General features: G+C 70.1%; 39 protein-coding genes and 3 pseudogenes (1 of these 42 running past the window's edge). 21 read left to right on the forward strand and 21 right to left on the reverse strand.

The genetic code is table 11. The annotated features are described in order from the left end of the window. Positions 1–301: 301 nt before the first annotated feature. Positions 302–976: an HAD family hydrolase gene (locus IH09_RS07665; RefSeq protein WP_052855351.1), complete on the forward strand. Its 675-nt coding sequence runs from the start codon at positions 302–304 to the stop codon at positions 974–976. 18 nt (positions 977–994) lie between these two features. After that, positions 995–1,414, forward strand: a complete 420-nt coding sequence (locus IH09_RS07670; protein WP_052855352.1) for an NUDIX hydrolase — start codon at positions 995–997, stop codon at positions 1,412–1,414. 281 nt (positions 1,415–1,695) lie between these two features. Here IH09_RS07670 and IH09_RS07675 read toward each other — a convergent pair whose 3' ends face one another. Beyond that, positions 1,696–3,078, reverse strand: a complete 1,383-nt coding sequence (locus tag IH09_RS07675) for a tetratricopeptide repeat protein (protein ID WP_052855353.1) — start codon at positions 3,076–3,078, stop codon at positions 1,696–1,698. A 1,157-nt stretch (positions 3,079–4,235) separates the two neighbouring features. Beyond that, complete coding sequence (locus IH09_RS07680) at positions 4,236–5,846, reverse strand: ATP-binding cassette domain-containing protein (RefSeq protein WP_052855490.1); 1,611 nt, start codon at positions 5,844–5,846, stop codon at positions 4,236–4,238. Between the two features lie 599 nt (positions 5,847–6,445). Between IH09_RS07680 and IH09_RS07685 the strand changes: the two genes are divergently transcribed. Next, complete coding sequence (locus tag IH09_RS07685; RefSeq protein ID WP_110952140.1) at positions 6,446–6,847, forward strand: hypothetical protein; 402 nt, start codon at positions 6,446–6,448, stop codon at positions 6,845–6,847. Positions 6,848–6,984: 137 nt separating this feature from the next. Here the strand turns inward: IH09_RS07685 and IH09_RS07690 are convergent, their stop codons facing one another. Together IH09_RS07690 and IH09_RS07695 are read right to left on the reverse strand one after the other, a co-directional pair. Then, entirely contained in the window at positions 6,985–7,980 is a 996-nt protein-coding gene (locus IH09_RS07690) for a hypothetical protein (protein WP_052855354.1), read from the reverse strand. 366 nt (positions 7,981–8,346) lie between these two features. After that, on the reverse strand, positions 8,347–10,002 hold the full coding sequence (locus IH09_RS07695) for an FAD-binding dehydrogenase (RefSeq protein WP_052855355.1): 1,656 nt from the start codon (positions 10,000–10,002) through the stop codon (positions 8,347–8,349). 209 nt (positions 10,003–10,211) lie between these two features. Between IH09_RS07695 and IH09_RS07700 the strand changes: the two genes are divergently transcribed. From IH09_RS07700 to IH09_RS07730, 7 genes are all read left to right on the forward strand, one after another. Next, positions 10,212–11,105 (forward strand): DMT family transporter, encoded by an 894-nt coding sequence (locus IH09_RS07700; RefSeq protein ID WP_052855356.1) that lies wholly within the window; start codon positions 10,212–10,214, stop codon positions 11,103–11,105. Positions 11,106–11,197: 92 nt separating this feature from the next. Then, the gene (locus IH09_RS07705; RefSeq protein ID WP_052855357.1) at positions 11,198–11,731 is read left to right on the forward strand and encodes an NUDIX hydrolase; all 534 of its coding nucleotides are present in this window, start codon (positions 11,198–11,200) and stop codon (positions 11,729–11,731) included. Between the two features lie 43 nt (positions 11,732–11,774). Further along, positions 11,775–12,203, forward strand: a complete 429-nt coding sequence (locus IH09_RS07710; RefSeq protein WP_052855358.1) for a YidH family protein — start codon at positions 11,775–11,777, stop codon at positions 12,201–12,203. 3 nt (positions 12,204–12,206) lie between these two features. Beyond that, positions 12,207–12,566, forward strand: a complete 360-nt coding sequence (locus IH09_RS07715; protein ID WP_052855359.1) for a DUF202 domain-containing protein — start codon at positions 12,207–12,209, stop codon at positions 12,564–12,566. A gap of 229 nt (positions 12,567–12,795) precedes the next feature. Continuing rightward, positions 12,796–13,833 (forward strand): MBL fold metallo-hydrolase, encoded by a 1,038-nt coding sequence (locus tag IH09_RS07720; RefSeq protein ID WP_094794562.1) that lies wholly within the window; start codon positions 12,796–12,798, stop codon positions 13,831–13,833. 175 nt (positions 13,834–14,008) lie between these two features. Then, positions 14,009–15,091: a phosphotransferase family protein gene (locus tag IH09_RS07725; protein ID WP_052855360.1), complete on the forward strand. Its 1,083-nt coding sequence runs from the start codon at positions 14,009–14,011 to the stop codon at positions 15,089–15,091. Between the two features lie 8 nt (positions 15,092–15,099). Next, entirely contained in the window at positions 15,100–16,314 is a 1,215-nt protein-coding gene (locus tag IH09_RS07730) for an acyl-CoA dehydrogenase family protein (RefSeq protein WP_052855361.1), read from the forward strand. Between the two features lie 62 nt (positions 16,315–16,376). Here the strand turns inward: IH09_RS07730 and IH09_RS07735 are convergent, their stop codons facing one another. From IH09_RS07735 to IH09_RS07745, 3 genes are all read right to left on the reverse strand, one after another. After that, positions 16,377–16,985, reverse strand: a complete 609-nt coding sequence (locus tag IH09_RS07735) for a TetR/AcrR family transcriptional regulator (protein ID WP_052855362.1) — start codon at positions 16,983–16,985, stop codon at positions 16,377–16,379. A gap of 83 nt (positions 16,986–17,068) precedes the next feature. After that, on the reverse strand, positions 17,069–18,730 hold the full coding sequence (locus IH09_RS07740) for a class I adenylate-forming enzyme family protein (protein WP_052855363.1): 1,662 nt from the start codon (positions 18,728–18,730) through the stop codon (positions 17,069–17,071). A gap of 312 nt (positions 18,731–19,042) precedes the next feature. Further along, positions 19,043–19,819 carry an SDR family NAD(P)-dependent oxidoreductase gene (locus tag IH09_RS07745; RefSeq protein WP_052855364.1) on the reverse strand — a complete coding sequence of 259 codons (777 nt, stop codon included), beginning with the start codon at positions 19,817–19,819 and terminating at the stop codon, positions 19,043–19,045. Positions 19,820–20,797: 978 nt separating this feature from the next. On the opposite strand from IH09_RS07745, the gene IH09_RS07750 reads away from it, so the two are divergent. Both IH09_RS07750 and IH09_RS39680 read left to right on the forward strand, forming a co-directional pair. Beyond that, complete coding sequence (locus tag IH09_RS07750) at positions 20,798–22,138, forward strand: exo-beta-N-acetylmuramidase NamZ family protein (RefSeq protein WP_052855365.1); 1,341 nt, start codon at positions 20,798–20,800, stop codon at positions 22,136–22,138. Positions 22,139–23,041: 903 nt separating this feature from the next. Next, a pseudogene (locus tag IH09_RS39680) lies at positions 23,042–23,647 on the forward strand (site-specific integrase); the annotation flags it as partial. 873 nt (positions 23,648–24,520) lie between these two features. On the opposite strand, the gene IH09_RS38855 reads toward IH09_RS39680, so the two are convergent. After that, entirely contained in the window at positions 24,521–24,829 is a 309-nt protein-coding gene (locus tag IH09_RS38855; RefSeq protein WP_131123542.1) for a hypothetical protein, read from the reverse strand. Between the two features lie 327 nt (positions 24,830–25,156). On the opposite strand from IH09_RS38855, the pseudogene IH09_RS36740 reads away from it, so the two are divergent. Continuing rightward, positions 25,157–25,838, forward strand: a pseudogene (locus IH09_RS36740) (transposase family protein). A 376-nt stretch (positions 25,839–26,214) separates the two neighbouring features. Here IH09_RS36740 and IH09_RS07765 read toward each other — a convergent pair. The 3 genes from IH09_RS07765 to IH09_RS36750 form a co-directional block, all read right to left on the reverse strand. Next, on the reverse strand, positions 26,215–26,526 hold the full coding sequence (locus tag IH09_RS07765; protein WP_404827245.1) for a hypothetical protein: 312 nt from the start codon (positions 26,524–26,526) through the stop codon (positions 26,215–26,217). Between the two features lie 190 nt (positions 26,527–26,716). Then, positions 26,717–27,964 (reverse strand): helix-turn-helix domain-containing protein, encoded by a 1,248-nt coding sequence (locus IH09_RS07770; RefSeq protein ID WP_052855368.1) that lies wholly within the window; start codon positions 27,962–27,964, stop codon positions 26,717–26,719. A gap of 767 nt (positions 27,965–28,731) precedes the next feature. After that, on the reverse strand, positions 28,732–28,995 hold the full coding sequence (locus IH09_RS36750) for an Imm32 family immunity protein (RefSeq protein WP_110952142.1): 264 nt from the start codon (positions 28,993–28,995) through the stop codon (positions 28,732–28,734). Between the two features lie 955 nt (positions 28,996–29,950). Here IH09_RS36750 and IH09_RS07775 point away from each other — a divergent pair. Continuing rightward, positions 29,951–30,208 (forward strand): annotated as a pseudogene (locus IH09_RS07775) (tyrosine-type recombinase/integrase); the annotation flags it as partial. A gap of 150 nt (positions 30,209–30,358) precedes the next feature. Here the strand turns inward: IH09_RS07775 and IH09_RS36755 are convergent. The 3 genes from IH09_RS36755 to IH09_RS07785 all read right to left on the reverse strand — a co-directional run bounded on the left by IH09_RS36755 (position 30,359) and on the right by IH09_RS07785 (position 41,975). Next, positions 30,359–30,823 (reverse strand): DUF4304 domain-containing protein, encoded by a 465-nt coding sequence (locus IH09_RS36755; RefSeq protein WP_110952143.1) that lies wholly within the window; start codon positions 30,821–30,823, stop codon positions 30,359–30,361. Beyond that, positions 30,823–37,704 (reverse strand): polymorphic toxin-type HINT domain-containing protein, encoded by a 6,882-nt coding sequence (locus IH09_RS07780; protein ID WP_110952144.1) that lies wholly within the window; start codon positions 37,702–37,704, stop codon positions 30,823–30,825. The genes IH09_RS36755 and IH09_RS07780 overlap by 1 nt, the downstream gene beginning before the upstream one ends. 182 nt (positions 37,705–37,886) lie before the next feature. After that, positions 37,887–41,975 carry a LamG-like jellyroll fold domain-containing protein gene (locus tag IH09_RS07785; protein ID WP_240151021.1) on the reverse strand — a complete coding sequence of 1,363 codons (4,089 nt, stop codon included), beginning with the start codon at positions 41,973–41,975 and terminating at the stop codon, positions 37,887–37,889. Positions 41,976–42,509: 534 nt separating this feature from the next. On the opposite strand from IH09_RS07785, the gene IH09_RS07790 reads away from it, so the two are divergent. Further along, complete coding sequence (locus IH09_RS07790) at positions 42,510–43,823, forward strand: MFS transporter (protein WP_052855371.1); 1,314 nt, start codon at positions 42,510–42,512, stop codon at positions 43,821–43,823. Positions 43,824–44,227: 404 nt separating this feature from the next. Next, positions 44,228–45,013 (forward strand): hypothetical protein, encoded by a 786-nt coding sequence (locus IH09_RS07795; RefSeq protein ID WP_240151022.1) that lies wholly within the window; start codon positions 44,228–44,230, stop codon positions 45,011–45,013. Here IH09_RS07795 and IH09_RS07800 read toward each other — a convergent pair. From IH09_RS07800 to IH09_RS07810, 3 genes are all read right to left on the reverse strand, one after another. Beyond that, positions 44,964–45,710 carry an SDR family NAD(P)-dependent oxidoreductase gene (locus IH09_RS07800; RefSeq protein WP_052855372.1) on the reverse strand — a complete coding sequence of 249 codons (747 nt, stop codon included), beginning with the start codon at positions 45,708–45,710 and terminating at the stop codon, positions 44,964–44,966. The two genes, IH09_RS07795 and IH09_RS07800, sit on opposite strands and share 50 nt — an antisense overlap. Positions 45,711–45,801: 91 nt before the next feature. Continuing rightward, positions 45,802–46,233: an Rrf2 family transcriptional regulator gene (locus IH09_RS07805; protein ID WP_052855493.1), complete on the reverse strand. Its 432-nt coding sequence runs from the start codon at positions 46,231–46,233 to the stop codon at positions 45,802–45,804. A 129-nt stretch (positions 46,234–46,362) separates the two neighbouring features. After that, positions 46,363–47,211 carry a helix-turn-helix domain-containing protein gene (locus IH09_RS07810; protein WP_052855494.1) on the reverse strand — a complete coding sequence of 283 codons (849 nt, stop codon included), beginning with the start codon at positions 47,209–47,211 and terminating at the stop codon, positions 46,363–46,365. A gap of 135 nt (positions 47,212–47,346) precedes the next feature. Here IH09_RS07810 and IH09_RS07815 point away from each other — a divergent pair, with 135 nt between their 5' ends. Together IH09_RS07815 and IH09_RS39685 are read left to right on the forward strand one after the other, a co-directional pair. Continuing rightward, entirely contained in the window at positions 47,347–48,090 is a 744-nt protein-coding gene (locus IH09_RS07815; RefSeq protein WP_052855373.1) for an SDR family oxidoreductase, read from the forward strand. Between the two features lie 240 nt (positions 48,091–48,330). Then, entirely contained in the window at positions 48,331–48,480 is a 150-nt protein-coding gene (locus tag IH09_RS39685; protein ID WP_205380172.1) for a hypothetical protein, read from the forward strand. A gap of 166 nt (positions 48,481–48,646) precedes the next feature. On the opposite strand, the gene IH09_RS07825 is transcribed toward IH09_RS39685, so the two are convergent. Together IH09_RS07825 and IH09_RS07830 are read right to left on the reverse strand one after the other, a co-directional pair. Then, complete coding sequence (locus IH09_RS07825; protein WP_205380173.1) at positions 48,647–49,738, reverse strand: glycoside hydrolase family 5 protein; 1,092 nt, start codon at positions 49,736–49,738, stop codon at positions 48,647–48,649. A gap of 467 nt (positions 49,739–50,205) precedes the next feature. Beyond that, positions 50,206–53,031 (reverse strand): penicillin acylase family protein, encoded by a 2,826-nt coding sequence (locus IH09_RS07830; protein WP_052855374.1) that lies wholly within the window; start codon positions 53,029–53,031, stop codon positions 50,206–50,208. 262 nt (positions 53,032–53,293) lie between these two features. On the opposite strand from IH09_RS07830, the gene IH09_RS07835 reads away from it, so the two are divergent. Next, positions 53,294–53,920 carry a hypothetical protein gene (locus IH09_RS07835; RefSeq protein WP_052855375.1) on the forward strand — a complete coding sequence of 209 codons (627 nt, stop codon included), beginning with the start codon at positions 53,294–53,296 and terminating at the stop codon, positions 53,918–53,920. A gap of 328 nt (positions 53,921–54,248) precedes the next feature. Then, the gene (locus IH09_RS07840) at positions 54,249–55,688 is read left to right on the forward strand and encodes an amidase (RefSeq protein WP_052855376.1); all 1,440 of its coding nucleotides are present in this window, start codon (positions 54,249–54,251) and stop codon (positions 55,686–55,688) included. 83 nt (positions 55,689–55,771) lie between these two features. Here the strand turns inward: IH09_RS07840 and soxR are convergent, their stop codons facing one another. Continuing rightward, the gene (gene soxR, locus IH09_RS07845) at positions 55,772–56,389 is read right to left on the reverse strand and encodes a redox-sensitive transcriptional activator SoxR (protein ID WP_318279406.1); all 618 of its coding nucleotides are present in this window, start codon (positions 56,387–56,389) and stop codon (positions 55,772–55,774) included. A 160-nt stretch (positions 56,390–56,549) separates the two neighbouring features. On the opposite strand from soxR, the gene IH09_RS07850 reads away from it, so the two are divergent. Continuing rightward, a complete protein-coding gene (locus IH09_RS07850) occupies positions 56,550–57,011 on the forward strand; it encodes a MaoC family dehydratase (RefSeq protein ID WP_052855377.1) in 462 nt (153 codons plus the stop codon). Between the two features lie 64 nt (positions 57,012–57,075). Here IH09_RS07850 and IH09_RS07855 read toward each other — a convergent pair whose 3' ends face one another. Further along, on the reverse strand, positions 57,076–57,671 hold the 3' portion of the coding sequence (locus tag IH09_RS07855) for a TetR/AcrR family transcriptional regulator (RefSeq protein WP_052855378.1). The gene runs 34 nt beyond the window's last position; 596 of the gene's 630 nt are visible here — the last part of the coding sequence; its start codon lies off the right edge, out of view — the gene reads right to left on this strand; it ends in the stop codon at positions 57,076–57,078.

The raw sequence follows: 57,671 nt of genomic DNA on the forward strand, positions 1-57,671 counted from the left end.
ACACCACCCCCCAGGTCATCCGTTCGACAGGGGGCAAAAGTCATGCCAGGCCCGGAGGCCAGCGGCCCTCTTGCAGGACCGCGAAAAACATAACGGGGCGGGAGGCGCGCGGCGGGGCCGACAGGGCGGGTGCGCTCGGTGGGGCCAACGGGGCGGGACTGCCGCGCGTGAGCAGGGCGGGCCGGGCGGAGCTGACCGGCGCGCCCACCCCCACGAGCGCTCCCGTAATTTGCGGTGCGCCCCCGTGCGGGTCGTGCGTAGGGTGCGCGGGTCGGTGAAGTGTGGGAGGGGTGCGCGACGGGTGTTGATCTTTGATGCGGATGACACGTTGTGGGAGAACAACGTGATCTTCGAGCGGGTCATCGACGAGTTTCTGGCGTGGATGGCGCGGCCGGATCTCGACCGGGACGGGGTCCGGGCCGTGCTGGACGGCATCGAAGCGGCGAACGCCGTGACCCATGGGTACGGCAGCAAGGTCTTTCTGCGCAGTCTCGGGGAGTGCGTGGCACGGTTGCGGGGGCGGGCGGCGACGCCGGAGGAGAGCGCGCGGATCTCGGGGTGGGCGGCGGCGTTCGACGTGGACCGGGTGGAGCTGATTCCCGGGGTGGCGGAGACGCTGGCGGAGTTGGCACGGCGGCACGAACTGCTCCTGCTCACCAAGGGCGACGCCCAGGAGCAGCAGCGGAAGGTGGCGGCCTCGGGGCTCACCCGGCACTTCCGGGGCGTGCACATCGTGGCGGAGAAGGACGTGGCCACGTACGAGGAGCTGAAGCGGACGTACGCGCTGATACCGGAGGCGACCTGGATGATCGGGAACTCGCCGAAATCGGACATCCTGCCCGCCCGTTCGGCCGGTCTCAACGCCGTGTTCATCCCCAACGATCACACCTGGGTACTGGAGCACGGCGAACTCGACCCCGCCGACGGGAAGGTGCTGCGGCTGTCGGCCTTCGGCGAGCTGTTGCGGCACTTCTGAGCGGACGGGACAGAGGAGATGGCGGAGTCGGTGACGGCGGGGCCGAGGGTGTCGTGTGTGTTCGTGTGTCACGACGGAGCAGGGCGGGTGCTGTTGGCGCGACGGAGCGCGGGGGCCCGGGACGAACCGGGGACATGGGACTGCGGCGCCGGGGCCCTGGAGTTCGGTGAGACCTTTGAGGCGGCCGTGGCGCGGGAGGTCGGCGAGGAGTACGGTGCGCGACCGCTCGGGATCGAGCGGATCGGGGTGCGCAATGTGCTGCGCGGTGATCCGGTCGTCTCGCACTGGGTCGCGGTGATCTTCGCCGTACGGGTGGCGCCGGACGAGGTGACGATCGGCGAGCCGCACAAGTTCGACGCACTGCGGTGGTTCGCACCGGACGCGCTGCCGGCGCCGCTGCACTCGCAGTGTGCGGAGAGCCTGGCCTGTTTCGGGTGACGCGGGGGTGTTGCAGAGGGTGGTGCGGTCGGTGCCGGTGGCACCAGTGGCGTCGATCGCCCGTGATGTCCCTCTCCCGTGGCGTCGACGGCCAGTGGTCTCCGTCACCAGTGGCGCCGACCGCCAGCGGTGTCCGTCTTCAGTGGCGTCGACCGCCAGTGGTGTCGATGAGGCTGTCCACGGATTGCGCGTGCGGTCGCCGCCGCCGTCGTGCCTCAGGGTGCCACTGACGGCGGCGGCCGCTCCGGTACCCGGCGCGGTGGTGCCGGCGGGAACCGGTGTCAGGTCAAACGCGGGCTGTGGACCGGGCCGGGCGACGGAAGGTGGTCGCGGGGGCCGGTGAGCCACTCGTCGCGGGCGGTGGTGACGAAACGGCCCAGCGCCGTGTCCGGATCGGCCGGGGACTCGCCGTCGCCGGGGTCGGGGGTGGGGTCCGCGCGGAGCAGGTCGTCCACGATGACCTGCTCGGGGCGGTCGTCGGGAGGGCCCTGGGCGGCACCGTCACCGGAGAAGCGGAGGCGGGCACTCCACGGGGCGCTGACGAACTGCCCGAGGAGCGTGCTGATATCGGCGCCGACGGCCGGCGGACGGGTCCAGCAGGTGGCGTGCTCGAAGAGGATCTGCTGGTCGGTGCGGTCCCGAAGCTGCCGGAGCGTGTCCGGATCGGCCTCATCGAGGCGGTGGGCGACCACGAGGGTACGGGCGCGACCGGGGTCGAACGGCTCGGCCGGGACGCCCAGGAGGCGGGCCGCGGCCCGTCCGAGGATGCGGCTGGAACGGTCCGGGAGCAGGGAAACCGTCCGGGGACGGAGGCCGGCCCGTGTCAGGACCAGGCGCAGCCGGTGCAGTCCGTGCAGTACCCCGCCCGGAGTCTCCTGGAGGAGGCCGTAGCGGCCTCGCATGCTCGCGAAGCCGTAGGGCGAGAGGGTGGTGAGGATGCCGCCGGTGAGGGCGAAGTGCCAGCCGCGCAGGTCGTCGGGGGCCAGCGGGGCGGGAGCGGGTGGCGCGTCGGAGGTGACGGCTGAGGAGTCGGAGGCGAGGCGCCCGCCGAGGGCCGCGATGGAGTCGAAGGGGTGCGGGGTGGCCGCCGCCCGGAGGGCCAGGGTGCGGCGGAGCATGGCGTGGAGACGGGCGTGGGCGGGCTGCCACTGTACGTCGTCGGGAACGGGCAGCCGCGCGAAGTGGGTACCCGCCCGGTCCGGGTCACCCGCCAGGAGGGCGTTGAACGCCAGGAGGTAGCGGTCGGGCCAGGGGCGCAGCGTCGCCAGGTGCGCTTCGAGCAGTTCGACCACTTCGGCGTGCCGGTTCTCCGCCTCCAGTGCGGCCACCAGCTCGGTACGCGCCAACGGGGAGTCGGGAACGTGCCGCAGGGCCTCGTACAGCGGCCGGATGGCGAGGAAGGCGGCGCCCCGGTCCACACAGGCGTACCCGAAGTCGTAGAGGTACTGGGGATCTTCGGGATCGCGGACGAGGGCGGTGGCCGCTTCGGAGAGGTTGTCGAAGCCCAGCGCGGTGGCGAGTTTTCCGGTGATCCGGGCCGTGTCACGCAGTGACAGGCCGTCGGCGGTGCGCAGGACGCGCAGGACACCCGGAGCATCGCCGGACTCGGCCAGGCGCTGGAGTCGGGCGATGTCGGTGGGGTCGCTGGGGTGACGAGTGGTCATGGCTGGGACCTCATGGGGTCGGGCGCACCCGGGAGGGGCGGGCAGACAGGCCGGTAGATGGGTAGCTCGGCGGGTCGGTGCGTAGGCAGGAGAGGGGTGACGTCCGGGTGGCTGTACGCCTACCTATGGGCGCAGCGGGGCCACGCACGCCGGCGGATGGATGCGGAGTGCCGTAACACGCTTTATGGCCATACAAGTTGGCGTGGAGAGGTTGAGGCGCAGACGTTCAGGCGCAGACGTTCAGGCGCAGACGTTCAGACGCGGGCGTTCACGGGAGGGCGTTGAGGTAGCGGAGTGCGAATGAAGGGGTGAGGTGGATCAGCGGGCCCCGTCCCGGCCGTCGCCCGTCGGGCTCCTACGGGATGCCTTGAGCGGCCTCGTGCGGAGTGGGCCCGCGAGCGCCGGAGAAGGTGTGCGCCGCCTTCGCCGTGCGGCCGCCGGGCAGCCGGGCCGCGAGCCGTCCGACGCGATGCACCACGGGACATGCGGGGCGAGGCGCCGCGTCTCGGGATGTGCCGTGCCGGGTGACGTGTCACGGGATGTCCCGTGTCGGGGCATGTACCGTGCGGCCCGCCGTGGGGCGTGGCGACTGCCCGGTTCCGGTGAACCGTGAACCGTGAACCGGGTGGTGGGTGACTCGGCGCCCTGGCGATCCGGCGCTTGAGTGGCCGCGCGATCGGGGGGCCAGACATGCCGACGCGATGCGCGTGCGGCCGACGGGGCTGCGGTGCCGTACGCAACCAGGCGAGGCAACAGCGCAAGGTGCTGCCACGCGGAACTGTCGCCGAGTGCGTTTGGACAGTTGGAGACCGGCCTGTATGCGCCGGGGCGTGGCGCGTCGCGGGCGGCGGCGTCTCAGGCCGGGCCGGGCGGGGAGAGTTGCGACCCGTCGGCGGCCCCGGCGATCTCGTCGGCCAGGGGGCGCACTCGGGGGTGGACGGGGCGGAAGCCGGGTTTCGGGCCGGCGTCCGCGCGGTCATCGGGTGGGGCGGTGGCCGCCCTTCCTGTTGGTCATGCGGAGGATCATGACCCATGAAGGAAGGTTTCGGCAACAGGTTCGCCGACGGGGTGGCGCGGCGGGCGGGACCGAACGGCGCCGACCCCGCCGCGACGCCTTCCTGCCGCGTCCCCCCTGCCGCGCTCCCCCGGCGGCCCGCCTACAGCGGCTCGATACGGGTCAGTTCACCACCCTCCAGCGCGAGCCATCGCGTGATGCCGAGTTCGCGCAGGAACGTCAGATCGTGGCTGACGACGACCAGCGCCCCCTCGTACGACTCCAGGGCCGTGACGAGCTTGCGGACCGACGCCATGTCGAGGTTGTTCGTCGGCTCGTCGAGCAGCAGGAGCTGGGGGGACGGTTCGGCCAGCATCAGGGCGGCGAGCGAGGCCCGGAAGCGTTCGCCGCCGGAAAGCGTGCCGGCCTGCTGATCGGCGCGGGCTCCCTTGAAGAGGAAGCGCGCGAGCCGGGCCCGGATGCGGTTGTTGGTGGCGTCCGGGGCGAAGCGGGCGACATTTTCGGCCACGGTGAGGTCGTCGTCGAGGACTGTCAGCCGCTGCGGAAGGAAGCGGTACGGGACATACGCCTCCACCGTGCCCGCGACCGGCGGGATCTCGCCCGCGACGGTCCGCAGCAGAGTCGTCTTGCCCGAACCGTTCCGGCCGGTCAGGGCGATCCGCTCGGGACCGCGTACGTCGAGGTCGGCATGCGCGCCGTGGCGGACCCGCAGGTCCCGCAGGGTGAGGACGGACCGGCCCGGCGGTACGGCGGTGTGCGGCAGGTCGATGCGGATCTCGTCGTCGTCCCGCACGGCTTCGGCGGCCTCGTCAAGGCGGTCTTTGGCCTCCTTCAGCCGCTCGGTGTGCAGGATGCGGTGTTTGCCCGCGGAGACCTGGGCCTCCCTCTTGCGCTCGTTCATGACGATCTTCGGCTCGCGCTTGGTGGCGTTCATTTTTTTGCCGTAGCGAACCCGGCGGGCCAAGGTGACGTGGGCGGCGGACAGTTCGCGCTTCTGGCGTTGCACGTCGGCCTCGGCGACCCGCACCATCCGCTCGGCCGCGTCCTGTTCGACGGCCAGCGCCTGTTCGTAAGCGGTGAAGTTGCCGCCGTACCAGTGGACTTCGCCGCCGCGGAGATCGGCGATCCGGTCGACCAGCCCGAGGAGTTCGCGGTCGTGGCTGACGACGACGAGCACACCGGCCCAGTCGGCGACTGCCGCGTACAGCCGCCGGCGGGCGGCGCGGTCGAGGTTGTTGGTGGGCTCGTCCAGCAGCAGTACGTCCGGCCGGCGCAGCAGCAGGGCGGCCAGCCGCAGCAGTACGGACTCACCGCCGGAGACCTCGCCGACGGTGCGGTCGAGGTCGATACCGGGCAGTCCGAGCTGGTCGAGGGTGGCGCGGGCGCGCTCCTCGACGTCCCAGTCGTCGCCGATGGCGGTGTACTGCGCCTCGCTGGTGTCACCGCCCTCGATGGCGTGCAGGGCGGCGCGTGCCGTGGCGATGCCGAGCACCTGGTCGACCCGTAGTTCCGTGTCGAGCGGGACGTGCTGCGGGAGGTGTCCGACCTCGCCGACGGTCTTGACGCTGCCCGCGGTCGGCGTCAGCTCGCCGGCGATCAGCTTCAACAGAGTTGATTTCCCTGCTCCGTTGAGGCCGATAAGACCCGTTCGTCCGAGCCCGACGGTGAGCGAGAAGTCGTCCAGGACGGACGTGCCGTCGGGCCAGGCGAAGCCGAGGCCGGTGCAGACGATAGACGGCCGGGCCGATCGGATCGACGGTGACGGCCGGGCCGAATGCGAAGACGGGGACGCCGAGGCGGGCGTCGGGGAGGCCGTGGAGGCGGACGTGGCTCGGAGTTGGGGCCTGGACCTTGACATAAGGGTCTCCTGCGGTGCGTGAGGCGGGAAAAGGGGCTGCGCAGGAGACACCGCGGGAGAGGCCCGGAGGGAGGCCGCCGACGGGGCGGCCGCCGGCCTGAGCCGACAGGGAAACTGCCGGCAGGGAAGCCGAGGCGGACCGGCTGACGCCGAGGTCGCGGACAGGGCCGGACGATGAACGGGCGACGGGCAGGGCACGAGGCGCACACCCTGGCAGCGGAGGCTGCGGGCGGGGCTGTCGTGCGGTGCCGCGGTACGTCATCGCGGGCGCGGTGTCTCAAGACCTCAGACGAGCAACGGCTTTCTCCGATCAACGGCAGTGGGACCGACAACGACGTTACGGCGGGTGCCGCGAAAATACAAACGCTATTTTGGTTGCGTTTACATGTGGGGGCGCAGTCCGCCGCCGACAGCCCCCCGGTGGATCTTCCCGGCCACGGGCTGCCCCGGGGCAGCCCGTGGCCGGCCGGATCCGCGCACGTAGCATGTGCGCAATGATCACCAAGAGTTCCGGCCGGGCGGCCGCCGAAACCCCGTGCCGGGTCACCGTCTGCCGTGGCTGCTGCTGTGGCGACGGGGCCAAGATCCCGGGCGTCGACCACGCGGGACAGATACCCCGGCTGCGCACGGCACTTGACGGCGCCGCACCGGTACGCGCCTCGGAGTGCCTGGACGTCTGCGACCAGGCCAATGTCGTCGTGGTCCAGCCGTCGGCGGCGGGCCGGGCCGCGGGCGGGCGGCCCGTCTGGCTGGGGCTCGTCAATGATGACGAGGCGCTGGCGGACATCGCCGCCTGGATCCGGGCGGGCGGCCCCGGTATCGCGGAGCCGCCGGGGGTGCTGGACCTCTACACGTTCAAGGTGTCACGGCGGGTGCGGGAGGGACTGGAGGGCTGAGGCCCGGGGACTGCCGCGCGGGCCGGGCGGCGCAGGCACCGGGCAGGCCGACCGCGAAGGCGTCGGCACGCAAGGCGGGGCCGGCCGGGCGACGCCGACCGTCGAGGGGCGGCGGCACAGGCGGTCCACCCGTCCGGTCATCCCGAACGGAACACCGCATCGCGGGCGGCCCGGAAGGCCGCTCCGGCGTCATGGCCGGTGTAGGACCACGGTGCGGGCGTGGCGTACGGGCCGATGCGGTGGAAGAGGGCAGCCGCCTCGGCCAGGCTGCCCTCGTGGAACGTGGCGTGGGCGAGGAAGTTGAGGTCGACCTTGCCGCGCGGGTGGCCCTCCCCCTCCCACTCCAGCCACCAGTCGAAGGCGGCCTTCAGGTCCTGGCGGGCGCGCGGGGTGGACCAGTGTCCGGAGGCGGCCGGGTTCGCGGGTGCGAGTCCGGCGGCGGCCAGGACGCGGTAGCGCTCGGCGTGCGCGATGACGGGGAGGACGGCCAGCGGGGAGTCGGCGGGGGCCCGTTCGGCGGACCGGGCGGCGAAGTCGTAGACCTCGTGCCGCGGGTCGTCCGGGGTGCCGCGCTGCCGCTCGGCGAGGCAGGCCGTCATGAGGTGGTGCGCGTGGTGGTGGTCGGGGTGGCGGGCCCGTATCTCCGCGAAGGCGTGCGCGCGGTGGTCCGCGGTGCCGGTGCGGCGGGCGAGGATCAGTTCGGCGAGCCAGGGGGTGGGGTCGGCGGGCACCATCCGGGCGGCGGTCCGGCATTCCCGGGCCGCGGCCTCGGCGCTGCCCGTACCGCGCACGGCGAGTTGCACCGTCGCGCAGGCGAGGAGGGTGGCGGCGTCGCCGCTCTCCGGGTCGGCGAGCTGCCAGTCGCGGGCCCAGGCGGCGCTTCCGGGGCACCGGGCCAGCACCGTTAATCGGTGTCCGCGCAGATCCCAGTCCTCGCCGGTCTCGGCGAGCAGGGTGCGCACCCGGGTCCACCGGCCGTGCGCCAGCGCCTCGGTGGCGATGGTCAGCTGGACGTCGTCCAGGGCCGGGGAGAGGACGACCGGCGCGGGAAGAGCGGGGCGGGCCGGGGAGAGGACGGCGGCGTTCTCGCTGCGGGGGCGACCCGGCCCGCGCGGCGGTGGCGGAGGAGTCATGGACCGGGGGGCTCCGGGACGCGCTGCACCGATCTTTCACCTCACTGTGTCGCGGTGGCTGTGTCGCCTGGGACGAGGGGTGGATCCGGTCCGCCCGCGGGCGCGGTCCGGGGTGCGCCCGACGGGGCGCCGCACACCCGGCCCGCCGCGGGGTCCGCCTGCGGGGAGTGGTGACCCGGTCCACACCGAGTAATCACGCACAGCAAAGCGGTAGGCAGGGCTCTGCGTCAAGGCCGGAAGGGGAATGGCCGGATCCGCCAACTCCCCTTCCCTGCAAGGACATTGAAACGCCATGAAACCGACACCCGGCGGACACGCGCACGAGATGCCCGTACGTCCGGTGCGCGGACCGGCCGCCCGCGCCCGTCAGGAGACCGCCTTCGCCGCCGCGCGGCCCGCCGTACGGCCCGAGAAGAGGCAGCCGCCGAGGAAGGTGCCCTCCAGTGAGCGGTAGCCGTGCACTCCGCCGCCGCCGAAGCCCGCCGCCTCGCCCGCCGCGTACACGCCGGGCAGCGGTTCGCCGCCCTCGGTCAGGACCCGCGAGGCCAGGTCGGTCTCCAGGCCGCCGAGCGTCTTACGGGTCAGGATGTGCAGCCGTACGGCGATCAGCGGACCGGCCGCGGGGTCCAGCAGCCGGTGCGGGGCGGCGGTGCGGATGAGCCGGTCGCCGAGGTACTTGCGGGTGCCGCGCACGGCGGTGACCTGGAGGTCCTTGGTGAAGGGGTTGGCGATCTCCCGGTCTCGCGCGACGATCTCGGCGCGCAGCGCGGCCGCGTCGATCAGCGGCTCCCCGGTCAGCTCGTTCATCCGCCGGACCAGCTCGGCCGGCGAGCGCTCGACGATGAAGTCCGCACCGTGATCCAGGAACGCCTGCACCGGGCCCGGCGCACCGCCTCTGGCCCGCCCCAGCACGTCACGGATGCTCTTGCCGGTGAGATCCGGGTTCTGTTCGGAGCCGGAGAGGGTGAACTCCTTCTCGATGATCTTCCGGGTGAGCACGAACCAGGTGTGGTCGTACCCGGTCCGCATGATGTGTTCGAGGGTGCCGAGGGTGTCGAAGCCGGGGAACAGCGGCACCGGCAGCCGCTTGCCGCGCGCGTCCAGCCACAGCGGGGACGGCCCGGACAGGATCCGGATGCCGTGCCGCGGCCAGATGGGGTGCCAGTTCTCGATGCCCTCGGTGTAGTGCCACATCCGGTCGCGGTTGATGATCCGGCCGCCGGCCCGTTCGGTGATGCCGAGCATCTTGCCGTCCACATGGGCGGGCACCCCGGACAGCATCCGGGCCGGCGGTTTGCCGAGCCGCCGGGGCCAGTTGGCGCGCACCAGGTCGTGGTTGCCGCCGATCCCGCCCGAGGTGACGATCACGGCCTGCGCCTTGAACTCGAAGGCGCCGGCCACCTCGCGGCTGCTGGGCGTACCGCGTTCGGCGCGGGAGGGGGCGAGCACCTCGCCGCAGACCGTGTCCACGCTCCCCGCGCTGCGCGCGAGCCCGGTGACGCGGTGCCGGAAGCGCAGTTCGACCAGTCCGCGCGCGACACCGGCCCGCACCCGGCGTTCGAAGGGCGCGACGAGGCCGGGGCCGGTGCCCCAGGTGATGTGGAAGCGGGGGACGGAGTTGCCGTGGCCGATCGCGCCGTAGCCGCCGCGTTCGGCCCAGCCGACGACCGGGAAGATCCGTATGCCCTGCCGGTGCAGCCAGGAGCGCTTCTCCCCGGCCGCGAAATCCACATACGCCTCGGCCCAGCGGCGCGGCCAGTGGTCCTCGGGCCGGTCGAAGCCCGCCGTGCCGAGCCAGTCCTGCCAGGCCAGCTCGTGGCTGTCGCGGATCCGCAGGCGGCGCTGCTCGGGCGAGTCGACCAGGAAGAGGCCGCCGAAGGACCAGTGGGCCTGACCGCCGATGGACTGTTCGGGCTCCTGGTCGAGGAGGATCACCTTGCGTCCGGCGTCCACCAGCTCCGCGGTGGCCGCCAGGCCCGCCAGCCCCGCCCCGATCACGATCACATCAGCGTCGTACGCCATCTCTGGTCTCCTCACCGGGGCGTGCCGGACGCCCCGGCCGCCGTGGTGGGTCGATCCTCAGCGCACCCGGCCGCGGGCGTCAACCTCGGATTACCCGGTTTCCCGCACGGGTGTCAGGCTGGGAAGAGGCGACAAGGACCACCGCGCGGCCGTCGCCGGATGGCTATTCTCGACACATCCCCCGCCCCGCGCGATACGAGGTGTGCGACGTGACGGTGATACTGCTCGCCCTTGGTGCGGCGTGCTGTCTGGGGCTCGGTTTCGTCCTCCAGCAGGCCGCCGCCCAGCAGGCTCCGATGAAGGACTTCCTCTCGCTGCGGCTGCTGCTCGACCTGATGCGGATGCCGCGCTGGCTGGCCGGTATCGCCCTGATGGTGTGCGGGATGGGGCTCGGCGCGGTGGCGCTGGGGATGGGCGACATCACCCTCGTCGAACCGCTGCTCGCGACGAATCTGCTGTTCGCGATGGCGCTGTCCCGGCAGCTGACCAGGCAGCGGCTCGGCCGCCGCGGCTGGGCCGGGCTGTGGCTGCTGGCGGGCGGGGTGACGGCCTTCATCGTGGCGGGCCGGCCGCGCGGCGGCGGCCACACCGACGCGACGCTGTGGCAGTGGCTGATCATGGGCATCGTGCTGGGCACCGCCCTGCTGCTCACCGCCTACGCCAAGCGGGTACGGATCCACATCAGCCTGGAGGCGGCGCTGCTGGGCCTGGCGGCCGGGCTGATCTACGGCCTCCAGGACGCGCTGACCCGGCTCAGCGGGGACCGTTTCGGGCACGGCGGCTGGTCCGCGCTGTTCACGAGCTGGCAGCCGTACACCATCGTGGTGCTCGGTGTGCTGGCGCTGGTGCTGGTGCAGAGCGCCTTCGAGACGGCGCCGCTGCGGATGTCGCTGCCCGCGCTGACGGCCGCCCAGCCGCTGGCCGGTATCGCCTGCGGGGTGGGTTTCCTCGGCGACCGGCTGGAGGTGACGACCGGGGCGCTGGCCGGGGAGGCGGTCGGGATAGCGGCCGTCATCGCGGGGATCGTGCTGATCGGCAGCCATCCGGCGATGCCGCCGGGGACCGGCCGGGCCGAGGCGGTACGGGAGCTCCAGCCGCGCTGACGCCGGTCCGGGAACCGCGCCACGGAACGGGAGAACGGGCCGCCCCTCCCCCGGCGGGGGACGCCCCGGGCCGCTGGTGGTTGCATGGCCCCATGACCGACCGGCAACCGCTCAACGCGGACGAAATCCTCGACGTCGTCGACGAGCACGACCAGGTCGTGGGGCAGGCCCCACGGGGCGAGGCGTACGCCCGCAGACTCCGCACCCGGTGCGCGTTCGTCCTGGTCCGGGACGCCGCGGACCGGATCTTCGTACACCGCCGCACCGCGCAGAAGCTGGTCTTCCCCGCGCACTACGACATGTTCGTGGGCGGTGTGGTCGGCGCGGGCGAGAGCTACGACGAGGCGGCGCTGCGCGAGGCGGAGGAGGAGCTGGGCGTGCGCGGTCTGGCCCGCCCCGAGCGGCTCTTCTCCTTCCTCTACGAGACACCGGAGCACACCTGGTGGTCCGCGGTCTACGAGGTGCGGTGCACGCTGCCGGTCGCCCCGCAGGAGTCGGAGATCGACTGGCACGCCTTCCTCACCGAGGAGGAGCTGACCCGGCGGCTCGGTACCTGGGCGTGGACGCCGGACGGTCTGGAGGCGTACCGGCGGCTGCTGGCCCGGCGGGCGGACGGGGAGGGCTGATGCCGCGCGAGCCCGTTCCGGACCGACCGGTAGGGTTTTGGCCATGAGCCACCCCGACCCCGGTCCCGACACCAGCGGACGGCCGTCGATCGGCGCCGAGGTACGGCTGTGGTTCTCGCCCGCGCGGATCCGCGAGGAGGGCAGCACGCCCGACTACCGCTTCTCGCTCGCCAATGAGCGGACCTTTCTCGCCTGGCTGCGCACCGGCCTGGCGCTGGTCGGCGGCGGCTTCGCGGTGGACCAGTTCCTCCCCCGGCTGCACGAGGGGACGCGGCTGACATTCACCGTCGTACTGCTGGTGGGCGGTGCGCTGTGCGCGCTGCGGGCGGTCCGCCACTGGGGGCGCTGCGAGCGGGCGATGCGGCGCGGTACGGATCTGCCCGTCTCCCGCTTCCCCGCCTTCCTGGCGCTGGGTCTGGGTGTCCTGGCGGCGGCGATGGTGGTGCTGGTCGCACTGGGCTGGACGCGGTAACCGATGGGTGACCCCGGCCGGGAGGACGCGCGGCCACCGGGCCCGGCACCCCACCGGGATGCCGGGTTGCAGCCGGAGCGGACCCGGCTGGCCTGGCGGCGTTCGTCGCTCTCCGCCACGGTCGTCGCGGTGCTGGCCGGCCGGCAGCTGGTGCGGAGCGGTGCCCCGGGCCCGGTCGAGGTGCTGGGGACGGCACTGCTGGGTCTGATGTGGCTGATGTTTGTGGTGATCGCGCACCGCCGGATGCGGGCGCTGGCCGCCGCCCGCCCGGCGGGGCTCCCGCCGCGCGCCGCGTTGCTGCTGGGCGGCGGCACGGTGGCACTGGCGGTGTTCGGCGCGGCGATCCTGCTGCCCGGCCACTGACGGGCGAAGGCGGCCGGCTGACCGTACGGGTACCGGGGGACCGCCGGCCGTACGGGAGCCCGGAGACCACCCGGCCGTACGAGTGCGGGGAGGCCGCCTGGCCGTACGGGTGCCGGAGTACGGTGACGCCGGGCCCCGCGGCGTCCTGCCGGACGCAGACCGGGCTCCGGGTACGAGGGGTGACCGACCCTCACCCGAACGGACCATCACCCGAGGGGAACTCCTCCGCATGCCCGACACGGCACCCCAGGACGCCGGCCCGGACACCGTCCGCCCGTCCGCCGCCGACGCCGCCCGCACCACGACGCCCCCGGCGGCTCCGGGCGGCACACCGCCGGACCCGGCGGACCCCGGCCCCGCCGTCCCCGAGCCGTACCTCACCGAACTGGCCGCCGGCGTCCACGCGTTCATCCAGCCGGACGGCGGCTGGTGCCTGAACAACGCGGGCTTCGTCACCGACGGGGACACCACGCTCGTGGTGGACACCGCCGCCACCGAGCGCCGGGCCCGTCTCCTGCGCCGCCGGATCGCGGAGAGCGGCGCACCGACGCCCCGCATCGTCGTGAACACCCACCACCACGGCGACCACACCTACGGCAACAGCGTCTTCACGCCCGAGGCGACGGTCATCGGACACGACGCCTGCCGCCGTGAAGTGCTGGCCGCCGGGCATCAACTGCACGCGGTGTGGCCGCAGGTGGCGTACGGCGACGTGCCCATCACACCGCCGTCCGTCACCTTCACCGACACCCTGACCCTCCACGTCGGCGGGATCGAGGTGCAACTGATCCACCCGGGCGTCGCGCACACCCCCGGCGACACCATCGTCTGGCTGCCCCGGCAGCGCATCGTCTTCGCCGGGGACCTCGTCTTCCACGGCGGCACCCCGTTCGTCTTCATGGGCTCGCTGACCGGTTCGCTGCGCGCGATGGAGGTGCTGCGCTCGCTGGACGCGGTCACCGTCGTCCCCGGGCACGGCACGGTGACCGGGCCCGAGGTGTACGACGGCATCGAGCGCTATCTGCGGTTCGTCCTGGAACTGGCCCGGGAGGGCAGGGCGGCGGGCCGTACCCCGCTCGACGTCGCCCGGGAGGCGGATCTCGGCCCGTTCGCGCAGCTGGCCGAGAGCGAGCGGCTGGTGGCGAACCTGCACCGGGCGTACGCGGAACTGTCGGGCGCCGAACCGGGGGCGCCGCTGGACCCGCTGGCCGGCTTCTCCGATATGACGGTCATGAACGGCGGGGTGCCGATGGCCTGTCACGCGTGAGCCCGCGGGGCGGCCCGGCCGGGCCGCCCCGTCGCCCGTGCCCCGCCCGGCGGCGGAATTCCGCCGCGTGACCGATGTCCCCCGTGCGAACACTGGACTCCATACCGACTAGTCGGCATGATCGTGCCAGCGACCGGCCGACCGGCCCCCTGTCCACTCCGTACGGAGGAGCACGATGAGCAAGGGCACCCCTCCCCCGCAGGACGCCGCGCCCCCGGAGGCGACCCCGGGCCTCGATCCGGAGCGCCTGCGCGCACATCTGGACCGGGCACTGCCGGGGCTGACCCGCGGCCCGCTGCGCGCGCGGCTGATCGAGGGCGGGCGGTCCAATCTCACCTACCGCGTCACCGACGGCACGTCCTCCTGGGTCGTCCGCCGGCCGCCGCTGGGCCATGTCCTCGCCACCGCGCACGACATGCGGCGCGAGTACCGGGTGATCAGCGCGCTGCACGGGACGCCGGTGCCGGTACCCGAGGCGCTGCTGCTGTGCACGGACGAGTCGGTGCTCGGCGCGCCCTTCTATGTGATGGAGCTGGTCGAGGGGGTGCCGTACCGCACCGCCGACCAGCTGCGGCCGCTGGGCGCCGAGCGCACCCGCGCCGTGGTGCTCTCGCTCGTCGACACCCTCGTCGAGCTGCACGCGGTCGACCCGGAGGCGGCCGGCCTCGGCGACTTCGGGCGCCCCGAGGGCTTCCTCGACCGTCAGCTGCGGCGCTGGGGCAAGCAGTTGGCGGCGTCCAGGAGCCGCGAACTGCCGGGCATCGACGCGCTCCACGACGCGCTGCGCAGGACGCTGCCCGACTCCCCCGCGCCGGCCGTCGTGCACGGCGACTACCGGCTGGACAACGTCCTGGTGGGCGCCGACGACCGGATCACCGCCGTACTGGACTGGGAGATGTCCACCCTCGGCGATCCGCTCACCGACCTCGGACTGCTGGTCATGTACAGCGAGCAGCGGGAGAGCCCGCTCGCCGGGGCCGGGGCGCCCTCGCCCCTCGCCACGACCCGTGGCGCGCCCGGCCACCCCGAACCGGCCGAGCTGATCGAGCGGTACGCGGCCCGCTCCGGCCGGGACGTCTCCCGGGTCGCCTGGTACACCGCGTTCGCCTACTTCAAGATCGCGGTGATCCTGGAGGGCATCCACTACCGCTACACGCTCGGCCAAACCCTCGGCGAGGGATTCGACCGGATCGGCGCGGTCGTCCCCCACTTCATCGAGCACGGCCACGCCACCCTGTCCGCCCTCGACGAAAGCTGAGGCACCCCATGGACTTCGCATTCGACGCCCGTACCGAAGAACTGCGCGAGCGGCTGCTGGCCTTCATGGCCACGCACGTCCTGCCCGCCGAGCGGACCGCCGACGAGCAGCGGGCGGCGCTCGCCTCCCCCTGGGACACCCCGCCGGTGGTCGAGGAGCTCAAGGCCGAGGCGCGCCGGCAGGGGCTGTGGAACCTGTTCCTGCCGGACGCCGAGTACGGCGCGGGGCTGACGAACCTTCAGTACGCCCCGCTCGCGGAGATCACCGGCCACAGCCCCCAACTGGCGCCCACCGCGCTGAACTGCGCCGCCCCGGACACCGGCAACATGGAGGTGCTGGCGCAGTTCGGCACCGAGGCGCAGCGCAAGCAGTGGCTGGCACCGCTGCTGGCGGGCGAGATCCGGTCGGCGTTCGCGATGACCGAGCCCGATGTGGCGTCGTCGGACGCGACGAACATCGAGACGCGGATCGACCGGGACGGCGACGACTACGTCATCAACGGCCGGAAGTGGTACATCTCCGGCGCGATGAACCCGCTGTGCCAGATCTTCATCGTGATGGGCAAGACCGACCCGGACGGCCCCGACATCCGGCGCCAGCAGTCGATGGTGCTCGTCCCGCGCGACACCCCCGGCCTGGAGGTGAAGCGCGCCATGCGGGTCTACGGCTACGAGGACCACTCCCACGGCGGCCACGCCGAGGTGGTCTTCAACGACGTACGGGTTCCGGCGGGCAATCTGATCGGCGAGGAAGGCGGCGGCTTCGCCATCGCCCAGGCCCGGCTCGGCCCCGGCCGGATCCACCACTGCATGCGGCTGATCGGCATCGCGGAGCGCGCCATCGAGCTGATGTGCCGCCGCGCGGTGACCCGTACGGCCTTCGGCAAACCGCTGGCGCAGCAGGGCGTGATCCAGGAGTGGATCGCGGACGCGCGGGTCGCGGTGGAACAGCTGCGGCTGCTGGTGCTGAAGACCGCCTGGCTGATGGACACCGTCGGCAACAAGGGCGCGCACACCGAGATCCAGGCCATCAAGATCGCCACCCCGCGCACGGTCGTGGACATCCTCGACCGGGCGGTACAGCTGTACGGCGCGGGCGGGGTCAGCCAGGACTCGCCGCTGGCGGAGCTGTGGGCCGGGGCGCGCACGCTGCGGCTGGCGGACGGTCCGGACGAGGTGCACCAGCGGTCGCTGGCCCGGCGCGAGCTGAAGAAGTACCGGTAGCGGACGGCGGAACGCCGGCGGAGCCCCGCACTGCCGCGGGGCTCCGCCGGCGTCCGCGCGCGCTACGGCCGCAGCGCGCGCAGCAGCAGCTCGGCGAGGTGGTCGGCGACCTGCTGCGGGGTGAGCGGGCCGTCCGCGCGGTACCAGGTGCCCAGGTGGTGCACGGAGCCGAAGTGGTAGTCCACGATGAGGTCGGCCGGGATGTCGGCGGCGAACACCCCGGTGCGCTGGCCCTCCTCGACCAGCGCCCGGAACCGCTCGTGGTAGCGCCGCCGTTCGGCCCGTACCTGCTTGTCCTTCTCCGGGCTGAGGAGGTGCATCGAGCGGAAAAAGATCGTGGCGTCGTCGAGGTTCTCGATGGTGGTGACGACGACATCGGCCGCGGCGTCCCGCAGCCGCTGTTCGACCGGTGCGCCGGAGCTCGCGAAATGGTCCAGCCGCTCCTGCTGGAGCCGCAGCACCCGGCCGTAGACCTCGTGCAGCAGATCGTCCTTGGAGCCGAAATAGTGGTACAGGGCGCCCTTGGTGACGCCCGCCGCGTCGACGATCTCCTGGACCGAGGTACGGTCGTAGCCCTGCTCCGCGAAGAGCCTGGTGGCGGTGGCCAGCAGCCGCTGGGCCACGGGCTTCGTACCGCCGCCGACGCCGCCGCCGTCCTTCGTGCCGGCCATCGTCCTCACCTGTCCTTCGTCCGTACGCGCCTGTCGTGCCGGTGGCCGGGCCGCCCGGCCGGGGGCCCGCGGGGTACCCCGGGTCATGCGCGGTCGCGCAGCTCCCGTCGGAGGATCTTGCCACTCGTGGTTTTCGGCAGCTCCGGCAGGATCTCCACCTCCCGGGGATATTTGTACGCCGCCAGCCGCTCCTTGCAGTAGGCGATCAGCTCCGCGGGCGCCGGGCCGGTCCCCGGCCGCAGGCTCACATACGCCTTCACCGACTCGCCCCGGTAGGCGTCGGGCACGCCGACGACGGCCGCCTCGCGCACCGCCGGGTGGGTGTAGAGCACGTCCTCGACCTCCCGCGGCCACACCTTGAAACCGGCGGCGTTGATCATGTCCTTCTTGCGGTCCACGACGTACAGCCAGCCGTCGCGGTCCATGAAGCCGATATCGCCGGTGCGCAGTTCGCCGTCCGGAATGCTCTCGGCGGTGGCGTCCGGCCGCCGCCAGTAGCCGGGCACCACCTGCGGACCGCGCACCGCGATCTCGCCCTGCTCGCCGAACGGCACGTCCCGGCCGCCCTCGTCGATGATCCGGACCACCGTGTCCGGGCCCGGCACACCGACCGCCAGAGTGCCGGAGACCGCGTCGACCGGCGCCTCCTTGCCGGGCGGGACGCTGGCACACGGGGCGGTGCACTCGGTCAGGCCGTAACCGTTGTGGAGGTACGGACCGAAACCGGAGCGGAACTTCGCCACCAGCGCGGGCGGCAGCGGCGCACCGCCCGAGGACATCATCCGGAAGGACGCGAAGTGCTCCCGGCTGACCTCGGGATGGGCCATCAGCGCCATGTACGCGGTGGACGGGCCGACGGTGTAGGCGGGGCGGTGCTCCAGGAAGGCGTCCAGGACGACGCCCGCCTCGAAGCGGTAGGCCAGTACGAGGGTGCCGGCGTTGCCGAGGGCGGCGGACAGCTGGCAGACCATACCGGTGATGTGGAAGAGCGGGGCGAGCGCGAAGTACGTGGCGCCTTCCGGGAGGGGCAGACCGGTGCGCTGCCGCTCGGCGTTGTACGTGATGTTGCCGTGGGTGTTGGTGGCGCCCTTGGGGGTTCCGCTGGTGCCGGAGGTGTAGCTGATCAGCGCGATGTCGTCGGCGGTGAGGGCCGGACCGTCCGGAACGGTACCTGTCTCCCCGCCCGTGCGGGCGACGGTCAGCAGATCGTCGGCACCCTCACGCGCCCCGAGCCGCTCACCGCGCAGCACCCGGGGATCGTCGCGGGTCTGGAGCTCCCACTCGCAGGCGGTCAGCGCGATCCGTACGGAGGGCGCCTCGGCGGCGGTGGCACGCAGGAAGCCGTCCCAGGTGTGGTCGGCGCAGATGACGGCGGTGACCTCGGCGTCGTGCAGGATGTGCCGCATCTCCCCGGCCTTGTACATCGGGTTGACGGGGACGGCCACCCCGCCCGCCTTCCAGACCCCGAGCAGCGCGAGCACGAAGTGCGGGGTGTTCTGGAGCATCACCGCGGCCCGGTCCCCGCGCCGGAAGCCGCGGCCGGCGAGGTGCGCGGCGACGCCGTCGGAGAGCGCGTCGGCCTCGGCGTAGGTCAGCCGTCCGTCGAAGTAGGCGAGCGCGGTACGGCCGGGCGCACGCCGGACCGCGTCCCGGAAGGCATGCAGCGGCGAGGCCGGCGGCTGAACGGGCGCGCGCTGGGCGTCGTTGAGCTGCGCCAGCCACGGCTTGTCCTGGTACGAGGTCATCGGGTGCGGCCCTCTCTTCCTGGTCACTGGTCGGCTGGTCAGGTGGTCGGCTGGTCACGTGGTTGCCTGGTCACCTGGTGGTCCGGTGGTCCGGTGGCTGGTCGCCTCGGTGGTGTGGTTTTCGTCTGAATCGTCCTTGTTAGGTGCGGGGGGTGTGCGGGCGGGGTGGAGCGGGGCCGGGTCGGGCTGCCTGGTTCCGGTCCGGGGTGGTTCCGTCCCCGCCTGGTTCCGCCCCCGTCCGGTCCGCCCCGTCCGGTCCGCCCCGTCCGCCCCGTCCGGTCCGGTCCCGGTCCGGTCCCCGGGAGCGCGACGCTAGGAGGCGTCCCGGCCCTCCGCCTTCTCCCACTTCCGCTGGAGGTGGTTCATACCGCTGAGCCACTGGTCCGGGTCGGCGGCCCGCGCGGCGTAGTAGCCGGCGACCTCCGGATGCGGCAGCACCAGGAACCGGCCCGCCTCGATGGCGGCGAACAGCGCGTCCGCGACGGCCTCGGGTTCGACGGCCCCCGCCCTGAGGACCAGGTCACCGGCGGTTCCGGTACCGGCGAGCATGTCGGTACGGACGCCCTGCGGACAGATGGCGTGTACGTCGATGCCCCGGTGGCGATAAGTCGCGGAGAGCCATTCGGCGAAGGCGTAGGCACCGTGCTTGGTGACGCTGTACGGCGCGGACCCGACCATGGTGAGCAGCCCGGCGGCCGAGACCGTCGAGACGAACCGCCCACTGCCGCGCTCCAGCCAGTGCGGCACCAACTCGCGGGCGGCCCGCACATGCGCCATGACATTGACGTCCCAGGCTTGCTGCCAGACGTCCTCGGCCGCCTCGGGCCCGCCCGCGTCGCCCCGGCCGGCGTTGGCGCAGAAGATGTCGACGGCGCCGCCGAGCGCCTCCCGCGCGGCCGGGACGACGGCGGAGGCGTCACCCGGCACCGCGATGGCCCCGATCTCGGCCGCGGTCCGCTCGGCCTTCTCCCGGTCCAGGTCATTGACCACCACCCGAGCCCCCTCGGCGACGAACCGGCGCGCCAGCGCGGCGCCGATCCCCCCGCCCGCTCCGGTGACGACAACGGCCTTGTCCCGTACGGCTTCCACGCTGGGTCTCCCTCGGTTACGCGATTGGGCTTGGTGGTGGGTTTGGTCTTGGTGGTGGGCTTGAGCTTGGTGGTGGGCTTGGTCTCGGCCTTGGCCGTGGTCGGTCGTCCCTGTCGGAGTCGGTCGGTCTCTGTAGGAGTCGGTCGGAGTCGGTCTTGGTGGCGCGCGGTCTGAGTCGCATGCGGTTTTGGTGGCGCACGCGGTCTCGGTCACGCACGATCTCGGTCGCGCGCGACTCCGGCCGGCAGGGCACCGGCTACAGGTGACCGGCCCACAGGTGACCGGCCGACAGATCGCAACCGATCGCCTCCGACTCGGCTGACAGGCGGACGGATCGACTGGCGGCAGACTAACCAGTCGGTATGTCTGGTGGAAGGGGTCCGCCACCGCGATGGCCGGATGCGTTCCCGTGGCACTGTGGCGGCCGGCCGGGTCGTTCCACGGCACGCCCGCCGCCGAATACGTTTCAGCCGTTTCAGGACAGCGCAACGGCCCGAGTGCGTTCCGGCAGGTTCCTCATCCGCAATCCGCATTCGCATGACAGCCGAGTACGCCCTGCGGCGATGTGCAGCCGATTACGTCCTGTGGCGGTGCGACAGCCGAATACGTCCCTGCGGCAGTGCGGCAGTGCGACAGTGCGGCAGTGCGGCAGTGCGGCAGCCGAACATGTCCCTGCGGCAGCGGAGTGGCTGCCGAGCCCGTTCTACGGCGACGGCGCGGCAGCCCAACGCGTCCCCGGGCGACGCGACAACCGAACGTGTACCGCCTTGGTGTGACGGCCCGGCACGTTCCACATCGGCCCGAGGCGCGTTAGCGTGCGCACGACACACACCACGGTCGCCCCGCCCGTCCCCCGGTCCTCCTGTCTCCCAGTTCCCGCTCCCCCTCTGGTCACTGCTCCCTCAGCGACCACCCCCCTCAGCGCTCCACCACCGACCACCCTCTCGGTGACCCCTGACTGATCACGGAGGTCTGCGCATGGCCCTGTCGAGACGCGTACTGCTCGGGCATCTGGCGGCGACCGGCGCGGCTGGCGCAGCGCTCACCGCGACGGCGGGGTCGGCCCGTGCGGCGGGTGCGACCCAAGCCGCAGGTGCGGCCGCGGACTCGGCCCACCTGCCGGGCCCGCCCCGAGCCGCGCGGCCGGGGCCCGGCGGGCGGCGGGTCCGCACCGGCTTCGACCGACTGGCCGCCGACGGCTACCGCCTCCTCGACGGCCACCGCATCGGCATCGTCACCAACCCCACCGGTATCACCCCGGACCTGCGCCACATCGTGGACGTGATGCACGCCGACAACCGGGTAAGGCTGACCGCCGTCTTCGGCCCCGAACACGGCTTCCGGGGCACCGCCCAGGCGGGCGGCTCGGAGGGCCGCTACGACGACCCGGCCACCGGCCTGTCCGTCTACGACACCTACGACAAAAGCGGCAAAGAACTCGCCGACATCTTCACCGCCTCCGGCGTGGACACCGTCATCTTCGACATCCAGGACGTCGGCGCACGCTTCTACACCTACATCTGGACCCTCTACGACTGCATGGTGGCCGCCGCCCTCGCCGGCAAACGGTTCGTGGTCCTGGACCGCCCCAACCCGGTAACCGGCCGCTCGGCCACCGGCCCGGTACTGGACAAGGCGTACGCCTCCTTCGTCGGCCGCGAGCCCATCTCACAGGCCCACGGCATGACGGTGGCGGAGTTGGCCCTCCTGTTCAACGGCGAGTTCGTCCCGAAGGCCGCCGGCTGGCCGGTGACGCTGGACACCGTCCTGATGACGGCCTGGCGGCGCGACGACTTCTTCGACGCCACGGGACTGCCCTGGGTACCACCCAGCCCCAACATGCCCACCCCCGACACCGCCCTCGTCTACGCCGGCACCTGCCTCTTCGAGGGCACCAACCTCTCCGAAGGCCGCGGCACCACCCGCCCGTTCGAACTGCTCGGCGCACCCGGCATCGACCACCGCTGGTCCGCCGCCGCCAACGAACTGGCCCTCCCCGGCGTCCACTTCAGAGAGGCATACTTCGCCCCCACCTTCTCCAAATTCCAGGGCAAAACCATCGGCGGCCTCCAACTCCACCTCCACGACCGCACCACCTTCGACCCGGTACGCACCGGCATCGCCCTACTCGTCACCGCAAAACAAACCTGGCCCGACTTCACCTGGCGCCCGGACCACGCCATCGACCACCTCACCGGCTCCGCCACCGTACGAACCATGATCGACGCGGGCGCGGGGGCGGACAAGGTGGTCGCCTCTTGGCACAATGGACTCCGGCGGTTCCAGGGGGTGAGGGAAAGGTATTTGCGGTATCGGTGAGGGGTGCCGGCCGACCCACCTCCTCAACACCACACCACACCGTAATCTGACTATTCATCACGGCATTGCAGGAATAATCATGCATCCCACCGCACGCCAACCGAGCCTTACGACCCAGCCAGCAGATTCCATCGGACCGAATTACAACAGGGGCGTCCGGGCCTAGATTCCACCACCCGCTAAGGGATCACTCGGGCCACGATCCGAGGAAACGCCGCAGCGAACCTCGCCATTCCTTCCGAAAGCAAACACCTTGCGGCTATTTATCAGACACCGACTTCCCATTAACGCCAGCACCCTCCCGAGAACGCTCAGCTTTACAAAGAACGTACCGATCGCGCACGTCAGGATCACCAACCAAGTAATATAGACACGGACTTCCCGTTTCCCTCACAGAACTCAAAATCCACGTCACCTTTCCCGACGACAATGCGCTCCCCGACGGCCGACGAGGCGCCTCACCGGAACCTCCGCCTCGCGATCCGGAGTTCGCGACCCCACCATCCGACTGGATCGTCAACCTGACCAAGGTGTCCCCACCGACGGACATCCCCCCTTTATATTCGCCAGAATTAACCATCTCCCATTTTCCATTGCCAGTGATTCGCGACTCTTCATCAAACTGGAATTCCTGAACCCCCAACCGCTCAACAGCGGCCCTCCCTCCTCCTTCCAGAACGACTCTCGCCCCACCACTCCCCTCCCAAATACCTTCAATCTCACCCGCGATCAGCCGTTGCGATGCCGGCAAAGGCTGGTATCTAGCATCTGGAGTACACGCCCCGAGCAGCAACACGCACGGAGCAATCGCGACGCGAAGGACCTTCGATCGCACTCTCGCCACTCGACCAGCCATCAACACTCCACCCTCACATCGAGACACGTCCACGTACCGCCCAAAAACCACTTCCGGACACCCACATCCACTCAGTCCTCAGGTCCGCGCTGGAACACGCAGTCCGCGAGAACGACCTACCGCGCAACGTCGCACAGAACGTCACACCCCCGCGCCCCGACCAAGACACACCCAACCCCACACGACCGCCGAGGCCCGGCAGTTGCTCCGAGGTCAAGGCAACCGACTGCACGCGCCATACGAACTGACCCTGCGCACCGGACTCCGCAAAGGCGAACTCCTCGGTCTGCGCTGGGAAGACCTCAACCTCGATGCGGACACCGCCTCCACCCGCCGCATCTTGCACGCGCACCACTGCCGGCGGTCTCACCACGCTCCTCCACAAGGCCGACCTCAGCCGCATCCGCTTCTACGAACTCGGACACTCGGTAGCCACCCTGCTCCTGGAGCAAGGCGTCGAACTCTTCGTGATCAAGGAACTCCTCGGCCACGTCCACATCTGCGTCACCGCCACCGTCCATCCCCACGTCCGACTCCGCCCCCAGCGCAACGCCATCGACACCCTCAGCACCACCACTAACGGCCCTGCCAACGGAGAGTCGACCTGCGACGGCGACAACGACACACCGCTGTGCGGAGCCGCCGTCCGTTGACCTTGCCGTCAACTACCGCTGTCACCCACCGTAGAAGCCCCGCCAGGACACACTTGACGGGACTTCACATTTGCAGCTGCGGAACAACACAGGAAGGTCGGCATATCCCCAGCAGAACGCCGATCTCATGCCGCATGCGAGAAACAGGCGAGACCCCAGATAAAGCCTCTCCCGTTCCCTTCATAAGCACTAAGAAGTTACCTTCCCCTCTTCGCTCAACAAGATCTGCACTTGCGAAGGAAATTGCGCATCATCCACGATCACCGAGCAGAACACGAAGCCACGAAACCCCACAAATCGCATTCGGACATACTCATTCGGGTCATGCAACACGAGCCAACCAGAAGGACATGGGAGTGACACCTCGAAAAAGTTCGCAGGCAGCACCGAAGGAGGAGTCGACTTCCACACCTCACATTCGACAGGACCGTCAACACTGGCCTGGACGCCGAAGATGAGTGAACTACCCTCTCGATGCCAGCTACTCGACGCCGGATCCCAACCGGTGACGTCATCGCCACTCCCCGCATCTCGCAAGATGAGGCATCCGTGCTCGATTTTTGCCAGGAATGCGACCACAGGACCATCAGCCACCATTCCTCCTTGCTCCTCTCTTGCGAAAGTTGAGACTCGGCCCCGCCCTGCTTCCTGCCGCAGGAAAGACAGTGAGGAGTACGCCGTCTGAGGTGATCCGGGAGAGGCCAGCCTAGACGGCAGCTGGTGATCTGGGATCCAAGCCCCGCTCTTAGCGCCGGGGGCGCGGAGGGCAGATGTGGCAGCAGTGCGCATTTCCTGATTCATCGATCAGACCTTAAACGTGCCGAAGCCACCCGATGAGCTCTCAACTTCCAGTTGACTCGGCACGGAGGAGTGTCAGCTGCGGGTAAATTGACAAAACCATCGCGCATCGGGGTCGCCTACAACGTAATAAAGACGGAGACCCTTCTCTTCCTCCTTGACGCTCATTTCCCAGGTGTAGGCGGTTGGACTGCTCTTCCGTTCAGCAGGAGCATCGCCAGAGCCGTCCAACTCTTCCCGTCCGACCTTCGCGGTACGTGACTTCCCGTTCTTGATCGTCACCTTCACCATTTGCCCTTCGGCCACAGTGCGGCCACCTTTGCGGGAGTCGAGGACCTGCCAGCTCCCACTTCCTGAGAGGCTCCAGTGGTCGTCGAAATCCATCTCTTGGCCTCGAAGGCGCGTTACTGTCGCCTCTCCCGTGTCGCTCAGGGTTAGGCGAGCATCTTCAGGTCCTCGCCACTCACCCACAAGCACCCCAACCTTGAAGTGAGGTGCCGGCGGTAGCGGTTCGTACGCCGTCGCACATGAAGCCGCCAGGAAAGCGAGTGACGCCATCCCCAAGTCGAGGAGTTTTCTGTTGCGCATTACGGAGCTCGTTCCAACCTGTCGGTAGGGCTGGGGTGCTGGCGGGTGTGGGCTGTGCGGAACGACGAAGCTCCTGGTAGACGGGTTCTCGACCAAGAACACCCGTGTCGTCAGGAGCTTCGTGTGCTTGTCTACCCGTCCTCGATTGATCTGTCCACCTGCACACTGCGGCTACTGAGCGGGCATCTGGCCGCCCAGCGGAGGGAGATCGGGACTCGGTGGCGGCGGCTGCCGGTCGCGCATCAGGCCCTGCCGGCCTTGGCCCACTTGCGATGCGGCGATACTTACGCCCAGCTCGCCGCGGGGTTCGGCATCGGGATCGCAATCGTCTACCGCTAGATACGCGAGGCCATCAAGGCCCTGGCCACCCTCCCTCCGTCTCTGACCGAGGCGATGGAGACAGTCCGAGCGAAAGCGTCCGTCATCCTCGACGACACCCTGCGCCCAATCGACCGGATCGCCACCGCCACCCCCTACCACTCGGGGCAGCACAAGCACCACGGCATGAACGTCCAGGTCCTCACCGACTCGTTCGGATAACCGTTCTGGGCCTCACCCGTCCTGCCCGGCTCGACCCACGACCTCACAGCCGCCCGACAGTACGGAATCACCGAAGCCCTCACCGACTGAACGCAAATGCTGGGCGGACAAGGCGTGTCAAGGCGTCGGCGGCACGATCCGGGTGCCGTTCCGGGGCCGCCGCCTGAAGAGATGCAAGCGTCTCCTCCAGAAGCTCAGCTGCGGCACCAACCGGATCACCGACATCATGAAAGCCGTCCTAGTACTTCACCAAGCCTCAACATGAGATGGGAAAAATTTCACTGCTCAGATCCTTTCCTAACCTGAGCGTGATGGGGCGATCGGACTGTTCGCGGATGTCGCGAACCGCCGTCCATCGCAAACGATCTCGTGCGTGTTGTCGCGGAGCAGTCCGGATGGTCGAGCGGCTTGAGGCCAGAATCGAGGAACAGGACACCAAGCTCAAGGAGTCGAAGCGTCGGCTGACGCACGACTTCGAACTCCTCCATGTCGCCGTCGTTGGACCCGCCGTTTCGCAAGCAGCCACCCCACTCACCTCGCGTAGGGCTGCAAGCTCCGCGGGCAGACGGGCTGGAAATGGATTTAACCGGGGTCAGCAGTCTTAGGGAAGCGTCCGCTTGCCTGCCGCGCGCCCGAGAGGCTCACCCCGTCGGTGTTGAGCCGGGACTCTCGGGCGGGGTGGGGATGCGATCGCCACGTGATCCGGCGACCCGGAGTGCGTCGGTCAGGGCTTCGGTCAGCCGGCAGGCGAGCCACCGGTACTCGACGGCCGACAGCTCCTTGGCTCCGGCGACTACGACCTGACGGGCGTACCCCAGGAGTTCCTCGCCCATGTCGAGTTGTACTTCCTCGATGCTGTCGGCGAGCGAGGAGATGTAGCCCCTACCGTCGGTGCTGAGGTAGCAGGGGTTCCCGTCCTGAGTGGTCCATGGCAGTAAGCGAGGACCGGTCACGCCTGCTGCCGTGTCATGGAGATCTCTGCGGCGCATACGGTTCGCGTCGGTCCTGGATGTGCTCACCGTGCACCCCATCTGGGTCGCCGAATGGAATACGGCGACCGTAGGAGCCTGCTGTCCGTCACTCCATCCATGACGTATGCCAGTTGGCGACGGATGGTGCCGGAATTATTGCGCTGCGTGGCACCTATCCGACTACGGCCAGGTAGGAGGCCATGTCTCGCATCTCTGCGGTGAGGGTGCGCTTGCGCTTCTTCAGGATCTCCTGCATGGTCTCGGCGGCCATCCGCTGATGCCTCAGCCACTCCGGGGATGCACGACGGACTCCAGTCAGCTCATCCATCGCCGCAGACAGGTCGTTGGTCCTAGCGTGGGCGCGCGCCACGTCCAGGCGGTGGCGGTTCCAGTTTTCGCCGCTCGGCCGCCCGGCGCTCTGCCATGCCTTGGGTGACATGGCGTCCTCACTGGATTTACGAACGACGGCACGGGCGTCTCCCACGACCATGGCGTCTTCCACACCCTTCATGCCGACGGTGAGCGGACCGAAGGTCGTCCAGTGCCGGAAGAATGACCCGGTGTACTCCCGCCCCACGGCGGATGCCGCCGTGTTCGCGACACGGTGGTAGTGGCGGGCTTCCTGGGGCCGGTTGTTGCGGCCTGCGGCAGCGGCGGCGCGCAGCGCCAGCCACCCCCATGCCGCGCATTCGTCCGGCGTCGCGCGGGAAAGTCTCGGTTCGATCAGGTCGGCGGTCTGGGCGGCGAGCTGTTCGGCTTCGTCCAGCCGACCCTGGCGTAGGAGCAGCCAGCACATCCCGATCACGCCGGACGCCCCGGTGAGCCTGTCCCCGGCCTGGCGTGCGTCGGCGATCGCGCCGGCCAGGGCGGTGTAGGCGAGGTCGTACTGCCGTACCTGCGTCAAGTACCGCCCGGCCAGTTGCAATGCCTCGGCACGGGCCAGGAGTGCCTGGCGGTGCTCCTCGCCGCTGTCGAAGTGGGCGACCGCGCTGTTCGCGTCCCGCAAGAGTGCGGGCAGTTGGGATGCGACGCTCTTGTAGCTGTCGGAGTGGTAGAGCACCGCACCGTCATGAACGCTACGACGGAAACGGCGCAGGTTCGGCTCCTCCTCCGCGCTCCCGCCATCCGAGTCTGCGAGTCCCACTGGCGGGGTGAGGGCTGCGCGGAGCTGGATCAGATTGACGCGGTTCGGATCCTCCGAACGACCCACGGGCTCCGGGGCGTCCGGCGCCAATAGCGTTGCTGTGGTCACGCTCAGCGCGCAGGCGAGAGCGTGAAGGGTCTCCATGCGGACCGTGCCGCCCTGCTCTACCTTGCGTACCGTGCCCGGCGAGACGCCTGCGGCGTGGGCCAGTTCTTCCTGGCTCATCCCGGCCCGACGCCGGTACTTACGGACGTTGTCCGCCAGTTCCGTAGTCATCTGCTGACCACCTCCAGCGCCACGGTACGCCGGTCCGGTGAATCAACCAGAGGCTATTTGGCAGACACCCGCCCAGGAGCGGTCACTCACCGCTGTCCCCACGGACAGACATCTGCCCAGCGCGATGCCCGAAATGGCGATCGGCCGGCCCCAGCAGGATCTGGGCCTGAGCGGGAGGGGTCCCTCGTCGGTCGAGCAGCTTCGCCGTACCAGGGTTCTCCGGGGGCCGCCAAGACTCACGAGGTGACGCTTGCGCTTGACCTTGGCGGCCCCCGGGGGTTCCTGGTACGCCTCCGGTGACCGGGCGACGAGAGACCCTTCCCCCGATCTCGACCATCCATCACCACGACGGAGCCGCACCCGCACTCGGCCTCCTCCCCCTCGGAGAGAGTGCTGGGGCCTGGGGCAGAGCCCCAGAACAATCCACACTGGCGGCTGTTGCGCGTCCGAACCAGCAGGGCAGCTGGCAAGCGTGGCGGAGACAGGAGCGGGCAGCAGCCCCGAGGGGCCGGAGCACGCGCGGCCCGCGACAGCGGGCCACCCTGATCAAGTAAAGAAATCTGAACAGCTCACCCGCTGGCTAAGCATGGACGGGCCTCGCCACGCCGGAAGGCGCGCTTCAGTGTTGATGCCTTCGTTTTGGACTGGCGTCGGGCATGGTGCAGACGCACGATGCCATCGCGCGTGGGCGTCGAACCATGCTCAGCGAACAGTCCGCCGATGTTGCCGTCACCCGTTGCGTCAATGGCCTGCCAGACACAAGAAAATCAACTTTTCTCCACCCGCTCAAGAATGAGGTCGATTTCAGATTGGATCTCCTGATCCACCGTTAGGTGAATATGAGAACCTTCATGAACACCTTGCTGAGCAAGGGTCAATAGGTGACGTGCCAGTGAAGTCAATCCGGCGCGGTTCGCCTTGATGACCACCTCCGTCGATCTGACCGTCAATTCAATTTCAAAATCATCATCCCAGACGAATTGCAGTCCGCCGTCAACCCGGCATTCCGGAACATCGATCACACGATCCATCGCTAATATCGCTTCCTGTGACGACACGGTGGGGAGCCGTTGAGATCTCGTTCAACATCCCCACCTGTAGGTTCCATTCGAGGTAGATGTGTCGATTTTCGACAACCATCGACTTGCCGGGCTTCCCTGAATTCGGCGCCATTCGCTCGAAGTTCGCGTGAGGGCCACTGCCATGCACGTGTCCTGTAATACCTGATTCGCCCATCCTGGCAACGGGCGTTCCGCCCTTTGGGATGAATCACCCGCTACCCTTCACGGGCTCGGAATGGCCAGGCCCAACCCACCTCTCCGCCGCGTCGAGAGCTTCATTCGTTGGCACTCGGTTTTCATCCACCGGATGACCGATGTCAGCGAATTTCCGGTAAGAGGTCCAGGACTCGCAGTTTGAGTTGTGAACCAGCACCGGCGTGGCCCCCGCCAGCGCATAGTACGTGTGCTGGGCGCCCCCTTCCTGCCTGCGTTTTGGCAGGTCAGCGGGATCTACCGGTCCGTGGGTGTGCGTGGAAGTGCCGTGTTGTGCGCCCCTGTTGCCGTCGGCGTTGCCGTCAGAAGATCACGCGCGCGAGGGCGGTGGAGTGGGCTTTGGCAGGTGTCCTGCCCGGGTTGGGGGCGGGCACGGTCAGGGGGCCGCCCGCTGGCCCGGCGCTCGGGCAGGTCGTGATCCTGCCCGGAATTTGCACGAGCGGCCCCCTGGCCCTGCCCGACGTGGGCCCCGGCCCGGAGAGGTGGGTAAAGCACACGGAGCCGACCGACCCCACTCCGGGCTGCGCTGAGTCCAACCCCCTGCCGTCGCCTCGCCTCGGCCTGACGCTCACCGTGCGGGCGCGCCCCTTCTTGCTCGCTTCTGGCCGTCCGCTATGCGCTTCTACGCGGCCTGGTCGCTGGCCAGCCCGCGGTGGCCGAGCCGAGGGCGGGCCGGATGAGCGACCGCGCCGCGCGCGACCCCCCGTCAGCGGGTCGCCTTGACCCAGCCAACATGACCCGCCGCTTCGGCCAACTCCTCGACCGGGCCGGGCTCCGCCGCATCCGCTTCCACGACCTACGCCACTCGACCGCCACCCTCCTCCTGAAACAGGGGGTCGAACTCGTCGTCATCAAGGAACTCCTCAGCCACACCCACATCGGCGTCACCGCCACCGTCTACGCCCACGTCCGACTCCGCCTCCAACGCGACGCCATCGACACCCTCAGCACCGCGCTCGGCAGTCCCTGACACACGCACGGCAACGGCGGCGGACACCTGGTGTCCGCCGCCGTTGCCGTCATCTACTGCCGTCAGCGCGGATAATCCCCGTCAAGAACGACATCTCAAACAGTCAAAGTTCGCCACAGCGAACCTCTGACTCACATCAAGGGCGTTGCGCTATCCCTCTGCGAGCAATTCATCCCTGATTTCGCGATGGATAAACACCTGATCGTTAACGCTCGTGCGCAGCAGAGACTTCAAATCCTGGATGCTCTCAATCGAATTGACCGCCAGCGCCACCGGAGACGCAACCTTCTCGACGAAATCCACACGAAGGCCACCATCTCCACGCGCCTCCACCACTTCCCCAGATAGGAGGTCAAGCCCTTCACGGGAAATGGAGGTAATTGCGTCCACTCTGAACCTGACAAGACATTTTGACTCGGGGAGCCATCCCTCCTTGACCTTGACCGCCGGAGCGAATCCGATATTCACATAGCACGACTCGTCCCAACTGGACTCCTGGACGCTAACGACACAGTAGAGATCGCCGGACATTCTATACCAGTTTGCCGACTTTTTTCGAAACCCCAGCGGCTTGAAGACCTCATTGAGAGCCTCTAGAAGGATCGAGTTAACCATCAGCCGAACCTCTTATACGTATCGAGATGGCCAGTCCAGCTCTGACCGGTCACGTCCTCCAACTCGGCGACGTATTTCTGCAACTGCCGTCGCCCCGACGCCTGGCTGCTGTTCGCATCCGACTTCAACTCACGCACAACTCGGCTCTTCCAGTCGACCGCATCAGGCCGAAGCCCACTCGGAAGCGTGACTTCGAAGTCGTACCCAGCCCCCAGAGCATTCCTGTAGTTCAAGTGCGTCTGGCGCCCACGGGCCGCATCCGCGTTTTCTCCAGATGTGAACTGCCCCTTCTCGTTACGGGCGACACCACATCCGTCGCTATTGTGAACGAGTACCGGCGTAGCCCCTGCCAGCACATAGTACGTGTGCGTGCTCTCGACGGTCAGGTCGTGCGTCTGCTGCTGCTTGCGGAAGTGGCGGGCCGCGGTCACCTTGGCCGTAGCGCCCTGGGGCGTGCGGAGTTCGGTGCCCGGGTGGAGGTCTCCGGCGTTGATCCACTTCTTCTTGTCCACGGACCAGAAGGGGTGGGTGTCGGTGGCGATGATGCTGGAGTCGCCGGACGAGGTCCTGACGGTGAGGTCGGTGAAGTGTTTGTCGTCCTTGGTGACGATGGTGGCGACGACGGGGCGGGTGGTGGTTTCGCCGGTTTCGGGGTCGGTGGCTATGACTTTGTCGCCGGTTTTGACGTCTTCGATTTTCTTCTTTTTACCGTCGGCCAGGGCCACTTCCGTTTCGGGCAGGAAGCTGTGGCAATCTCCGCCGCGCTTGTATCCGCGTAGCCCCAGGCGTAGCCCGGGCCCCTCGCCACCACCGCCTGCATGGGCTCCCGCTCCTATGGCGTTCGCCACCAACTCCCAGCGCCCTTGGGGGCAGTGACCCTCCATCTCCGAGCAGATCGCCAGCCTCAGGCCGGCCAGGCTCACCTGGGTATTCGGGTCATACGGGTCGATGTTGAACGTGCCCGGGTAGGAGAAGATCGGCTGGTCGTCCAGCCGGTCGTAGATGCGGTTGGTGAACTCGTCAGCTCGGTCCCAGGTGGCGTCGACGGTGAGCCCGGGAATCACCATGGCCTTGGGCCGAGAAGCTCGATAGTGACCCCATTTCGCTGGGTTGATCGCTGCGAGACCGTTGAGGAACTTACGACGGTCCTTTTTCGAGCCCCAGTCCATCCACGGGCAGCTGACCGGGTCACAGCCGCTGGACCCGTTGTCCGCGGGCCGTTGCAAGCCGCTGGGGTCGGAATCGGTGACGGGGTTGCTGCCCGCGTAGGTGTAACCGTTGAAGGACTCCGAATCGGTCAGGTTCAGCAACGGGTCAACCGAGATGAAGCGGCCCGCCTCCGGGTCGTATTCGCGGGCGCCGAGGTGGGTGAGGCCGGTGTCGGCCGTGTCGTCGGTGCCGCCGACGAAGCCTCTGGAGCCGGGCCAGGTGGGTGGTTTGTCGCCGCGGGGGCCGCCGAAGGGCAGGCTGCGGCGTTGGGTCAGGGTCTGGTCGGCGGACTTGATGGCGAGTTGGCCGGTGCCGTGGTGGTCGGCGAGGGTGATGGTGTAGGCGCCGTCGTCGGTCAGGACGGCCTGGTTGCCGCCGCCGAGGGGGATGTAGCGGGTGGCCTTCGGGGTGGTGGCGTCCTTGTCGAGGGTCAGTTCGGTGTGGTCGCCGAGGTAGAGGGTGGTCTTGGTGCCGGTGCGGGCGATGAGGCGGTTGCCGTCGGCGTCGTAGAGGTAGGAGGTGGTCTTGGTGCCGTTGTCGCCGGTGGGTTCGGTGACCTTGGCGAGGTGGCCTTCGGCGTCCCAGTCCAGGGTCTGTTTATCGCCCTTGAGGGTGCGGGCGATGGTGTTGCCCGTGGGGTCGTAGCCGTAGGTGCTCTGGGCCGTTCCGGTCGGCCCGGTGGTGTCGACCGCGGTGAGGCTGTGGGGCTGGGCCGTGCCGGGCTTCGGGTAGGTGTAGGTGCTCTTGGTGTCCTTGGCCGCGTCGCCCGCCGGGTCGTGCTGGGTCAGGGTGCGGCGGTTGCCCGCCGCGTCGTACGCGTAGGACTGCCAGTAGGGGGCGGGACCGGCGATCAGATTGCCGGCCGGGGCATCCGCGCAGGTCTTCTGGTTCTGGGTCCAGGCTTCGGTGAGACGGCGCAGGAAGTCATAGGTGAAGCACTGGGTGTCGGTGCCGGAGCGGGAGACGTCCGAGACGGCGGTGATGTTGCCCGCCGGGTCGTAGCCGTAGGTGGCGGACTGGTCGACGCCGGCGACGCCCAGACGGTCGACGCGGGAGTTCGACAGGCGCTGCGTGCCGAACTCGTAGGTGTTGGTGACCTGGGTGAGCCCGCCGCTGTTGATCTTGTAGGTGAGGGGCTGCCCGACGTGGTTGTACGTCGGGTCGGCACGGAAGCCGGAGCCGAAGACGGCGGTGGTGCGCATGGTGTCGTCGTCGTAGTTGTAATTCCAGCCCTTGCCGAGGATGTTCCCGACGGTGGAGAAACTGCGGCCCCGTACCAGGCCGTTGCCGTAGTACAACGTGCCGGCTTCGTAGCTGCCGGCCAGTTTGCCTTCGGAGTCGGGAATGACCGTGGTCATGCGCTGCGGCCGGTAGAGGCGGTCGTACTGGGTGATCTTGTTGGTGTACGGCTTGCCGTCGATGTAGCGGGTGGATTCGGAGAGTTGGCCCCGGGCCCCGGCGACGGTGTCGTAGACCCACTTGGCGCGCAGCTGGCCGTCCAGGGCCTTGTCGCGGAGTTCGGTCTTGCGGCCGAGGCCGTCGTAGGCGGTGGCGAGGGTGGTGCCCCGGGAGTCGGTGGTGGTGGTCTGCTGACCGCGGTCGTCGAAGGTGGCCTTCGAGGTGCCCCTGTCCGGGTCGGTGGACTGGGTCTGGTTGCCGGCCTGGTCGTAGGTGTAGGTCCAGCTGTTCCCGGCCGGGTCGGCGACCTTGGCCAGCTCTCCCTTGGGGGTGTAGGCGTAGCGCGTGGTCTCGGCCGGGGCGTCGGCCGCGCGGGTGTGGTGCTGGAGGAGTTCGGTGGTCTTGCCGCGGGCGTTGGTCACCGTGGTGGTGGCGGTGGCGCCCTCGGGCGGGATGACGGTGGTGCGGTCGCCTCCGTAGAGGGTGCTGGTGACGGCGAGGACCTTGCCGCCGTCTCCGTTGCCGGCGACCTGGCGGGACTCCGTGGTGCGGCCGAGCCCGTCGTAGGTGTTCCAGGTCTGTGTTTCGACGCTGAGGGCGTTCTCGGGCTTGAAGAGGTCCCGGGCGGGCTTGCCGGTGGTGTAGTAGGGCGCGAAGGACTTGGCGGTCAGGCCGCGTTCGTCATAGAAGGTGTCGCTGATCAGCCGCCCGGCGTCCGGACCGGGGACCTGCGTCTGGCGTGCCCGCAGGTAGCCGTCGTAGAGGGTGTAGGAGACGGTCTGGGTGCCGCCGGCCGGGTTGAGGGTGCGGGTGGCGACGGCGGTCGGCTTGCCCTCTTCGACGAAGTAGTTGAACTGGTAGGTGGGCACCGCCGGACTGGCCCGGTCGGCCAGATAGACCATCCACGACCGGCCCAGGGCGTCGTAGCGCAGTGTGGTCCGCTTGCCGTTGGTGTCGACGGTCGCGGCGGGCAGGCCGCGCAGCGGGTCGAGCTCCGTCGTGGTGGTCTGGGCGGTGGCGCTGTCCTTGCCGTCGGCGGGCGGGGTGACGGTGGTGGTCTTGGCGGGGATGCCGGTGGCCGGGGTGTAGGCCGTGGTGGTCGTGCGGCCGTCGGTGCGGGCCGTGCGGGTGGGGGCGCTGTCACCGATGGCGGTGACGTCGGCGGTGAGGTCGGTGACCTTCTCCGGGCGGCCGTAGGCGTCGTAGGTGGTGCCGGACTCCAGGTAGGTGGCCGTGGTGCCGTCGTGCTTCTTCAGCGTCGCGGAGGTGGTGGCGTCGCCCTTGGTGGGCGCGGTTCCGTACGAGCCGCCGTCGTACGCGGTACGGACATCCGCGATGACGTCCTTCGCGCGGTCGGGGCTGGTGGCGCACTTCTTGGCGACGGTCTCGACCCGGGCGGGCAGGGTGAGGATGTTCTTGTCGGTGTTGGTGGCGTAGGTGGTGCGGGTGCACTGGTCGTCATCCTGGTCCGCTTCGTCCCCGAGGTCGCTGACCTCGGTGACGCGTCCGGCGACGGTGTCATAGGTGGACGCGGTCGCCGTGGTGCGCCACTTGGCCCCGGCTCCCTGGTCCAGCGAGGTCCACGAACGGGAGCTCGCGGTGCCGGTGAAGTCAGCGGTGACGGTCCCCCAGTCCCGCGTCTTCTTGGCCGTCTCGTGGTGCCAGGGCCTGCTGACGGTCTTGGCCAGGACCTTTCCGCCGGGGGCCGAGTAGGTGACCGTCTTGTAGGGGAAGCCGGCCGTGGAGGGGTGCTCGGCGATGGTGTCCCCCTCGCCGTCGCCCAGGGAGACGTTGACGCTCTTGCTGCCGCCGGTGGTCGTCTTGCGGTCGCCGTCCATACCGCGCAGGAAGTAGCTGTCCTCCTGCGTCTTCATGGCGGTCGCGGCGGGGCCCTGGCCGCCGGTCTGTTCGCGTACCTGGCCGTAGCCGCGCCACTGCGACCAGGTCTTGAACTTCTCCTTGGTCAGGCCGTCGTCATCGTCGTAGTGCCAGGCCGCGTCACCGAGGTAGGTGTAGCGGGTGACCTGGTCGGGGGCGCCGCCGGTGCGGTCCGTGGTGGTGACGGCGGTGACGACGTACTTGTTGAACCACTGCCTGTCCGGGTCGTCACTGGAGCTGCCGCCGATGAACTGCGGGAAGCAGCGGGTGGTGTTGGACTCGGGGGTGGGCAGACCGCCGGACGCGCAGGCCGGGGCGGAGTAGGTGACGTCGGTCTGGCCGCCGTACTCGTCAGCGATGGTGGACAGGCGGTCCTTGACGTAGGGCGGGTAGCCGTCGCCGGTCTTGTCGAGGCGGTTGACGAGCTGGGTGTAGGCGAAGGTGGTCTTCGGCAGTGTGGTGGGGGTGGCCGCGGTGTGGCCGGTGTGCTGGATGGATTCCAGTTCGAGCTGGTAGTCGACGTCCGCCTTGCCCCAGCGGTGCGTCAGGGCCCAGGAGTCGACGGGGGTCAGCGCGCCGTCCTTGAGGATCTCGGCGGTGATACCGGTCAGCCGCTTGCGGGTCCAGAAGGTGGGCGAGAACCGGCCCTTGTCGCAGGCCGTACCCGCCTTGCAGTTGAGGTCCCAGGGGGTGTCGTACCAGTACTCGCCCTTGGCGTCGATCGTGTCGGCGGCGCAGGTCACCCCGGTCTGCGGCAGGCAGCGTTCGGCGTTGGTGAACGACACCTGGGCCAGTGGTTTGTCCTTGTAGAGGTCGCCGTCCTGCCGGCCGTACTCGATCCGCTTGAGGTAGCCGCCGCGGGTGTAGGGGGTGTCGTCGGTGTCCTTGAGATCGCGGCCGTAGGAGTTGGACTCCTTCTCGTAGTAGTACGCGAGGGCGTCACCGTGCGGGTCGACGACATAGTCGAGGTTCCAGCGCCAGCCCTGCTGGCACCAGGAGTCCTTGAAGGTGTCCTTGTGGCAGGGCTCGCCGGCGTCGTTGCCGAACACCGGGACGGTCCAGGTCGAGTCGGTGGTGTCCTTGCCCGCGGCCCAGCCGGGCAGCTTGTGGTAGCCGAAGTAGTAGCGGACGCCGGCGGGGTCGGTCAGTTCCCAGTACTCGTTGTCGTTGTCACCGTTGTCCCGTGCGGCCGAGGTCAGCCTCTTGATCTTGGTGCCGTCGTCGTTCTTGAGCTTCCACTGGTCGGTGCCCGCCGGAACGAGTTCACCGGCCTTTCCGTTGAAGGAGATGAAGGCGTTGTCGTAGGCCCAGCAGAGGTCGCCCGGCTTGTTGCCGTCGGCGTGCTTCACCCCGTCGTCGGAGCAGGGCTTGTAGCGGCGCTCGATGTAGCCGGGCCACAGGTCGAAGCCGTCGCCGGCCCAGGAGCCCTGGTTGTTGCTGTTCCCGGTGCGCCCGTCGATGGCGCCCGAGGAGTACGACAGGCCCACCCGGGGCTTGAGGCCGCCGGGCACCTCGGGGACCGGAATGTCGTAGGACCAGCTGAAGTCACCGGTGTTGAGGTTGGTGTCCCAGGTCGCGGACGGGGCGAGGCTGGTGGCCTGGTAGTCGCCCTTGGCGCCCTTGTCGTCGGCCACGGCCGCCAGCACCGTCGGCGCGTTCGACCGCAGCGGTACGGAGGCCGCGGTGAGGGTGTGGTGCTCACCGTCATTGGTGGTGGGCAGGGGCTTGGCGGTACGGCAGGACGCCTTGGACGGATCGCTCACCGCACAGGCGGGCAGCTCCACCAGGCGCAGCCGCGAGGCGTACGCGCCGCCGAAGGCACCGGCGAACGCGCTGTAGTCGACGGTCACCTGAAGCGGGTCCAGCGCCTGATCGGGCTGCTGACCGGGCTGGGACTTGGACGGGGCTGCCGCGGCCGGCTGGAGCGTGAACAGCATGCCGTCCACGCCGGCCTGTCGCGCCTGCTTCCGGTCCAGCACCCGGGCGGTCACGGCGCCCGGTGCGGTCGCAGCCGTCGTCCGCCGGTCTTGTGCGGACGGCTTGGCCGCGTGGGCCGACTTCGGCACCCTGGCCGACTCGTCCGAACGGGCCTGGGCGGGCGCGAGGGTGAGCGGGAGGCCATCGGCCTTGCGCGGTGTGGCGGCTGCGGACGGTGCGTCCGAGGCGGCGGGGGTGAAGTGGACCGTCGCCTCGGCGGCACCGGGCCATGTGCTCTTGGGCCGCTCCTGGGGAGTGCGCGGTCCCGTCGGCAGCTTCCGGGGTTTGACGCGGATGCCTTCCGTACCGGGGACGGTCTTGCCGGCGTCGGGCCGCGCCGCGGCGTCCGGTGCGGCCGAGGCTTCCGGCATGGTCAATGCCGGAAGCAGCGAACCGACCAGTACCGCGGAGATGCCCAAGGCGATTCTGTGCCGCAGACGTGTGCGTCGTCTGCCTGGGCCGACCTTCCCGTTCATTTCTGTCCCCACCCCTCGCTGCTGCACCGCAGGCGCTCCCGAGGGGCTGCGGTGTCCCGTTCCGTAGATGTGTCTGGTCGTGGCTTGGCGTGCGGGTCAGTTGTCCGCCGCACGCGGTCAGGGCCTCAGGTCACCTTGGGCACCTCGGTCGGCAGTTCGTACATCTCGCCGGCCATGCTGCGGACCTGTTCTGCGGTCAACGCGCCCCGGAAGGCCCATACGTCGTCCACATCGCCCGGCCAGTAGTTCCCGAAGGAACCGCCGTTCTTGTCCCGCCCGACCTGGAACGACTTGAGGGCTTCGAAGGAGATGACGTTCTCGGCCCACGGCACGGCTTCGGCGCACCGCGGGTCGTCGGCCTGGCCGTCGCCGTCCCCGTCGACACAAGCCGCCTCGCCGAGCTGGCCGTTGACGTAGACGCGGACCTGTCCGGCGAAGCCGTCGTAGACGACGGCGACGTGGTTCCAGTCCGTCACGCTGTTGAACGTCTGGCTGTTGGCGGCCCGGTCGACACCGGCGTCCGCGGCGTCGGACCGTGGCATCGCCACCTCCCAGGCGCCTTCGGTTCCGGAGTCCTTCGCATCCGGCTGGAACCCCAGCCGGAAACTGCTGGTATTGCTCCCCTCCGCACTCACCACCGTCGCCGGACGCGTGGGCACGGCCGCCGCCCGGACCCAGGCGGTGACGGTGAAGCTGGCGCTGGTGTCGAAGGGGACCGGGCCGGACGCGTAGTCCTTGGTCCCGTCCAGGACCAGGCCGCCCTCGCCCATGAACGCGCCCTCCGGGGCCCGCTTCGCGCCGCCGCCCAGGGTCAGAGCCGGGCCGCCCGGTACCGAGTTGGCGCCGCTGTCGCTCTCCTGGTCGAACTGCCAGCGGCCGGTCAGGACCGGGCGCTGCTGGAAGAGCTGGTGGATCTCGCCTTCAGAGACGGGACGGTCGAAGATGCGAACGTCATCGATCTGGCCGGCGAGGTTGTCGACGTAGGAGCCGCGGTAGAGGGCGCGGCCGATCTGCACGGCGCCGTCCCCGCGCCAGGCGCCGGGAGCGGCCGCGGAGCCCTGGAGGACGCCGTTGACGTACAGGCTCACCGTGCCCGCGACGGTGTCGTGGACCGCGGCGAGGTGCGTCCACTGGCCGAGGGCCGCTTTCTGTGTGGATGCGACGCGTTGTGCGGTGAGGCCGCCGTCGGTGGCGTCCTTGGTCGCCAGACGGACGCTCCATACTCCGCCGGAGGCTTCGTAGGAGAGGTAGAAGGCGCTGAGGAAGCCGCCGTCCTGTCCGACCACGGTCTGATTGCGGGTGGCGTCGGTGACGCGGGCCCAGGCGGTGACCGCGTAGGAACGTGAGGTGTCGACGTGCGGCGCGGCCACGGAGGCGTAGCCGTCCTTGCCGTCCAGGGTCAGGGCGTTGCCCGCCACCCCGGGGCGGCCGGGCTGGGCGCCGCCGTGGAAGACCGCGGGCAGGACGTCACCGTGGCCGGTCACCTGCTTGGTACCGGCCTCCTCGTCGAGCGGGAAGGCGGCGCGGGCGGGGCGGCCGGGGCCGCTGAGGCGTTCCTTGTTGAACAGGCGGGTGACCTCGCCGGCCGAGACGGCTCTGTCGAAGATCTGGATCTCGTCCAGGGAGCCGGGGAAGAAGGCTCCGGGATTGCCGGTGTAGGAACCGGCGCCCAGCTGCAGGCCCCGGCGAGCGCTCCAGGCCGTCGTGTACGGCGTCTGGCCGGCCAGCTTGCCGTTGACGTACAGCTGGAGCACCTTGGCGACGCTGTCGTAGGCGCCCACCAGATGGGTCCACTCGCCCGCGGTGACGCCTCCGGGCTGGGGGGCCATCGCGCGGGCGATGCCGGCGTCCTGGCTGTCGGCGGTGTACTGGTTGAAGACCCACCGCTTGAGGTCGGACGAGTAGTACAGCTCGAAGCCGGGGCGGTAGTTGCCCGGCTGGGTGGCGATGATCGCCGCGTGGTCGGGGATCTCGGTCGGCCGGACCCAGGCGGAGACGGCGAAGCCGGCGGAGGTGTCGATCACGGGGATGTCGGTGGACGCATAGCCGTCGGTGCCGTTCAGGGACAGCCCCGTCCCCACCACCCCGTCGCCGCCGAGAGTGGCGCCGCCGTGCAGGTCCGCGGTGCGGGCTGGCGTGGAGCCCTTGGCCTCGGTGGCACCGGCCGCCTCGTCCATCTGCCAGGTGGCGCGCTCGGGCTGTCCGGCCCTGACGCGGAACTGATAGGTACGGATCTCGCTGCCGTTGCCGGCCTCGTCGAATGCCTGGGCGGTCACGAAGTTGACGCCCGGCTTCTCGGGCAGCACGTTGACGCTCTTCGCCGCGCCGCCACTGGTCGTCAGCTGGTTCTTGGCGGACGGGTCGTTGTTGACGCCGTACCGGTAGCGACTGACGTCCTTGGAGGCGGAGCTGAGGGCGAAGGCGCCGTACTGGCCGACACCGTCGTACCAGGGGTCGTCGGGGTTCTCCGGGTCGGAGGGGGGATATGCGCCGGAGTTGATGGCGGGTGCGGCGGGGACGGTGGTGTCGTAGATGAAGTAGCACGCCTGCGGTGCTCCGGCGTAGGACCAGGGCGAGTACTGCGCTCCGTCGTAGACGCGGACGAACCAGTTGACCACCACGTTCTGCGGTACCACCGGCGCGGTGACCGAGAAGTTCGAGCCGGACTTCTTCGCGGTGGTCAGGCCCGGCTTCCAGCGCACGATGTTGCCCTTGCCGTCACCGGCGTCCCAGTTGGCCGCGAACTCGACGGCGACGTTGTCGTTGTCCGGATCGGTGATCTGGTTCGCGTACAGCTTCCCCCGGGTGCGGACGTGGGCCGGCGCATCGGACTTCTTGCACGCTCCCCCGTACTCCATCGCCAGCTGCGAGGTCTTCACCTGCGGCGGCGGGCGGTTGTACGTCACCCGCAGATACGCCTTGTCGGAGAACCGCTTCCAGGCGTCCCGGTCGCCCTCGTTGCCCGCCCGCAGCCCGAACGTCAGCGTGGGCCACTGGTTGTTCGCGGCCTCCTGGACGGCGGACTTGACGTCGAACTCACCGTCCTTGGCCGCGCACCCCTCATAGCCGTACGCGAAGCTGTCGGCGGCGAGCTGCCGGACCCAGAAACCGGCGGCGTTCTGGGAGTTCCAGGTCGTCGAGGACGTGATGGGCCGGGTGCGCCACAGCTGAACCTCCTTCTTGGTGCAGGAGGCGGACCAGGTGTTGCGGACCACGAACTCCGCCGACAGGACCGACTTGCCGGCGAACGCGGAGGTCGGGATCTGGTAGAAGAGGCGCTTGGTGTCGCTCGGCTTGCAGTAGTTCCAGTTGCAGTAGCCCAGTCCGGCGTCGTGGTCTCCGTTGAACTTCCACTGCGGGGAGGAGGCCCAGTACTTCGACGCCATCGTCCACGACGTGGCACGCGGGGTGGACCACTGCGGGTCGATGAACACCGGGTACACGGTGTCCTTGCCCTTGAGGACCTCGGCATCCGGTGTGAGCACCACCTGGCCCTGACCGGCCGGTACCTCCACGGCCACCGGCGCCAGCTTTCCCGACTCGCCCGCCGAGGGCTCGGGGCTCTGCCCGGTCGGAGACTCGGTCCCCTCCGCCGCGGTGTCCTTCGCCGCCGGGGTGCGGCCTTGCGCTGTCGCCGCCGACCGGGACCGGCCGCCCTCCGGGCCGTCGTCGGCCCGGCCGGGGCTGGAGTCCCACATCATCGGGGTCGGCGCCTCGAAGACCGGCGAGCCGGCGCCCTTGTCCACCGCCGCCAGTCCGCCGGCGGCGGTCTCCTTGACGTCCATACCGGCCGCCGCCACCTTCAACCGCAGCCGCGACAGTTCCTCACCGGCGGCGGCCTCGGCGGACTTCACCACCAGCAGCTGGGTGAAGCCGTCGGCTTGGGCTCCCATCCGCAGGTCCACGTCCGGGAGCACGTTGCGGTACGTCGCCACGGCCCCGTCCAGGACCGGAGCCGGCAACGTGCCCGGCCACGACAGCGCGAGTTCACGCCCCGCGCGCCGCATCCGCACCAGGGGAGCGTCCCCGCCCCCGGAGAACGCCAGGTCCACCGTCGCGGACCTCGGGGCGATGCTCCCATCGCCGCTCTTGGCCAGATCGGTGTCGATGTCCTTCCACTGGCCGCCGACCCGTGCACGGACCGGGCGCAGGTACTGCCGCGCCTGCAACTTCCCCTCGGGGGTCGCGAAAACGTCGGCCGACTCGCCCTGCATCGACGTGATCTTCACAGGGTGGCCGGTGCGCGTGGCTGTCGCCAACGCCACGTCTTCCGTGGCTGCCTGACTGTCCGTCGCCTCGGCGCGTGCCGCCGTGGGGTTCGCCGGACGAGGTTCAGACCTTGTGGAGGCCACGGATGGGCCCGGCAGCAGACCGACCGTCAGCACACCGCCCAGCCCGGCGGCCAGCAGCCCAGGCATGCGCCTCCGGCGCATCCGCGTACCCATCCCCCACACCCCGTCCACAAAAAATGAGAATTCCGTGAAGATCCCGTAGGACGGGAACCTAAGGGGGATTGCGCAGTGTGGGACAGATCCATGAATCGCCACCGAAGCCGCGGAAGTGACATTTCAGGCCAACGGCGATGTGACTTGCGTCACCGCGAGGGAGGGGCGGGCGGGTCCCAACTTCACCGGCACGCCCTCGCCTTGACTGTCGTCTCAACAGCCGAGACGGCACATCCCATCTATTGACTGCCTCTGCCGCCCGGCGTGAGAGTGCGGCTCGTGCAGAGTGACGCGACATCGGCAATGGCGGCAGCGGCGGAAGGCGGGGCGGCGGCGGAAGGAGAGGCACCGGAAGGGGAGAGTCTGCGGCGGGTCGCGGTGGCCTCGTTCATCGGGACGGCCATCGAGTTCTACGACTTCTACATCTACGGGACGGCCGCCGCGCTCGTCCTCAACCAGGCGTTCTTCCCGACGCTCGACCCGGTGACCGCCACCCTCGCATCGTTCTCGACGTATGCGGTGGCGTTCGTGGCCCGACCGCTCGGTTCGGTGGTCTTCGGGCACTTCGGTGACCGGGTGGGGCGTAAGTCGGTGCTGGTCGCCTCGCTGTTGCTGATGGGGCTGTCCACGGCGTGCGTCGGGCTGCTGCCCGGTTACGGCACGCTCGGTATCTGGGCGCCGCTGCTGCTGATCCTGCTGCGCTTCCTCCAGGGCATCGGGCTGGGCGGCGAATGGGGCGGGGCCGCCCTGCTCGCGGTCGAGCACGCCCCGAGGAAACGCCGCGGGCTGTACGCCGCGTTCCCGCAACTCGGGCCGTCCGTCGGCTTCTTCGCGGCGACCGGTGTGTTCTGGCTGCTCTCCGCGGGGCTGGACGACGGTGCGTTCCGTTCGTGGGGCTGGCGGGTGCCGTTCCTGCTGTCGTTCCTGCTGGTCGGCGTCGGGCTGTTCGTCCGGCTGAAGATCAGTGAGACGCCGGTCTTCGCGAAGGTGCGGGACGCCCAGGAGGCGAGCAAGGTCCCCGCGCTGGACGTGCTGCGGCGGCATCCTCGCGAACTGCTGCTGGGTTCCGGGGGCATGATCATCGCGTACGGCCTCTTCTACACCGCGACGACCTACTGCCTCTCCTACGCCACCGGCACCCTCGGCATCTCGCGCGACACCATGCTGGGCCTCTCGCTCATCGCCTGCCTCTTCCTCGCCGCTGGCACCTGGCTCGCCGCCACCCGTTCCGACGGCTCGGGCCGCCGCCGGCTGATCCTCGCCGGATGCGGGCTCGCGGTGGTCTGGGGGCTGGTCCTCTTCCCGCTGCTGGACACCGGGCAGCCCGCGCTGATCGCCCTCGGGGTCGGCGGCGCGCTGTTCTGCATGGGGGTGGTGTACGGCCCGATGGGCGCGTATCTGCCGGAGTTGTTCGGTACGACGGTGCGCTACTCGGGCGCCTCGCTGGCGTACAACATGGGCGGCGTCCTGGGCGGTGCGGTGGCGCCGCTGGTCGCCACCCGGCTCCAGTCTGCGTTCGGCTCCGCGTCGGTGGGCTGGTACGTCAGCGCCATGGCGGTCGTCTCGCTGGTGTGCGTGCTGGCGCTGCCGGAGACTCGGGAGCGCGAGTTGGCCTGAGGGGGCGGTAGCGGGGGCCCGGTGGCTCCGGGTGCCCGTGTGGCTCCGGACGCCGAACGGCCTCCGGTCCCGCACCCCGGTCCCGGGTCGAGTTCCCGGGGCCGGGGTGCCGAACGGCACCGTCCGCTCACCTCCCCACCGTGTCCGGTGAGTTCAGCGTGTCCACCGCGTTCAGTGAGTTCGGTGGGTTCAGCGGATCCACCGCGTTCAGCGAGCTCGACGTGCGCGACAAGCCTGGCGTTCGCCGTCCGGATGGTCGTTGTTGTGCCGGTCTTCTCAGCGCCGGCCAACGCCTTCCTCACTCGATCGTGTGGTGCCGAACTGGATGAAACTCCTTCGGGATTCCTCAAAGAGCTTCACCTCTTCGGGCTTCCGTTCAGGCGGGTTGAAGTGGGGGGTGTGGCGTGGCTCTGGCGGTCGTTCAGGACCTCCGGCAGGCCCGAGGACTGCCGACGCCGGAGGAGCTGGAGCACTTCGAGACCGACGCGCCGGCGGGCTTCGTCCTGGCCCGCGCGTCGGCCGGACTGACCGACGGGACGCTCCAGGGCGACGTCGGCCACCTGGAGAAGGTGCGGGACTGGTTCGGCCGGCCGCTGTGGGAGATGGAGCCCACGGACGCCAACGCCTACTCCGGCACGACCATTCGGGATTCCTCCCCCTCGCTCCGCGCGGGCCGGGCCGGAGCGATCAGCGTCTTCTTCGACTTCCTGGAGCCGCGCTACCGGACGGCGCTCCACCAGCTCACCGGGCGACTCGTGGAGTGCCCGCCGGACGAGATGAACCGCCCGCGGGCATCGGTCACGCCGCGGCTTCGCATCCCGCCCAGCGGCGAGGAGATCGAGCAGTTCTTCGCCGGGTGGCGCGACGATCTCGTCTCCTGCCGCAAGTTCGCGCCGGCCGCCCGCGACTACACCGTCGCCCGGCTGTCCGCCGACGTCGGCCCGCGGATCAACCGCGTCCTCGGCGAGACACCCGCCACCGGAGCCGACCCGCTCCACCTGACCACGGTCTTCGACCTCTCCGAGACCACCGCCACGAAGTACGCGTTCCTCGCCCGCCAGATCCTCGGAGTGCCGGGCGCCGAGCAGGTGTCAGCGAATCGCCCTTGGGGCGGGATTGCGCCGAGGGCGGGCTGTGTGACTAGAGCTGGGTGGTACCGCCGTCGACGAACAGTTCCGCGCCGGTGGTGAAGGAGCTCTGGTCCCCGGCCAGGTAGAGGGCGGTGGCCGCGACCTCGTCCGGCCGGCCCGCTCGGCCGAGCGGAGTCGGAGCGGCGGGCTCGGCGGCCTGGCCGTCTCGCGGAAGTGCGGCCCGCAGTTCGTCGGCGCCGGGGGTGGTGACGGGGCCGGGGGTGAGGGCGTTGACGCGGATGCCACGGTCGGCGAGTTCGGCGGCCCAGGTGCGGGCGAGGCTGCGGATCGCGGCCTTGGTGGCGGCGTAGACGCCCAGGCCCGGGACGCCGCGCAGGGCCGCGCTGGAGGAGAGCAGGATCACCGAGGCGCCGGCCGACAGCAGCGGAAGCGCCTTTTGGACGGTGAAGACCGTGCCCTTGAGGTTGACGGAGATGGCGCGGTCGTATCCCTCCTCGGTGATCTCGCCGAGCAGGCCGAAGTCGCCGACGCCCGCGTTGGCCACGACGACGTCGAGATGACCGCTGCGCTCGGCGATCTCGGCGAAGAGCCGGTCGAGGTCGGCGAGTTGCGACACGTCGCCCTGGATGCCGATGCCGCGGCCGCCGACCAGTTCGACCGCGGCCTCCAGCTCGGGCTTGCGGCGGCCGGTGAGATAGACGGTCGCCCCCTCGGCGGCGAACCGGCGGGCGATGGCCAGGCCGATACCGGTGGAGGCCCCGGTCACGAGGGCGGTCTTGTTGTCCAGCTGTCCCATGGCATTCTCCGAATCCTTGATGTAACTCTTTTGGTTACTTTTACGGGCGCAAAAAACGCCCCGCCGTGCCCACGGAGGGCGACGGTCGAAGCTAGGTGGCATTCAGTACGTTTTGCAGTACGTCCTCAAGCGTGGTTCCCGCCAACTCCTTGCGGAGGGTGGCCTCGATCCCGTCGTAAACGGCGGTCATCGCCGGTGCGATGCCGTGCCCCACGACGCACTCGGGGTCAGGCGCGGAACGGTGCAGGGCGAAGATCGGTCCGGGCTCCACCGCCTCGTAGACATCGAGCAGGGTGATCGCGGACAGGTTCCGCGACAGCATCCAGCCCGCACCGACTCCCCTGCGCGAGTCGGTCAGGCCCGCCTTGCGCAGCTGGGCCAGCAGGCGGCGGATCACCACGGGATTGGTGTTGACGCTCGCGGCGATCTGCTCGGACGTGGCGACCTCGTGGCCGCGGCGCTGATACAGCCCGATCCAGGTCAGAGTGTGCGCGGCGACGGTCAATCTACTGTTGGCGCTCATCTCGCCCATCACCTCCGACCATATTGTAACTGTAATGGTTACGATGGCTTGCGGCAAGCCCCTTGAGTGGTCGGCGCCTGACTCGACGACCACTGCACGAGCGGTTCCGACAAGTGGCGAGGGCTTCCGCTACCGCCGGCCGACGGTGACGCCCTCGTCCGCCCCGACACGGCGGGAGCCGAGCAGGGCCAGGCGGCGGGCATCGGGGCTTCCCGGCTCCGCGGTGCCGACCAGGAGGCACTGGCCGGGCGCGTCCTGCACCTCGAAGGTCTGGTAAGCGAGCGACAGCTGTCCGGCCTGCGGGTGGCGGAAGATCTTGGTCTTACTGCCCAGCCGGGCGACGTCCTGGTGATTCCACAGTGCGGCGAACTCCCGGCTCTCCGCGAGCAGGCCCCCGATCAGGGCGGCCATGCGGGAGTCGCGCCTGTCGTGGCCATAGGCCAGCCGCAGCGTGGCGACGGTGTCACGGGCCACGGTGTGCCAGTCGGCGAACAGGTCCCGGGCCGCGGGGTCGCAGAACAGGGAACGGACCATGCCGCGCGGGTCCGCGAGCGGGGAGAGCAAGGCGTCGGCGAGTGCGTTCGAGGCGAGGACGTCCAGACGCCGGTTGACCACGTAGGCCACCGCCGCCGGGAAGGCGTCCATCAGCCGCAGCAGTTCGGGGGCGACACGTTCCTCGTCCGGGGCGGGAGCTTGGGCGCTCGGTACGAGCCCGGCCAGGCGGTAGGCGTGCCAGCAGGCGTCGGAATCCAGGTGCAGGGCCCGCGCGAGGGCGTCGACGACCTGGCCGGAGGGGTGCTGCTCACGGCCCTGTTCCAGCCGGGCGTAGTAGTCGGCGCTGACCCCGGCCAGGACGGCGACCTCCTCGCGCCGCAGTCCGCTGACGCGGCGGCCCCGGGAGCGGGGAAGTCCCACGTCGGCCGGGCCGATCCGGGAGCGCCGCGCCAGCAGGAATTCCCCCAGTTCATTGCCGCTCATGCCGGGATCGTACGCGGCGGTTCCCAGGAGCGGCGCACCCAGGAAGACCCGTCCTGCCGCCCGTGCGCGATCGGGCACATCCTGGCTACACGGGCCGTCGCACCGCGCGGCCATCGACGCTGCGAAGGGAAGAAGATGCCCAACCCGTCCACCACGGTAGCTCCGAAGGTGGTCCTGATTACCGGGGCCGGCAGCGGTATCGGCGAGGCCACCGCCAGGCGGCTCGCCAGCGCGGGCCACCACGTGGTTCTCGGGGCGCGGCGCACCGGCCGCCTCGCCGCTCTCGCCCAGGACATCGAGGCCCGGGGCGGCAGCGCCTTCGCGCACGTTCTGGACGTGACGGACCCGGCCGGCGTGCGGTCCTTCGTCGCGGCCGCCCATAGCCGGTACGGCCGCGTCGACGTCCTGGTCAACAACGCCGGCATCATGCCGTTGTCGCGTCTGGACGCGCTGCGGATCGACGAGTGGAACCGCATGATCGACGTGAATCTGCGCGGGGTCCTGCACGGCATCGCCGCCGTCCTGCCGCTCATGCAGGCCCAGCGCAGCGGGCACATCGTGAACATCTCCTCCGTCTCGGGACTGCGGGTCGACCCGACCGCGGCCGTCTACAGCGCCACCAAGCACGCGGTGCGCGCTCTGTCGGAGGGCCTGCGCCAGGAGAGCCGGGAGGTGCGGGTTACCGTGATCAGCCCGGGCCTGACCCGGAGCGAACTCACCGCCTCCATCAGCGACAGCGGAGTAAAGGACGCGGTGGAGACGCAGATGGGCATCGCGATCCCCGCCACCGCGATCGGCGAAGCGGTCCGCTACGCCATCGACCAGCCCGCCGACGTGGACGTCAACGAACTCGTCGTCCGGCCCACGGCCCAAAGATGAAAAGCACACACACGGGTCACGGAACGGCAGCACCGATGGCGGCCGAAGAGCAAGTGCGCGCTGGGTCGAAGGCTACGTGCGGGCCTGGACCACCAACAGCAGGGAGGACATCGCCGCACTGTTCACCCCGCACGCCGAGTATCACGAACGGCCTTACAAGACCGACTGGATCTGCCGCGAGGCGATCACCGCCGGCTGGCTCGATCGCGCACCCTGGCAGAAGGGCGGCTGGGAACTCGAGTGGCCCTCCTCGCCGTCAACGGCGACACCGCCGCGATCGAGGGCACCGGCCGCCACAAGGAACTGTGGGCCTTCGCCGACCTCTGGACGGTGACATTCGACAAGAACGCCAAGTGCACCATATTCCTCAGGTGGAACGACCAGGTCTGAATCACGAACGGCCACCACGGGAGTCCAACGGACTGGAATCGAGGGTGCGCCATCCTGATGGTCCGGGGCGCCCCGCCGCCCCCGGCCGTATGTCAGGCGCCGCTCGCGGCGGGCATGGTCGAACGTCGGCGCCCCGATGCGCCCGAGTCCCGGGCCCGCCGCCGGATCATGTGGGGCCGGGCAGCGCGGATGCGACCGCGTCCCGCCAGCGCCGGTTGGTCTCCTCGGCGACGCTCACCAGATCGGTGTAGGGCTCGTCCCACGGGTCCTTGAGCCCGAAGCCGCGGTGCGGGTTCTCCAACCAGCCGCACCAGTGCCAGCCCAGGCACCACGGTCGGGCTGCGAACGTGTCGGCGATCATGCGGTAGCCCTCGCCGCGCTCGGCCTGATCGCGCGCCGAGCCGGTACGCGAAGGGCTCATGGCCGTCGGGCACCAGTTGCCCGTATCCGCCACGAGGATCGGCAGCCCCGTGCGCTCGTGCCACGCGTCGAACCGGTCGGCGACCGCGTCGATCGCCGCCTGGTCGACGGCCGGGAAGCTCTGCAGGCTCAGCACGTCCATGTGCGCGGCCGCCGCATCGAGCACCGGTTCCGGGATCCCGGCCCGCGTCCCGTAGCGGTCGCCGAGGATCAGGTGGTTCGGGTCGTGACGGCGGATGGCCTCGGCCGAGACCCGGTAGTAGGCATCTGCGATCTCCCCGAGCTCGCTCGGGGAGTAGCCGGCACCGGCCGGGTGCCGCGCCCACGCCGGTGCATCGACGAGGAAGTAGCCGATCAGGTGGGGATCCTGTGGTCGGCACCGGGTTCGGGCCAGGTGGTCGCACCATTGCGCGAACGCCTCGGACCGAGGGTCGCGGTAGGCCGGGTAACCGTTCCAGTGCTCGATCTCGGCCACACGCAAGGACAGCGTGTAGGGGAGGCCGGAACCGGCCGCCTCGTCGTCGGGCAGGCCGTCGGAGTGGCCCAGGTCGACCACGTCGTGCGTGGCCGACAGTCCGCTGCCGCTGACGTACTCCGAACTCCACCCCAGAGTGTTGAACCCCCACGCCGACAGCTCCGGCACCAGGCCCTCACGCAGCCAACGCCGGCGTGAAAGCCCGTAACTCGCGGCGAACAGGCCGATGTTGTGCGGGTACCGCAGATTCGTGTCATCCGCGTGGACGATGCCGATGGACAAGAACGGATCTCCATCGGGCGTCACGAACCGCCATCGGGCCGAAGCGTCCAGAGTGAAGTATCCGTGCGCGACCATGTCCACCCCTCTCCCGATCGCCGTGTTCGCGGACTGCAGCCGTACACCGGGCCGCGGCGGGTCGGGCATACGGCCCGGTGCTCCCGGGCGGCGCCCGGTCTCCGCACCGCTGCGAACTCAGGAACTCGCAGTCGTAATCATAGTTGTTACGACTTGGATGGACAGGCCGCGCGGCGGCATCATCGACAACGTCGCGTACAGCCGTCGGATGCTCTTCGAACCGCCACCAGCCACTGACACGGACTCTGCGCCACCACTGCCGTACCCCTGCGCATTCCGCTGACATCGACCCAGCGCTTGACACGAACCCGAGCCTGTTGCCGCTGAGAACCAGCGGCAACAGGCTCGGGTTCCCCGTGCGGAACCCTCAGAAATCCTGGACCCAAGGAAGAGCCATCCGAGGTGTCTCGGTCGACCACGGTTCCCGCATCGACCACAACACCCCCATCAGCCCCACCTCCCGCCCCTCCCCCTCACCTATGTGACGGGAATTCCACCACCTGCTGATAGGTCGGCCGGTTCTGCCAGCTGATGGCCGCGTGGGTCAGACCGCCCACCGCGCGCTGGACGATGGCGTCCGCGCACCACTGGTCGCCGGCCTTGCAGGTGTCGTCACCGGGGTAGACCTGCTCGGCCGTCTTCCCGTTCGCCTGCTGCAACGTGGCCAGCAGGGTGTCGCGGCAGGCTGACAGATCGCCGTTGCCGCAGTACTTCCCGTCGAGCGGGCCCTCGACCTTGTCGCCCAGTACCGCGCGCAGGTCCTTGTCCGCATAGCTCCACCAGCCGTACTGGAACGCCGATCCGGCGTGTGCCCCGGTGGGGCCGTGGCCGGCCGACGGTGACTCGTCGATGGCGAGGTTGGCGCCCAGCGCGCGGTAGAGATCGTCGCCCAGGCCCGGTGCGAAGACGCCCTCGATCAGCCGCGGCCACCAGGCGTCCATCAGCCGTACGGCGTCGGAGTGGGCGTAGCTGTGCGAGCCCGCGGTGGTCTCGCGGCGCTGCGCGCCGTCCTTGCGCCATGCCTCCAGCTGCTGAACGGCGGTGTTCAGCTTGGGGTCGGTGACCGGCTTGCTGCGCAGCACCCGCAGGAGTGCGGGCAGTACGTCCTCGCCGCGCAGATCGGTGACGGCGGCCTCGGACATCGCCCGGGTCAGCGCGGCCCGGGTCACCCCGCCGCCCCGGGTCAGCACGCGCACCCGGTCGTCCAGGAGGTTGGCGCGGTGCACCGAGCCGTTGCCGAACCCGGCCGAGTCGTAGTCCTTGGCCTGCTTGTTGTTCCAGGAGATGTAGTAGTCCTGGTTCACCGACTGCGGATGCTGGGCGGGCGGGGTGTAGTCGGTGGTGTTCGTTTTGGGGTCGTACCCCCGCCACTCGTACGCCGGGTCGGCCTTGACGGGCAGCGCCGGGTCGACGTCCGGGTTGCGGACGGGGTTGAGGCCGCTGTTGTAGTACGCGATGTCGCGGGAGTCGGCGTAGAACCAGTTGAAGGCGTAGCCGATGTGCTGGGCGGCCTGCTGGAAGGTCGCGGCGTCGCGGACGTAGGACGGATCGTTGAGCATCTGGAAGCCGATGATGGAGTCGGCCTCGTGGCGGTAGGTGGAGCGTTGCGCCGTGTACGCGACGGGCTTGCCGTCGATGGTGGCGCGGTGGGTGACGATCCCGTAGTTCGTCCGCAGGACCTGCATCCGGTAGGAGCCGGCCGCCGTCGGGTCGGCGATGGTGGGTTGCCAGGCGTTGGTGTGCGCCAGCTTCTCCATGGGGACGCAGGCGCCGCGGTAGCGGTAGGACGTGGCGTCCTTGGCGGGCGCGGAGCCGCCCGCGTTGCACAGCTCGACGGCGTAGGTGTCGGTGATGTCCTGGCCCGCGGAGGTGGCGCTCCAGGCGTAGTCCTGGCCGCGGCCGAGCTGGACGTACATCCCGACGCCCGCAAAGGAGGCGCCGCGGGCGCTGATGCCCGGTCCCTGGATCTCCTGGAGCATCAGCAGCTGGGGCGCGAAGTAGCCGGTCTGCGGCCCGAAGACGGCGACCGGGTGGCCGCCGGCGGTGTGCTTGCCGGAGACGAGCAGCGCGTTGGACATCCCGCGGTGCTGGGTCGGGTCGAAGCTGCCCTTGGGCAGCACCCCGTCCTTGAACATCCCCTCCAGTGCGCGGTACTTCTCCGGGGCCTTGACCGGGTCCTGGGGCAGTTTCTTGCCCTTGGCGGCGGCCGCTCCCTGGCGGTCGAAGACCAGCGGTTCCGGGGTGACGGAGCCGCGGTCCGGCAGCGCGGTGCCCTTGGCCTTGGCCGGTTTGACGGCGTACGGGAAGCTGCTGCCGTCGTGCAGGGTCTTCGCGGCCTCCGGGTCGTTGCGCTCGCGGAAGGACTCCCAGACCTTGGTGCCCTGTTCGACGCCGTACTTCTGCTGGGCGGAGAGCAGGGCGAGGGCCGCGGGGACCTCGCCACCGCCGCCGTTGCCGAAGAGGCCGCCGACGACGGAGGCCAGCGCTATCAGGTCGGTGAGCTGGAAGGGCTTGATCTCGCCGGCGTTGGTGACGGCGTCCACATGGCCGGTCAGTACGTACTCACCGGGGAAGTAGCGGCCGTTCTTGGACTGTTCGCGGTAGGCGTTGATGCCGTCCACGTACGCCTGGGCGTCATCCATGGCCTGTTTGCCGCGGGGTCCGTTGGTGTCCCGGATGTTCTCGACCTGGGCCTGCAGATCGGCTTCGGTGTACGGGGCCTGTGGCCAGAACTGCTGCTCCAGGCCCTGGTTGGCGAGCGCGCCGCCCGCGAAGGAGGTCAGTTCGCCGCGGCCGATGTGCCGGAAGAGGTCCATCAGCCAGAGCCGGTCCTGGCCCGCGGCGTAGCCGGCGCCGAATTCGGTGCCGTAGCGGGTGGTGCCCTTGATGTGCGGGACGCCGGTCTTCTTGTCGCGGGTGATGGTCACGTCGTCGCGTGGCGCCGTGACCTTGGCTATCTGGTCCTTGGGGACGCCGAAGGAGGCGTCGTTGAAGAACTGGGTGAGGGTGTCGTCGGTGAGCGTCTGATAGCCGCTCGCCAGCGCGCCGTACGGGGCGAGCTGGTCGGTGGTGTGCTCGGGATGGGTGCCGAACAGCTTGTTGCCGAGTATCTCCACCAGTGTCGCGTTGCCGCTGGCACCCGGCGGCAGGATGTCGGCGCACTGGCCCTGGCAGTAGTCGTCGGCATCATTCGGCCCGGTGGTCGCGGCCGCGGTGGGGGGTGGGGCCAAGACCATGGCACCCAGGGCGAACAGGGCTGCCGCGGCGGCAGTCCTGAGCCTTCCGGTACGTCGTCGCATGCCTGCTCCTCAGGAGGCGGGTGGGCCGGAGGTTACCGCCGGTTACTCGGCACCGGAAGATGAACGGCCGTCACCTTTTCCCGCTCCCCGCGCAAGCCCGGCCACTGGCCGAAGGCCCGGCATTGACGCCGGTGGCGGCACTGACGACGATGACGGCGCTGGACACCTCGCACAAACCGCACAAAAATTCGATGGATCCAGGTGGCGGCCGGGTACGTCCATTCCCTGTCACATCGGGTCCTCCCCACGGAGGTGGGATGACATGGCCGGTTTCAGAGCTCTCGCAGAACAGGTCCGCAATCCACGACTCGCCGCCACCCAGCGGCGTACCGCCCTGCGCAAGTGCCTCGAACGCTTCGCCCCGTACGGGCACCGGGCGACCTGGCACCATCTCTGCACCCGGGCGGGCATCGCGACCCAGGACCGCGAACCGGACCCGGAACGGCTGGTGGCCGCCCTCGCCGAACTGGAGGAGGCCCGCGCCCTGTGGCTCTCGTACGAGGCGGAGTTCGCAGCCCGGCGCCGGCGGGAGAAGCACGACGGCATCCGGCAGCCCGACGCCACCGCCGACTGGCACCGGCGCACCTGGGGCGGCCGGGACATCGTGTCGTGCGCGTCACCGCAGCGGCACCCGACGGCCCGCCTGGCGGTGGTACTGCGGAGCATGATCGTGGCGATGGAATCGGGGCGGCCGCGCCGGGACTGCCCGGTGTGCGGCGGGACGCGGTTCGCCTGGCGCCCGGAGCCGGCGGGCCGGCCGGCGGACCGCACCGCGCTCGGGCCGGTCTGCGCGGGGTGCGGTGTGGTGGCCCCGGCGTCCGTGCTGACGTCCGAGGCGCTGACGGCCGCGGCGCGCAGCGGCGGCGCGCGGGTGTACTCGGCGGCCTGAGCCGGGACCGCGGAGCGCACGGCCCAGGGCCTTGTCGGACCCCTCTGCAATAATCTTCACATGTGTCAGATCCGTATCAACGAGCCCTGGACGGCGGCCGGTTGCGGGGCGGTGCCGAGATCGCCGGCCGCATTCGCGATACCGCGCGACGGTGGCGGCGACGGAGGCGCTACGGCCTCGACACCGGCATCGAGGCGCCCGGCCGGAGGGGGAATCGGCAGCAGCTCGCCCGGGACCTGACACACGCGTTCCCGGGCCGACCGACGTCGGCCCGACCGCCCACCCGGCATCAGGGCCGCGCGGGCACCGTACGAGAGGGTGGACGTCCATGGCCGAACTGCACGATCTGACCGCGCTCGAACAAGCCGCCGCGATCCGGTCCGGGGAGCTCTCCCCCGTCGAACTCACCGAGCACTACCTGGCGCGCATCGACCGGCTGGACGACACGCTCGGCGCCTTCCTGACCCGTACCCCCGACCTCGCCCGCAAACAGGCCGCGGAGGCCGAGAGCGCGGCCGCCGCCGCCCGCCGCGAAGGCCGCGAACTCCCGCCGCTGTACGGCATCCCCGTCCCGGTCAAGGATCTCAACAACGTCGCCGGGGTGCGCTGCACGCTGGGCTCGCGGACCCTGGCCGAGCGCGTCCCCACCGTCGACGACCATGTGGTCGGCAAGCTGCGGCAGGCCGGCACGATCCTGCTCGGCAAGACCAACACCCCCGAGTTCGGGCTCTCCTGTCATACCGAGAACGACGTCACCTCGCCCGCCCGTACCCCCTGGGACCTCACGCGCTCGGCGGGCGGTTCGAGCGGCGGGGCGGGCGCGGCGGTCGCCGGCGGCCTGGCGCCCCTGGCCCATGCGAGCGACGGCGGCGGCTCGGTCCGGATCCCGGCGTCGGCCTGCGGGCTGTACGGCATCAAACCGAGCCGCGGCCGGGTCAGCACCGGCCCGCTGCACGACATCACGGGGATGAGCTCCTCGGGACCGCTGGCCCGTACGGTCGCCGACGCGGCCACGCTGCTGGACCTCCTGGCGGGGCCGATGCCCGGCGATCCGTACACGGCGCCCGCGCTGCCGCCCGGTGAGACGTTCGCCGACTACGCCCGCCGCGATCCGGGGCGGCTGCGGATCGGTGTCCTCACCGCCCCGCCCATACCCGGCATCGAGGTACATCCGGACTGCCACGCCGCCGTCGCGGAGACCGTGGCCCTGCTGTCCGAACTGGGCCACGAGACCGAGGAGGCGTCCCTGCCGGCCGACGAGTCCACCCGCGAGGCCGTCACCCGTGTCTGGGCGATCATCGCCGACCGGAGTCCGGTGCCGCCTGGGAGCGAGGATCTGCTGCTGCCGCTCACCCGCTATCTGCGCGAGTGCGCCGCCGAGGTCTCCGGCACGGATTTCGCGGCGGCGCTGTTCGCGTTCCGGATGCTCGGCCAGACCATCGCCGACGATCTGATGCCGCCGGACACCGGCTACGACGTGCTCCTCTCGCCGACGCTGGCCAGCCCGCCGCTGCCGGTCGGCGGGCTGCGCAACGACGCGGATCCGGCGGCCGAGTTCGCCTCCCTCCTCGCGTTCACCCCCTTCACCACGGTCTACAACGCCACCGGCCAGCCGTCGGTCAGCGTCCCGCTGCACTGGAACGCCGAGGGGCTGCCGATCGGCGTGATGCTGACCGGCCGGTACGGCGCGGACGCCATGCTGGTCTCGCTCTCCGCGCAGCTGGAGCAGGCCCGCCCGTGGGCCGGGCGCCGGCCTGACGTCTGGTGACGGGGCCGCCGCACGGCCCGCGGGCGCGTCCCGCGGGCCGTGCGGCGGGCGCGCGCCGCGCCCTCCCGGCCTTCGCCCTCCGGTCAGGGAGTGGCGGGGCCGGGGCAGCAGCCGGTGCCCCGCGCGCCGTCGGCGGGTTGCTCCGTGCCGCGCCCTCGCCCGTCCGGCGACCGCCGCTCGCCCGCGGCCGCCCGCCCGGCGCCGTCGTCCTCGTCCGCCGCCGGACCCGACGGATCCTTGGCCCGTCGGTCGACCCGCAGCCGCCGCGCGCCGGGGCCCTGTTCGCCGAGTTCGTCGTACGGGTTGGACAGCGCGCACTTCTCCAGCGACAGACAGCCGCAGCCGATGCAGTCGGTCAACCGGTCCCGCAACTCGACGAGCTGGCTGATCCGTTCGTCCAGCTCACCGCGCCAGACCTCGGAGAGCCTGGCCCAGTCGTCGCGGTTGGGGGTCCGCTCGTCCGGCAGCTCCGTCAGCGCGTCCCGGATCACCGCGAGCGGAATCCCGACCCGCTGCGCGGCCCGGACGAAGGCGACCCGGCGCAGCGCGTCACGGGTGTAGCGGCGCTGGTTGCCGGCCGTCCGGGTGCTGCTGATCAGCCCCTTGGACTCGTAGAAGTGCAGCGCCGAGACGGCCGCGCCGCTCCGCGCGGAGAGCTGGCCGACGGTGAGTTCATGGACCTTGTAGGGAAGCTGGGGCACGTCTTCCACCCTAATCGCAGGGATGCGCGCATACGTTGACAGCCGGCGGGGGCACTCAGCATGCTGAGCAAGCGCTCAGTCAGCGCCGGGCGGCGGCATACGGCGACGGTGCACGGCGACGGCGACGGGCGCGTACGGATCCCTGAGGAGGCAGACGGAGATGGCAGAGCCCCGAGTGTTCGGATCGCTCGACGAGCTGCGGGCCGCGGTCGGCGAGGACCTGGGCACCAGCGACTGGCTGGAGATCGACCAGCAGCGGATCGACCGGTTCGCGGAGGCCACCGGCGATCACCAGTGGATCCACGTCGATCCGGAGCGGGCCGCCGCCGGTCCCTTCGGGACGACCATCGCGCACGGCTATCTGACGCTGTCGCTGCTGCCCGCGCTCGTCCCGCAGCTGATGCGGGTCGACAACGTCACGATGGGCATCAACTACGGCGTGAACAAGGTGCGTTTCCCCGCCACCGTCCCGGTCGGCTCGCGGCTGCGCGCCTCGGCCAGGATCGCGGAGGTGACCGAGGTGCCGGACGGCGTCCAGGTCGCGACGACGGTGACGGTCGAGCGGGAGGGCGGCGGCAAGCCGGTCTGCGTCGCGGAGACGGTCAGCCGCTTCTACCTCTGACACCGGCCGGCCGACGGGCCGGGGCACGGGCGGCCGCGACGCCCCGTCTCGCCCGGCCCGTACCTCATACCGTCTCCGCGCCCACCATGCGCAGCACCAGACCGGCGTAGAGCGCGCCGACCTCATCGGGGGTGCGCGGGCCGTCCGCGGAGAACCACCGGGCGACGTCCACGCACAGGGAGAGCACCGCGAGGGTGGTGCCGGGCACGTCGTCGGCCCGGAACTCCCCGGTGTCCGCGCCGTCCTGGATGATCTGGCGCAGCGCCCGGTCGGTCCGGCGGCGCAGATCGGTGATCTCGGCGTAGTGCTCCGGACCCAGGGCCTGGAGTTCGTACTGGATGACCCGGGCGGTGGTGTGGTGCTCGGCGTGCCAGCTGGCGAAGGCCCGTACGGCGTCGCCGAGCCGCTCGGTGGCAGTGCCCTCGGCCGCGACGGCGGCGCCCATGATGCGCAGCGCCTGCTCGTGGCCGATGCCGCTGATGCGGTAGAGGAGTTCTTCCTTGGTCTTGTAGTGGATGTAGAGCGCGGCGGGGCTCATCCCGGCCCGGCCGGCGATATCGCGGGTGGTGGTGGCGTGGTAGCCGCGCTCGGCGAACGCCTCGACGGCCGCGCTGACCAGCCGCCGTGCGGCGTCCGGGGTCACATCGGCCCACTCCTCGC

It is taken from the genome of Streptomyces celluloflavus (assembly GCA_000720995.1).
Taxonomy (GTDB): domain Bacteria; phylum Actinomycetota; class Actinomycetes; order Streptomycetales; family Streptomycetaceae; genus Streptomyces; species Streptomyces celluloflavus.

Coding starts and splice junctions, on each gene's coding strand:
- IH09_RS07785 (WP_240151021.1), bottom strand. CDS start 41,975: ATGCAGGGCGAGTCGGCCGACGTTTTCGCGACCCCCGAGGGGAAGTTG.
- IH09_RS38855 (WP_131123542.1), bottom strand. CDS start 24,829: ATGGATTTCGACGACCACTGGAGCCTCTCAGGAAGTGGGAGCTGGCAG.
- IH09_RS07790 (WP_052855371.1), top strand. CDS start 42,510: ATGGCGGCAGCGGCGGAAGGCGGGGCGGCGGCGGAAGGAGAGGCACCG.
- IH09_RS07710 (WP_052855358.1), top strand. CDS start 11,775: ATGAGCCACCCCGACCCCGGTCCCGACACCAGCGGACGGCCGTCGATC.
- IH09_RS07725 (WP_052855360.1), top strand. CDS start 14,009: ATGAGCAAGGGCACCCCTCCCCCGCAGGACGCCGCGCCCCCGGAGGCG.
- IH09_RS07810 (WP_052855494.1), bottom strand. CDS start 47,211: ATGAGCGGCAATGAACTGGGGGAATTCCTGCTGGCGCGGCGCTCCCGG.
- IH09_RS07805 (WP_052855493.1), bottom strand. CDS start 46,233: ATGAGCGCCAACAGTAGATTGACCGTCGCCGCGCACACTCTGACCTGG.
- IH09_RS07815 (WP_052855373.1), top strand. CDS start 47,347: ATGCCCAACCCGTCCACCACGGTAGCTCCGAAGGTGGTCCTGATTACC.
- IH09_RS07770 (WP_052855368.1), bottom strand. CDS start 27,964: ATGACTACGGAACTGGCGGACAACGTCCGTAAGTACCGGCGTCGGGCC.
- IH09_RS07730 (WP_052855361.1), top strand. CDS start 15,100: ATGGACTTCGCATTCGACGCCCGTACCGAAGAACTGCGCGAGCGGCTG.
- IH09_RS07715 (WP_052855359.1), top strand. CDS start 12,207: ATGGGTGACCCCGGCCGGGAGGACGCGCGGCCACCGGGCCCGGCACCC.
- IH09_RS07720 (WP_094794562.1), top strand. CDS start 12,796: ATGCCCGACACGGCACCCCAGGACGCCGGCCCGGACACCGTCCGCCCG.
- IH09_RS07670 (WP_052855352.1), top strand. CDS start 995: ATGGCGGAGTCGGTGACGGCGGGGCCGAGGGTGTCGTGTGTGTTCGTG.
- IH09_RS07675 (WP_052855353.1), bottom strand. CDS start 3,078: ATGACCACTCGTCACCCCAGCGACCCCACCGACATCGCCCGACTCCAG.
- IH09_RS07685 (WP_110952140.1), top strand. CDS start 6,446: ATGATCACCAAGAGTTCCGGCCGGGCGGCCGCCGAAACCCCGTGCCGG.
- IH09_RS07830 (WP_052855374.1), bottom strand. CDS start 53,031: ATGCGACGACGTACCGGAAGGCTCAGGACTGCCGCCGCGGCAGCCCTG.
- IH09_RS07690 (WP_052855354.1), bottom strand. CDS start 7,980: ATGACTCCTCCGCCACCGCCGCGCGGGCCGGGTCGCCCCCGCAGCGAG.
- IH09_RS36750 (WP_110952142.1), bottom strand. CDS start 28,995: ATGGATCGTGTGATCGATGTTCCGGAATGCCGGGTTGACGGCGGACTG.
- IH09_RS07835 (WP_052855375.1), top strand. CDS start 53,294: ATGGCCGGTTTCAGAGCTCTCGCAGAACAGGTCCGCAATCCACGACTC.
- IH09_RS07840 (WP_052855376.1), top strand. CDS start 54,249: ATGGCCGAACTGCACGATCTGACCGCGCTCGAACAAGCCGCCGCGATC.
- IH09_RS07800 (WP_052855372.1), bottom strand. CDS start 45,710: ATGGGACAGCTGGACAACAAGACCGCCCTCGTGACCGGGGCCTCCACC.
- IH09_RS07850 (WP_052855377.1), top strand. CDS start 56,550: ATGGCAGAGCCCCGAGTGTTCGGATCGCTCGACGAGCTGCGGGCCGCG.
- IH09_RS07695 (WP_052855355.1), bottom strand. CDS start 10,002: ATGGCGTACGACGCTGATGTGATCGTGATCGGGGCGGGGCTGGCGGGC.
- IH09_RS07735 (WP_052855362.1), bottom strand. CDS start 16,985: ATGGCCGGCACGAAGGACGGCGGCGGCGTCGGCGGCGGTACGAAGCCC.
- IH09_RS07705 (WP_052855357.1), top strand. CDS start 11,198: ATGACCGACCGGCAACCGCTCAACGCGGACGAAATCCTCGACGTCGTC.
- IH09_RS07750 (WP_052855365.1), top strand. CDS start 20,798: ATGGCCCTGTCGAGACGCGTACTGCTCGGGCATCTGGCGGCGACCGGC.
- IH09_RS36755 (WP_110952143.1), bottom strand. CDS start 30,823: ATGGTTAACTCGATCCTTCTAGAGGCTCTCAATGAGGTCTTCAAGCCG.
- IH09_RS07740 (WP_052855363.1), bottom strand. CDS start 18,730: ATGACCTCGTACCAGGACAAGCCGTGGCTGGCGCAGCTCAACGACGCC.